The following is a 57671-nucleotide window of genomic DNA, read 5'->3' as shown; positions in this document are numbered from 1 at the left end:
GGCGCGGTGAGGAGGTCTTCGAGGTGCGGGAAGAGGCCAACGCGCGCTTCCTGGACTACGTGACCGAGAAGCTCGGCTCGTCGGTCTTCTACGCCGGGAGTTGCTCGACGGCCCGCAGCTACTACTTCAACCAGCACGGCGAGGCCGCGCTGCTGCGCCCGAACAGCACGATCACCACCCACCGCGAAGCGGTGAACTTCCCGCTCGACGACTACGTCTACGGCGCGCCCGCCGCCTGAGGCACCGCTGCGGCGGGGTTCGCGCCGGTGTGGCGCACCTCGCCGCGCGCACCGCGGGTGTGGCGATATTCCAGGTTGCTGGCAGACTGTGTGGGTACAGCCCATCCAACCCACCAAACTAGGACCGACTACGACGATGGCGAACCTGCTGTTTCCGCTGCTACTGGTAGTTCTGCTCGTACCGATGTTTCTCGGTGTCCGCCGCCAGAAGCGCGAAGCGCAGAAGGTCGCCGATATGCAGGAGAGCGTGAAGGTCGGTGACCAGGTCACCACCACCTCCGGCCTCTACGGCACCGTGGTCGACCTCGACGAGGAGACCGTCGACCTGGAGATCGCCGAGGATGTGGTGACCACCTGGCTGCGCGCCGCCATTCGCGATGTGCGCCCCGGTGGCGACACCGCCGACTCCGCCGAGGCGGCTTCCGACACCGAGGAGTCCGGCGACGGGGCGATCGCCGCCCCCGCAGCGGAGACTGCCGGCACCAACGGGACGAACGGTTCGGCTTCCGCGAACGGCTCGGCGGCCAACGGATCGGCCTCGGCCTCCGGTGTGGAGGAATCCGTCGAGGACACCGCAGCCCGGCTGCGCAAAGACTGACCCGCTTCCGCCGTCGCAGCGCTCCGCCGCCGCGACGGCGGTGCGGCGTGTCCGTGGGCCCGCGTTCGCCGGTGCTCCGTGCTCGCAGGTCATGCCGCAATTCCGGCCGCCACCCTCACCGCCTAGGAGATATGTACTGTGCCACCTTCCAAGGGAACGGGGCATCCGCTGCGGCTGCTCGGCGTCTACGCCGTGCTGCTCGCGGTGATCTACGCGTTGGTGTTCTTCACCGGTGACAAGTCGCCGGAACCCAAACTGGGAATCGACCTGCAGGGTGGAACCCAGGTCACGCTGACCCCGCGCACGCCCGACGGCGGTAAGCCGAGCAAGGACAGCCTCAAGCAGGCCCAGCAGATCATCGAATCCCGGGTCAACGGCCTCGGTGTGGCCGGTTCCGAGGTGGTGATCGACGGCAACAACCTGGTCATCACCGTGCCCGGCAGCGACGGGCAGCAGGCGAAGTCGCTGGCCACCACGGCCAAGCTGTACATCCGCCCGGTGGTCGGACAGCCACTCCCGGTCGGGCCCGACGGCAAGGTCCAGACCGGTGGCGAGCCCGCTCCCGGCGCGGAGCAGCCCGGCACCCCGCCCGCCAACCCCCCGGCGCCGGCTCCGGGGGCGGGCCAGCAGGCACCCGCACCGGGTGCGTCGCCCGGTACCGAGTCGAAGCCGTCGAACGAATCCGGCACCTCCTCGGGGACGGCCTCTTCGGGTGAGACGTCCGGCACCGGCGAATCCTCGGGCACGACCGCGCAGAACCGGGTCTTCCCGGCTCCGGCGCAGGCTCCGACGACGCCGGCTCCGGCACCCTCTCCGGAGCCCGGTGCGCCGAATCCGGCGCTGACGCCGCAGCAACAGGCCAAGCAGGAGATCGACGCGGCGCGTGCGCTGCGGCAGAGCACCGACCCGCAGGTCCAGCAGCTGGCGGCCCAGCAACTGGACTGCCACAAGCCCGACCCGCTGGCCGGTAACGACGATCCGAAGCTGCCGCTGGTGACCTGCTCGTCGGACGGCAACGCGGTGTACCTGCTGGCCCCGATGCGCATCGACGGCCAGGACATCAAGGATGCGAGTTCGTCGCTGAACCAGCAGTCGCAGTGGGCGGTCGATCTGACGTTCAAGAACGCCGACGCGTGGGCCGATCTCACCAAGGAATACCTGCAGAAGCAGGTGGCCTTCACCCTCGACTCGAAGGTGATCAGCGCGCCCGTCGTGCAGCAGGGGCCGCAGCTCGGCGGTACGACCCAGATCACCGGCCAGTTCAACGCCTCCACCGCCAAGGAACTCGCCAACTCGCTGAAGTACGGCTCGCTGCCGCTGTCGTTCGAGGTCTCGGAAGCCTCCACGGTGTCGGCGACGCTCGGCCTGGCCTCGCTGCACGCCGGTCTGATCGCCGGTGCGATCGGTTTGGTCGCGGTGCTGCTGTACTGCCTGCTCTACTACCGGATGCTCGGCTTCCTGGCCGGGTTCTCGCTGGTGGCCTCGGGTGTGGCGGTATACGGGATCATCGTGCTGCTCGGCAGGTGGATCAACTTCACCCTCGACCTGGCCGGTATCGCCGGTCTGATCATCGGTATCGGTATGACCGCGGACTCGTTCGTGGTGTTCTTCGAACGCATCAAGGACGAGATGCGCGAGGGCCGCAGTTTCCGCTCGGCCGTCCCGCGCGGCTGGGCTCGCGCGCAGCGCACCAACCTCTCGGGTAAGACCGTCAGCCTCATCGCCTCGGTGGTGCTCTACATCCTGGCGGCCGGGCAGGTGAAGGGCTTCGCGTTCACCCTCGGCCTCACCACCGTGCTCGACGTGGTGGTGCTCTACCTGGTGACCTCGCCGCTGATGATGCTGGCCTCGCGCTCGCCGTTCTGGGCGAAGCCGTCGGTCAACGGTCTGGGCGCGGTGCAGCAGATCGCGCGGGAGCGTAAGGCGGCGGGCACACTCGTAGGGACGGGGTCACGATGAGCGACAATCGCAGTCAGGTGTTGGAGGAACCGATCGTGGACGAGTCGCTGCCCGCCGGGGAAGCGCCGAAGCACGGATTCTTCGAACGCCTCTACACCGGTACCGGCGGCTTCCGGATCGTCGGCCGGCGCAAGCTGTACTACGGCATCGCCGCCGTGCTGGTCCTGATCGCGGTGCTGAGTATCGCGGTGCGCGGCTTCACCCTCGGCATCGATTTCGCCGGTGGTACGAAGATCCAGATCCCGGCGACCAGCGGTATGACCACGACCTCGGTCGAGGACACCTACTCCCAAGCCCTGGGACACAGCCCGGTCACCGTGCAGAAGGTCGGATCCGGTTCCTCGGCCTCCTTCGAGATCCGTTCCGAGACACTGGATTCCGCGCAGCAGGACAAGATCGCGGACGCGCTGTTCACGAAGTACCACCCGAAGGATTCCAGCGGTACGGCCAGCCGCAGCGTCATCAGCGTCACCGAGATCAGCGAGACCTGGGGTGGGCAGATCACCCGCAAGGCGATCATCGCGCTGGTGGTGTTCGTCCTGTTGACGATGGTCTACATCGCCATTCGATTCGAACGCGATATGTCGATCGCCGCCATCGCCTCGCTGTTCTTCAACCTGATCGTCACCGCCGGCATCTATTCGATCGTCGGCTTCGAGGTGACGCCCGCCGCGGTGATCGGTCTGCTGACCATCCTGGGCTACGTGCTCTACGACAACGTCGTGGTGTTCGACAAGGTCGAGGAGAACACCCGCGGTGTTCTGCATCTGACTCGGCGCACCTACGGTGAACAGGCCAATCTCGCCGCCAACCAGACGCTGATGCGCTCGATCAACACCACGGTGATCGGCATTCTGCCCATCGTCGGCATGCTGGTGATCGCGGTCTGGCTGCTCGGTGTGGGCACGCTGAAGGACCTCGCGCTGGTGCAGCTGGTCGGCATGATCGTCGGCGCCTACTCGTCGATCTTCTTCGCCGTGCCGCTGCTGGTGTCGATCAAGGAACGCTTCGGCCCGGTGGCCGCGCACACCCGTAAGGTGCTCGCCAAGCGCGCCGCCGGCGATACCGGCCGCACGGGTGAGGCGCTGGGTCGTCGCACCTCCGGTGCCCCGGTCGCGACCCGCACCCGCGACAGCGGTTCCGCCGCACCGAGACCCGGTGCCCGGCCCACCGGGAAGCGGCACAAGAGAACCCACTGATGAGGCGAAGGGGGTCGGATCGCGTGCGGCGGACGCTCCGGCGGACATTCGGTGTGATCGCGGCCGGGGCACTGCTCACCGGGGTGATCGCGGGTTGTTCGAGCAAGAACCAGGTGCCATCCATCGGATATGCCGTCGACGCGGTGCCGGCCACCTACAACGGCGGGAGTTCGGCCGGTGTCGCGGGCGGCTCCGCGGCGCTGTTCGCCCGCGTGCTGACCGGGTTCTACTACACCGGTCCGGACGGCCAGCCCGTCGCCGACACCGATGTCGGCACCGCGAACGAGGTGGCCGGCGAGGCGCAGACCATCCGGTACCGGCTCAACCGCGACGCGGTCTATTCCGACGGCGTACCCACCTCGTGCGATGATCTCGTGCTCGAATGGGCCGCGCGCAGTGGGCGATTCACCAAACCGGGCCCGGGCGGCGCGATTCCGCTGTTCGACGCCGCCTCCACCACCGGCTACTCCGATATCGAGCGGGTCGAATGCCAGCCCGGATCCAAGGACGCCACCGTGGTGTTCCGGCCCGATCATCACTTCCTGGCGTGGCGGACGCTGTTCAACGCCGGGGATCTGATGCCGTCCCATATCGCGGCCAAGGCCGCGGGTGTGCCGAATGTGGTGGCGGCGGTGCAGTCCGGCGACCAGGCCGCATTGGACCGGCTGGCGCAGTTCTGGAATACCGGCTGGAATCTGAAATCCGGTGACATCAACGCCGACCTGCTGCCGTCGTCGGGGCCGTATCGCATCGAGTCCTACAGCGACGGTGACGGTTTGGTGCTGGTCAAGAACGACAAGTGGTGGGGCAACAAGCCCGCCACTCCCCGAATCGTGGTGTGGCCCAAGAACGCCGACCTGAAGAAGAAGATCTCCGACAACTCCGTCGAGGTGGTCGACATCGGCGCAGGCTCGGTGAAAGATCTGGGCCTGAACAAGTTTTCGGTGAATCAGGAACCGGGCCGCGGCGCCGAGCAGTTGGTGCTGTCCACCGCGGGCGTCTTCGCCTCCGCCGATGCCCGGCGCGCGTTCGCACTGTGCGTCCCGCGGCAGGCGTTGTTCGACACGCTGGGACATCCGGGTTTCGACAACAAGTCCGGCCTGGGATCCGGCCCCCTCGATTCCCGGACGGTCCAGGCCGATTCGGTGTACTACCCGGCGATCACGGGTCCGGCGGACAAATACCGCGCGGGCGACGCGCCGGGCGCGCAGCGCGCCCTGTCCGCGGCCGGGGTGGCCAATCCGACGATCCGGATCGGCTATCGCAGTCCCGACGACCGTCGTGCGCGCACGGTGGCGATGATCGCGGATGCCTGCAAGGCGGCGGGCGTGACCGTCGTCGACGCCGGTGCGGCGGACTTCACGCCCGCGGAACTGGGCGCCGGCAAGGTGGACGCCGTACTCGGTGGCACCGCGGCCGCCGTGGGCCCCGCCGGTTCCCTGCCGGGGATCGAGGCGACCGCAGCGTTGCGCACCGGCCAGGGCGCGAATTTCGGGCGGTTCGGCAACGGGCGTTACGATGCGATCGCGGATCAGCTTGCGGCGGACGACAATTCGGTGACGGTGTTGAATCTGGACACCGAGGCCGAGAATCTGCTGTGGAACGAGATGCCGTCGATCCCGCTGTTCAACACGCCTCGGACCGTAGCGTTCGGGAAAGGGCTGGAGAACGGGGTCGCGAGCCCCACCAAGGCCGGTGCGGGCTGGAATATGGACCGCTGGGTGTTGCGGCGGTGAGCGTCCTCGGACGCTGGATGAGGGAGCGGGTGTAGATGAGTAAGCACACGATGGTGGAAACGGCCGAAACCGCGGAGGAGAAGGTTGCGCGGACCGCCGAGGTGGTCGGGCGACTGACGCGCTGGCACGACGATTTTCCCACCCCCGGTGTGCGTTTCGCGGATCTGACCCCGGTATTCGCCGATGCCGAAGGCTTCCACGCGGTGATCGAATGCCTGGCCGCCTGTGCTCCCGACGCCGATCTGGTGGCCGGCGTGGACGCGCGCGGGTTCCTGCTGGGCGCGGGTGTGGCGGCGCTGCTGGGGACCGGGGTCGTGGCCGTGCGCAAGGGGGGCAAGCTGCCGCCACCGGTGCTCTCGCGTGAGTACACCCTCGAATACGGCTCCGCCGCACTGGAAATTCCGGCCGACGGCATCGACCTCGGTGGCCGCAAGGTGCTGCTGCTCGACGATGTCCTCGCCACCGGCGGCACGCTGGCCGCCGCGGCGGAACTGTTCCGCAGTGCCGGGGCGCAGGTGGTCGCGACCGCGGTGGTACTCGAGATCGGCGACCTCGGCGGGCGCGCTCGCCAGGGCGAATACCCGCTGACTTCGATCGTGCAGGTGTAAATCGCGTGTCGGTTGTGGGGCCCGCGCGGGGGTCGTTATGCTGACGTGCGGCAAGGGGGCCCGGATGAACGACCGACGGACGATCGCATGAACGAGTACCGCAGTGCGCGCGACAATGCCGGAGCAGGAGGCGCCGACCGGTGGTGGCGATGAGCCGTAGTCGGCGTACCCGAATCGGGGCCGCTCTGGCGGGCGCGGTGGGCGTGGCGTTCATCGTCGGCGCCGCGACCGCCGCGGCTACTCCTTCGGTGGCGCTGCGCGGCGGCGCCACCGTCACGGCCCGGGTCACGGGGGAGAAGGCCGGGCAAACCTGCCGGATCACCGGCTCGGATATCGATATGCCCTGGCGTACGGTCGGTTCGGACGGCTCGGTGGAGCTGGACAGCGGACCGGTCTCGTCCGGACGCCACAGCGCTCGCGTCGTCTGCCGAGATCCGCGCACGGGCGCGGCCTCACAGCATGCGGTGGGTAAGGAAGAGGACGTCTTCACCGGGCATTGGGCCCCGGCCTTCGAATTCCTGCACCATCACCGGATGGAGTTCCTTACCCCGCACGAGCCCTGAGCTGGTTCGACCCCGGGCTGATCGAACACCGAGTCGATCCGCTTCCGGCGCCACTAGATCCGCGCCAGCAGCCGGGCGATGATCCCGGTCACCACGAGCCAGAACACCGCTGCCAGACCGTAGTTGATGATGATGTCCCAATCTCGGGAGCCGGTGTTGAACAGGCCCGGGAAGAACAGCGCCAGCGGTTCGGCCAACCCCTTGATGAAGGTGAAGAACCGGTTGGTCTGGTTGGCGTCGAAGACCTGCAGCAGGATGTAGACGATTTCGATCAGAGCGAGCACACCGCCGATCGTGCTGACGATCGCCGCCAGCCCACCCGTGCGGTTCGTGCCATAGGTTCTATATCTGTACATGCCGGCCGGATACCCGCCTGACGGCGTTGAACGCAGCCGATTTTGTCCAGAGGTCTGAACTTCTACAAATGTGAGCGCTGCTCTTGACAGGGGTGCGCCCGTGGGCGATGATTGAGTCATCGAAGAGAGCAGCGCTCACAAAAGCGAGGAGTAGTCATGAACGCCACCCGGTACATAGCGCCCACCGGCATCGACCCGATCATGAACCGGATGTTCAACGCCCTGCCGAAATGGGGCATCAGCGTGATGGGTTCCCGGCTGCTTGCCGTGCGCGGTCGCACCTCCGGGGAGTGGCGGACCACGATGGTCAACGTCCTGCAGGATGCGGACGGAACCCGGTATCTGGTCGCTCCTCGCGGTCGTACCCAGTGGGTCCGCAATATCCGCGTCGCCGGCGGCGGAGAGTTGCGGCTCGGGCGCAAGACCGAGGTGTTCACGGTGACCGAGGTCGCCGATGCCGACAAGGTACCCGTGCTGCGGCTGTACCTGAAGAAGTGGGGCTGGGAGGTCGGCAAATTCTTCGAGGGCGTGACCGCAAACGCCACCGACGCCGAACTCGCCGCCATCGCGCCGGGCTTCCCGGTCTTCCGAATCAACTGAGCCGCAACGGCTTCCGTCGCCGGTGACGCGTATCACCGGCGACATGATCTTGCGGCCCGCCTTTCGGTCCGCTAAAGTTGCCGAGTCTTGTTTCCGTTGATCGGAGTTCTGCCGTTGCTCTTCTGAGGTAGCCATCGCGTGGCCCGCATATCTGCGCGCCATTCCCGCCGCCCTCAGGAGCACGCATATGTCTATTTCGACTATTTCTCTGTCCGATCTCACCTTCGTATGGCCCGACGGCACCCCTGTGTTCGACGGTCTCGACGCGGTGCTCGGACCCGGCCACGTCGGTGTGGTGGGCAGTAACGGAGCCGGAAAATCCACGCTGTTGCGCCTGGTCACCGGGGAATTGCGCCCGGTGCGTGGTTCGGTGACGGTGGCGGGGCGGCTCGGATATCTGCGCCAGGATCTCGGCTTGGCCGCGGGACAGCGCGTCGACGCCGTACTCGGCATCGGCGAGGTGCGCGCCGCGCTGCATCGCATCGAATCCGGCGCCGGAACCGAGGCCGATTTCGAGCAGGTCGGAAACCGCTGGGATGTCGAGGAATCGGCGATCGCGCTGCTCGGCCGGCTGGGCCTGAACTACCTCGCCGACGATGTCGCGCAGCTGGATCGGCGCCTGGACACCCTGTCCGGCGGGGAGACGGTACTGCTCGGACTGGTGGCCGAACTGCTGCGCGAACCCGATGTGCTGTTGCTCGACGAACCCACCAACAATCTGGATTCCGCTGCGCGGCAACGCCTTTACGACGTGGTCGAGGGATTCTCCGGCACCGTGCTCACCGTCAGCCACGACCGCGAACTGTTGCGGCGGGTCACCACCGTCGCCGAACTGCGGCGCGGTGAGATCCGCACCTTCGGCGGGAATTTCGACGATTACGAGCAGATCATCGAGGCCGAGCAAGAAGCCGCGCGCGCGGCGATCCGCGATGCCCGCAGCGATGTGCGTAAACAGTCGCGCGAACTGGTGGAGGCCAGGATCAAACTGGACCGGCGCCAGCGCTACGGGCAGAAGATGTGGGACACCAAACGCGAGCCGAAGATCGTGATGGCCGAGCGCAAACGCCAGGCGCAGGTGTCGGCGGGCAAACTGCGCAACAACCACATCGCGAAAGTGGAGGAGGCCAGATCGACCCTGGAGCAGGCCCAGGAACTGCTGCGCGACGATCGGGAGATCCGCGTCGACCTGCCGGGAACCAGGCTCTATCCCGGCCAGGACGTGGTGACGATGGAACAGGTGCGGCTGGCCAACGGACCGGTGGTCACGCTGCGGGTGAACGGTCCCGAACGCATCGCCCTCACCGGGCGCAACGGCGCCGGCAAGACGACCCTGCTGCACCGTCTCGTCGAGGAACCGCCGAAGGTGCCGTGGCGGCTGCTGCCGCAGCGACTCGACATCTTCGACGAGCGGCTGTCGGTCTTCGACAACGTCTCCGCGGCGGCGCCACACGCCGGCGCCGAGCAGATCCGCGCACAACTGGCGCGGTTCCTGTTCCGCGGCGCCGACGCCGATGTCGCGGCCGGGGCGCTGTCGGGCGGCGAGCGGTTGCGGGCCGCGCTGGCGATGCTGCTGCTCGCCGAACCGGCGCCGAAACTGCTGCTGCTCGACGAGCCCACCAACAACCTCGACCTGCCCAGTCTCCGCCACCTCGCCGAGGCGCTGACCAGCTTCGAGGGTGCGCTGATCGTAGTCAGCCACGACCCGCGCTTCCTCGATGAGATCGGCATCACGCGCCGCCTCGAATTGACCCCGGACGGGTTGGTGGATGAATCGGGCTCCGGAACCGGTTGAACGAACGGGGTGCGTCGGGCCGGACCGGTGCGCCTTGGGGAAAACTCCTACTAAAGTGGGTGTTCTGGGCTGTTGAAGCGGTCGGCTAGGGTGTGGCGATCGAGGCGTGAGAGGTGGTGGCATGACTCAGCATCTGGAGAAGGCGAATGCCGGGAATTCGGCAGCTGGTGATGCCGCGCCGGCTGCCGCACCGGCGGCTCCGCCGGCCACCCCCGCCGCGCCGCGTCCGGCGGCGTCGAAGTCGGGCGCCGACCGGAGCGGGCAGCCCGCGGCGCCCTCGCCGCGGAACATGCCGATGAAGCAGCCGGGTACGTCGGCGGCGGTGCCGAGTTCGGCCTCGCGCCGGGTGCGGGCCCGGCTGGCCCGCCGGATGACCGGGCAGCGGGGTATCGCCGCGGTCAAGCCGGTGCTGGAGCCGCTGGCGACCGTGCACCGGGAGCTGTATCCCAAGGCGAATCTGCAGTTGCTGCAGCGCGCCTTCGACGTGGCCGACGAGAAGCATTCGCATCAGTTCCGCAAGTCGGGCGACCCGTACATCACCCACCCACTGGCGGTGGCCAACATCCTCGCCGAACTGGGGATGGACACCACCACGCTGGTGGCCGCTCTGCTGCACGACACCGTCGAGGACACCGGCTATTCGCTGGACGAGCTGACCGCGGATTTCGGATCCGAGGTGGCGCATCTGGTCGACGGCGTGACCAAGCTGGACAAGGTCAACCTCGGCGCGGCCGCGGAGGCCGAGACGATCCGCAAGATGATCATCGCGATGGCCCGCGATCCCCGGGTGCTGGTGATCAAGGTCGCCGACCGGCTGCACAATATGCGCACCATGCGCTTCCTGCCGCCGGAGAAGCAGGCGAAGAAGGCGCGCGAAACGCTGGAAGTCATTGCGCCACTGGCGCATCGGCTCGGTATGGCCACGGTCAAATGGGAGCTCGAGGATCTGGCGTTCGCGATCCTGCACCCCAAGAAGTACGACGAGATCGTGCGGCTGGTCGCCGACCGCGCACCGTCGCGCGACACCTACCTGGCGCGGGTGCGGGCCGAGATCGTGAACACGCTGGCGGCGAGCCGCATCAACGCCATCGTCGAGGGCCGGCCCAAGCACTACTGGTCGATCTATCAGAAGATGATCGTCAAGGGTAAGGATTTCGACGACATCCACGACCTGGTCGGCATCCGGATCCTGTGCGACGAGGTGCGCGACTGCTACGCCGCCGTCGGCGTGGTGCATTCGCTGTGGCAGCCGATGGCGGGCCGGTTCAAGGACTACATCGCCCAGCCGCGCTACGGCGTCTACCAGTCGCTGCACACCACCGTGGTGGGCCCGGACGGCAAACCGCTGGAGGTGCAGATCCGTACCCAGGACATGCATCGCACCGCCGAATTCGGTATCGCCGCGCACTGGCGCTACAAGGAGACCAAGGGCAAACATTCCGGCGACGTCGCCGAGGTCGACGATATGGCCTGGATGCGGCAGCTGCTGGACTGGCAGCGGGAGGCGGCGGATCCGGCCGAGTTCCTGGAGTCGCTGCGGTTCGACCTGAAATCCCCGGAGATCTTCGTGTTCACGCCGAAGGGCGATGTGATCACGCTGCCGCAGGAGTCGACTCCCGTCGACTTCGCCTACGCGGTCCATACCGAGGTGGGCCATCGCTGCATCGGCGCGCGCGTCAACGGGCGGTTGGTGGCGCTGGAACGGCAGCTGGAGAACGGTGAGGTCGTGGAGATCTTCACCTCGAAGGCGCAGAACGCCGGTCCCAGCCGGGACTGGCAGAACTTCGTGGTGTCGCCGCGGGCGAAGGCCAAGATCCGGCAGTGGTTCGCCAAGGAACGCCGCGAGGAGGCGCTCGAGGCCGGTAAGGAGCAGATCTCCAAGGAGGTCCGCCGCTCCGGTCTGCCGCTGCAGCGGCTGATGAGCGTGGACGCGATGTCCGCATTGGCGCACGAACTGCACTATGCCGACATCTCCGCGCTGTACGCGGCGGTGGGCGAGAACCAGGTCTCGGCGCACCACGTCGTGCAACGCCTGATGGCGCAGCTCGGCGGCGTCGGCGACGTGGAAAACGAACTGGCCGAACGGAGTACGCCGTCGACGCTGCCGGCGCGGCAGCGCACCATCGGCGATGCCGGGGTCGAGATCCCCGGCGCTCCCGGTACGGTCGCGAAGCTGGCCAAATGTTGTACACCGGTGCCGGGCGACGAGATCATGGGCTTCGTGACCCGCGGCGGCGCGGTGAGTGTGCACCGGACCGACTGCACGAACGCGGATTCGCTACGCGCGCAACAGGAACGGATCATCGAGGTCAAATGGGCGCCCTCGCCGTCGTCGGTCTTCCTGGTGGCGATTCAGATCGAGGCGCTGGACCGCACCCGGCTGCTGTCGGATGTGACCAAGGTGCTGGCCGACGAGAAGGTCAACATCCTGTCCGCGTCGGTGATGACCTCCGGTGACCGGGTGGCGATCAGCAAGTTCACCTTCGAGATGGGCGATCCGAAGCATCTGGGTCATCTGCTGAACGTGGTCCGCAATGTGGAGGGAGTCTACGACGTCTACCGGGTGACCTCGGCGGCCTGATCCGCCGGGGGCAGCTCCGCCTGGGCACGCGACAGCTGTACCGCGGCCACGCACATCACCAGCACGGAAGCGATGACGACGATCGTGCCGATCGTGCCGGTCCGCAGTCGCTCGTCGAGCACGGTGAGGCCGAGGAAGGCCGCGCCGAGCGGTTCGGCGACGGTGAAGGCCGGCAGCGAGGCCGACAGCGCCCCGACCTGGTAGCCGCGCTGTTGCAGATAGAGCCCCACGATGCCCGCGGCAACCAGGGTGTACAGCTGCCAACTGATGAGCGCCGTGCCGAGTCCGCGCCCGAACAGATGGATGACGTGCTGGGTGAGCGCGGCGGAGACGCCGAACAGCAGACCGGCCGCGGTTCCCAGCATGAGCGCCTGCAATCCGGTCACCCGGACCACCACCGCCACCACGACCGCGGCGGCGACCACGCCGAGAACCAGCACCAGCGGCCACATCCAGGTCGACCACGGCGCATCGGGGATGCCCTCGGTGGGGTCGCCGACGACGAGGAAACAGGCCAGCGCGGCCGAGAGGGCGATCGCGTGTGCCCACATGACCGGCGAGACCGGGCGGCGGCTGTAGTGCGCGGCCAGCGGCAACGCGAAGACCAGGGCCGTCACCAGGATCGGCTGCACGATCAGGACCGATCCCAGCGCGAGCGCCACCACCTGGAAGATGAAGCCGCCGGCGTCGCCGATGATGCCGGCCCACCAGCGCGGATTGCGAACGAGCTGGGCTACCAGCGCGTCACCGGCCGGCACGTCGGCCGCCGCGCGTTGCTGGGCGACCGCCGACACGGCGAACAGCAGGGCGCCGACGAAGGCGCAGACGACCGCGGCGACGGGAAAGTTGCTCACCCGATCAGTCTGCCGTCCGCGACCGGGTGCCCGGCATCGGGGACCGGTCTGCCGATCCGAGGGGGTGTGGTGACGGCGCTGCGAGACCGCGGAACCGCGATGGCTGTATCGGAATAGGCGGAATGTGCGCTACGGGCGAATGGCAATTGTTCGGCAACACATTTCGGGCCGCTGTCCGCAGTGGCGGCGAGTTGCCCTCCGCTGGGCGCGAATTGCGCATTCGCCGCAAATTTGCCGAGGCTCATACCGACTCTCGGTGCCGGTCGGCCGGTCCGGCCGCGGCGAATCCTTCGCGCAGGTAGGAAGGTTCGCGGGCGGCGATCGAGGATGTGCTCACGCGCCGGCGGGGGCCTGCACTCCGAGCCGGATTCTGTTACGGTTTATTGCGTTTCGGGGCGCGCGCGATGTTCGGCGACAACTCGAATCCACATGATGATCGCCGGACGGGTCGCAGTGGCACTCGACCCTCAGAACTGTTGCAGACAGCGGGTTTAAAGGGGGTCAGATCATGCTGACCGTGCTGACATGCTCGGCGGCGACCGTACCGGTCGCGTCGGGTCCTCATTGCGGATTTCGCGCATCCACATCCGCGCCGGCCCTCGATTCGGCGTTCGAGATACCCCCGTTCACACCCGTTGACCTGCCTGGATGTGGTATTGCCCGAATCTCGGCGGCCTCGGACGGCGCGTCGAGTTCGCCGAATTCGTCGGGTACGGGACAATTTCCGTTCGGGAAGGGCCTCGGTGACGCCGCACCCGGTGGTGTGCCGTTGGCGACGTCCCATGGCGGTACCGCTGACAACAACCACCCGTTCTCCACGAACTGATCGCCGAGAGGGTCCGACGATGCTGCACGACGTGCCCGGCTCCGCGGGGATGAGGGAATGTTGAAGCCGTACAAAGAAGTCCAACGGTGGTTCCCGGCGCTGGAACCCGAACATGCCGTTCCCGCGGCCGCGCCGGGAGAATCCGACGCCGTCGACGACGAGGCGGAACCTGGAGCGGCGCGGTACCCGCACTACATCCGTGACACCGAGCCCGAGCCGTTCGACATTCCGTTCGCCGACGAACCGGCCACCTGGCGCAGCGAATTCGTCGGGGGCTGGACCGACTGGGTCGGCAGCCACGCACCCGGGCCGGACGACGACTACCCGGTCCACGAGGGTGAGGTACTGCGCCTGCCCCGCGACGCCGAGACCGGCGACGGCCGGGCTCGTGGCCGCCGCCGGACCCGCCCGGCCGGTGTCGACGGCGACGATGCGGAGGGATCCGGGGCGCGCTCACCGGGCGACGACGCGGACGAGCGCGACGATGTGGACACTCCCGAGTGGATTCTGCCGCCCCGGCGCGAACACGGCGACGGCGCCGCCGGCCGGATCGTGCGCCGCGCCCCCGGCCCGGCCTCACCGGCCCTGCGCGACTACATCCGCCCGAGCCGGCTGCGGGTCGCGCTCGTCCTCGCGGTAGCCCTGTTATTGCTGGTCGCCGCAGGCGGTTTCGCCCTGTACGTGCTGCGCTCCGGTCACGACGGAAAACAGTCGGTGGCGCCGCTGCCGGCGCGCCCGGCCGTGGGTGACGACGCGCCGATGCTGCGGCTCACCTCGGCGTTCGGCGCCGATTCCGGCCCGCGGGTGGGTTCGGCCGGGCACTGCCCGACCGAACGGTCCGCGCGCGTGGTGCGCGGCGCCGAGGTCGGCGGCACCGATTCCGGGCCGGACGCGATCATGTGGTTCCAGCACGCCTTCTACGTCGAACGCTCGGCCGAGCGTGCGCGCGAGGTGGTGGCGCCGGATGCGGCGGTCTCGCCGGCGCCGGTGATCCAGCGCGGCATCGCATCGGTGCCGCTGGGCACCGACTATTGCGTGCGGGTGGTCACTGTGGACGACAACAGGTATTCGGTGGAGGTGACCGAACGGCGGCCGGGCGCGGCCCCCGCCACCTACGACAAGCAGTTGGTGACCACCGCGGTGGTCGGCGGCCGCACCCTGATCACGGGCATCACGGCCGGGTAAGAGGAGAGCTGAGATGGGACAGGACTGGAGCCGATGGCTCGACGAGACGTCCGACGCGGACGTCGCGGCGGGCTCGCGACCGCGTGGACGGGCGCCGGTGGTCCGGTTACGCAAGGGGCGGCGTGACGACGGCGAGGGCGGCGGCCTGCCGCGTCCGATCCTGGTCGTTGGCGGCTGCGGTGGCGCCGGAACCACCACCACCGCACTGGGACTCGCGGGTGAACTGGGCGCGGAGGCGGCGGCCGTCGCCGTCGACGCCACCGTGGCCGGCAGCGATCTGGCCCTGCGCGGCGCCGACGAACATCTGAGCCCGATCAGTCTGCAGCAGTGGCTGTACGGCCGCGGTGACGACGAACCGGCGCCGCTGAAGGAATGTCTCTCGCAAGCGAGCTCCGGTATCGGCCTGCTGTGGCGCGACGCCTCCCCGTTGCGCCGCCGCGCCACGTATCTGACGGTGGCCCGGGCCGTCGCCGACGCCGGGTACACGCCGGTGTACGACGGCGGCAGCCCGATCGCCGCCCGTCAGCTGCGGCCGCTGCTCGAGGACGCGGAAGTGGCTCTGGTGCTGTCGATTCCGGCGCGTGCCGACGCCGCCAATCGTTTGCGGGTCACGCTGGAATGGCTCGACGACGAATTCGGCGGTCACGCCGAGGGGCAGGGTGGCGACATCGTGGGTGACACCACCATCGTGATCTCACATCAATTGCCCGGCAACAACTCTCGGGTGGCCGACCATCTGCGCGAACACCTCACCGGCTGGGTGCGCGACATCCGTGAGATCCCGTACGACACCCACCTGGCGCGCGGAGAGCTGGTGCGCCACAACGCACTCGATGCCGAAACCCGGAGGGCGTACCGGCGGCTGCTCAGCGGGATGGCATCATGACCGCGGCCATGAAGGAACCTCGCTCTTCCGAAAACCCGCCTGCGGCAGGCGTTGTCGCACCGGCGGAGTCTCGTCGCGCACCCATCTGGGACCGTCCGGTACCGGGCGCCGGACGTGCGCCGCTGGTGTGGTTGCTGGGGGTGCACGGCGGCGCCGGAGCCAGTACCCTCGCGCATGTGCTTGCGCCTGCGGCGGATTCGCACCGGCGCTGGCCCGGTGTGTTCGAACGCGAATCACCTTTCGTGGTGCTGGTCGCCCGCGAGACCATCGCCGGGCTGACCCGCGCCCATGATCTGCTGCGCCAGCACCGGGCCGGGCTCGCGGGGCCGAGCGAGGTGCTGGGCCTGGTGACCGTGGCCGCGCGCCCGGGCCGGATCCCGGCCGAGATCCGGCGCTACCGCGATGTGGTCGGCGCATTGGCCGGGGAGGTGTGGCAGATGCCCTGGATCGAGGAGTGGACGCTGGTCGAACCCGATCAGCTGCCGGTGTGGTCGCCCAGCGACCCGCCGCCACAGCAGCGCAAACGCAAACTCGATCCGCTGCAAGAAGTTCCGCACGAGGTGGACGCGCTGGGAATGAGCATCGTCGACCTCGTGCGGGAGACGGTCGGCGCCGGTTCGCAACAGGAGGAGCAACGATGATCGTGCCCGGACGTTGTGCTGCCGCGAACACGCCGACAGCTGTTTCCGACGGTGTACCTCCGGTACCCGGCTTTGTATTCCGATCACCTATTGAGAAGGACGCTCGATGAGTACCATCCTGGCCGCTGTACACGAGACGTACGGCGTTGTTCTCGCTCAGGTCGGGAATCCGACACCCGAGACGCCGCCGGCCGCCGACAAGCTCATGAAACTGGTGCGCTACTTCACGTGGTTCGTGCTGCTGTCGGGCATCTTGGGCATCACCTACGCCGGTGGCCGCTTCGCCTGGGAGAAGTGGACCGGTGGCGGCCTGGAATCGCCGAAGATGGTGGCGGGCGCCATGATCGGCGGCATCGTCGCCACCAGTGCGGGCACGATCATGAACGCAGTCATCGGATCGTGAGGGGCGCCGCGATCGTGCTGGCCTACAAGCAGATGCCCGCGGACGTGATCGAACCGATCATGCAGCTGATCAACTGGTTACTGTGGTGCGTGCTGTTGCTGTGCCTGGCCTGGATGATCATCTCCGCGGGCCGGCTGTGGTCGGCGATGCGCGACGACATGGCCGTCAACGACGCCTCGCACGGCATCGTGATGAGCCTGCTCGGCGCCATCGTGGCCAGTTCGGCGAGTGCGATCGCATTGACCCTGCTTCCTGCGTGAGCCGGTGACAGATTTCCGTATGCCCGCCGACGACACCACGGCGACAACAACATTCGACGAAACGACATTCGACGACGAACTGCGACGGGAGGTGACGGTATGAGTAACAAGGACACCTACGACGAGCGCAGCGGCGTCTCCTTCGGCGTCATCGTCTCCGCTGCCGTGATCGCCCTGATCGTGATCGTCGGCGTCTTCGTCTACGTCGGCCGCGACACCTCCTCTTCCGGCGCCCGGAAAGCGGATCCGCCGCCCTCGCCCGTCGCGGGCTCGGGCGCGACCGGATTCGCCGGACCCGATACGGATCTGTTCGGCCGGCGAGTCGATATTCCCAACAACCCTGCGGGACAACCGCTTCCGCAGAATTCCGCGCAGCAGCACAGCTCGTCGGATTCGGACTGGCTGACCGCGGCACCCGCCGGCACCACCGAACCGCGCGGCTGGCAGCGGGTCTACGGCGCCTCGGTGCCGTTCTCCACCAGCGACGGTCCGACCCGGATCGACGACAAGGGGCTGGCCGTCGGCTATTCCCACACACCGCAGGGGGCGGCATTGGCGGCGGCGCAGATCACCTATCGGCTCAACGCGCGGCCCGGCGACCGGGATCTGTACGTGCGCCAGGTGCGGGTCTCGGCCCAGCAGATCGCGGCCTACGACAAGGCGCGCGGTGACGGCAAGCTGCCCGATCAGCAGCCGGCGCGGATCACCAAGTACCTTGTCGCACCCGACGCGTTCCAGATCGAGAACTACGCCGACGATATGGCGATCGTGCGGCTGGCCGCCCGCGGGCCGAACAACGACGGCAAACAGGTGTGGGCGGCGATCCGGCTGATCATGGTGTGGGACAACGGGGATTGGCGACTCAAACCCACCGACACCAGAGCCACGCCGAGTGAATACGTCGACACCCTGCAGGGGTGGACCCGATGGTGAGCACAGCGTTTTCGAGAAAGGCACGAGAGTCAGCCGATGGTCCGGATCGATTCCCTGCGACGCATCGAGGAGTGGATCTCATGGTGAGGCGCATCGTCACGATCCTCGCGGTCGTGTTCACCGTCATGATCGCGACCCCGACGGTGGCCTACGGGCAGACCTACGGATTCGACCAGACCTGTAACGAGATTCACGACGATCTCGACGGTCTGGGCTTGCCCGGCGTATCGCTCGGCGACGCCGCCTCCGCGGCGTGCAAGGCCGGCAACGCCGCCACCCATCCCGGTGACGCCGCGAACGCGGTGAAGGACAAGGCGTGGGATTCCACCTTCGGCAAGGTGGTCGACTCGTTGATGAACGGTCTGGGCGAGGCGCTGATCCTGGCGCTCACCTTCTGGATGAAGGTGCCCAACGATCGCATCAGCGACGGAGGAGCGCTGTTCCAGAAGATCAACGACTACACCTATCAAGCGCAGATTCTGCTGCTGATCGTGTCGGTGATCCTGTCCGGCGCCAGACTCGCCGAAGCCAGACGCGGTGCGGCACTGAGCGAGGCCGCGGAATCGTTCCGGATGTTCGCCCGCGTGGTCTTCAGCTCCTGGATGCTGGGTGCGGTGGTGGTCGCGGGTACGCAGGCCTCGGACCGCTTCTCGCAGTGGGTGATCGAGGACGCCACCAACGGCAATGCCCGCAGCCTCGCCGAGTTGATGGTGAAAACCTCCAAGCTGCAAGCCTTTTCGCCCGGCCTGGTGCTGATCATCGCGATCGTCGGCCTGCTCGGCGCGCTGGCGCAGATCGTGCTGGCCATCGTGCGCCAGGGCATGCTGGTGGTGGCCGCGGGTGTGCTGCCGCTGGCCGCGGCGGCGTCGGGCACCAGTACCGGCCGCCAGGCGTATCCGAAGCTGATCGGCTGGATCATCGCGTTCATGCTGTGGAAACCGGTGGCCGCGATCGTCTACATGATCGCCTTCGTCACCGCCGGTGACACCAACTCGACGACTCCGACCTCGGGTCTGCCGGACGCCGACCAGGCGCAGCGGATGCTGGTCGCGATCGTACTGCTGTGCAGTGTCGCCTTCGTCCTGCCGGCGCTGATGCGGCTGGTCACCCCGGCGGTGGCGATCGCCGGCAGCGGTGGATCCGGCCTGGGCGCCACCGGAGCGGTGCTGCTGGGAGCAGCCGCACTGGGCGCGGTGGGTACCAAGGCGGTCGGCGTGCGCACGCAGGCGGCGGCGGGAGCGCCGGGATATGTGGGGCGCAACGGAGGTCAGCGTCCGCCCGGCGGTACCGGTCGCGGCGGCAGTCCCCGGCCCGTTCCGCCGCGCGGCCCGCGCCCGGGCGGCGGTGGCGGGGGTCAGCAGGCGCCCGCGAGTTCGCGCGCACCCGGCGGTGCCGCGGCGGTACCATCCGGCGCGTCGCGAGCCATGAACAACATCGCGACGGCCCGGGCCGCGGGCGCGCACCTCAACCGCGCCGACGAAGCCATGGGCGATATCGCCGGTGACCGCTGGACCAACCGCGCACCCGACCTCGGCAGGAGCACCATCCCGCGATGACGACGACCGACACCTACGAGCGCCGCTCGTACGGGCTGTGGCAGAAGCCCCGCAGCGCAGGCCTTTTCGGGTTGCGCTGGGGGGAGACGGTGCTCGGCTTCGTCGTCGTCATCACCGCCCTGATGACGGCGCTGGTCGCCGGGCCGAAACCGGCGCTGTTCGTCGCGATCATCGGTGTGGTCGTGATGGTTCCACTGGTGTGGCGGACGGGGGGCCGCTCCGGTTACGAGACGGGATTGATGATGTTCCATTGGTTGCGCGGTCGCAGCAAGGGCGAGCACGTCTATCGCGGCGGCCGGTTCTCCCGCATCCCCGGCGGCGTCGCGCGCCTGCCCGGACTGATGGCGCCCTCGCGGCTGTACGAGGGAATCGACGCCGGCGGCTACAGCTTCGGCATGATCCACCTGCCGCAATTCGCGCAGTACACGGTCGTGCTCCGGGCTTGGCCGCAGGGACACGAGGCGGTCGACCAGCCGGTGATCGATCGGTGGGTGTCCGCCTGGGGAACCTTCCTGGCCTCGCTGGGCCAGACCTCCGACATCGTCGCGGTGGTTCCGGTGATCGATACCGTGCCGGAGACCGGAAACCGTTTGCTCACCGAGGTTTCCACCATCACCCGGCCGGAATCGCCGGCGCTGGCGCAGCAGGTGATGTACGAGCTGGCGACCGAATTGCCGCAGGAGCGCGTGCAACTGCTGCCGCGCGTGGCGATCACGTTCAAGGCCACCACCGCCGAGCGACGCAAGAATCCGGCCGAGGAGGCCGTCGAGATCGGTCGCCGGCTGCCGGGGATCTGCGCGGCGCTGGCCGAAGCGGGCGTGCGGGCGCAGCCGATGTCGGCCGACGAGGTGATCTCGTTCATCCGTCGCAGCTACGACCCGGCCGCGCAGGCCGATCTGGAAGTGGCCGCCGGCGAGATCGGCGGGCACGGGCTGGATTGGGCCGACGCGGGCCCGATCTCGCACGAGGAACGCTGGGATCAGTTCATCCACGACGGCGGCCGCTCGGTCACCTGGGAGATGGACGCCGCACCCGAGGGCGCGGTCGACGAGCGGGTGCTGCAGCGCCTGCTGGCACCGAATCCGGAGGTCCCGCGCAAGCGGATCGCGATCGTCTACCGTCCGCATTCGGCCGCCGACGCCGCCGAGATCGTGGACGACGACTACAAGAACGCGCTGGTCGCGCAGCAGAGCGAACGGGGCGTGGTCTCCGCCTCGGCGACGCTGCGGGTGGGCGCCACCCAGCAGGCGCGTGAGGAACAGGCGCGCGGTCACGGCGTGACCCGATTCGGTGCGCTCGTCACCATCACCGAACCGCTGCGCGGTGATCTGCCGCGGATCGAAGCCATTACCCGCGACCTGTCCACACAGGCCCGGTTGAAGATCCGGCGTTGCTACCGCTACCAGGCGGCGGCCTTCGCGGCCTCACTCGGCTGCGGGGTGATCCTGCCGGAACACGCGAGTATTCCCAAGGCATTGGCGGGGTGAGCGCAGATGGCAGGTGAGCACGAGCCGCCGGTTCGCTACCGGGGCGAACCACCGCGCTACAGCGAACGGGTGGTGGATCCGGAGAACCCGGTCCAGGCCCGGCCGCGCACGCGCACGGGCCACGACGACGAATGGGGCATCGAGGCCTACGCGCCCGGCCTGCCCCGCTCGGAATACGGTGGCGCACCTGCCGATTGGGACGACGTACCGCTGCGCCCGGCGCGCCGGCGAGCACGACGCGAGGAGGGTGAGCGCACCCGACCGGACGCCGCCGCGCCCCAGGAACGCGGTGGGCGCGCGACGGGGCACTCGCGCACGGATGCCGGCGCGGACGGTTCGGGACGCACCCGAGGAACGGCTCCCCGGCGGGAGACCGAGCGTCGCCCGGCACCCGAACCGGACGTGAGCGGCGGTGCGCCGCACCGTGGTTCGGGCAGTGACCCGATCTCCGGCGAGCGCGGCTCGGGAAGTCCGCGGCGGCGCGGTGACGATGCGGCGAGGCCCGGATCCGCCGGGGGCGACCGTGCGATGCGGCGGGCCGAGTCGGAGCCGGGGCGTCGTCGTCCGGCGGACGGCGACCGAGACGGATCGGCCGGGCGCGACGGGAACCGCCGCGGGACCGGCGATGCGGGCGGCGCCCGCGGCCGTGCGGGCGGGGATGGGGTGGAGTCCGAGCGGAACCGGGGCGGCCGGTCGACATCGGAGTCGGCGCGCAACCGGTCCTACGGTGGCCGGGACATCGACCGGTCGAGCACGCACCCGGGCCGTGATACCGGATCGAACGGTGACGCGGCACCGCGAACGACCCTGTCCGAGAACGACGAGACGCGCGACGACGTCGCGACGACCCGCACGGCGACGCCGCGAGCCGGTCGCCGGGTCGTGGGCGCGGAGGACAGCGCGGACCGTGAAAGCCATGGCGCCGAACGCGATACGGTGACGCCGACGACGGCGAGCGGCCTTCGACAGCAAGGGGCCGGCACGGCCGAGGAGTCCGGGCGGGACGGGAGCGCGGCCGGAGCGGTTCCGCCACCGCCCGGAGATGCGGACTCGCCGACCGCGACGCGCCCGGCGCCGAGCGACCACGACTCACCGGACCAGGGTGCGGACCTCGTGGACGGCGACCGCGCCGCTCGTGCCGAGGAGGCCGAGCGGGACGCCTCCACGGACCGCACCGAGTCCGCGCGCACCCGCGCGAGCGGTCGAGCCGGTGCGGCGGACGGCGCCGCCGCCGACGACCGGACCGCGGCACGCTCCGGCGGCGACACCGCGTCCGCGTCCCGCGTCGCCGACCACGATGCGCCGCACGACAATTCGGCCGGTGCCCGCACCCGGCGCCGGGTGAGCGGGCCGGAGGACCGGTCCGACGATCGAGAGATTTCCTATGCGCATGGCACCCCGCACTCGGCCGAGCTGCCGGCCGGATTCGACCAGGTATCGCCCGAGACGCGCGGAGGGCGCTACATGACCGGCGACTACGAGCCGGCGCCGCGGCGGAGTACGCGCACCGAATACAATTCGGGGTCGTCGCGCCGCCGGACGGAAGCGCCCGCGCGGCGATCCGGCCGGGGACAGCGCACGCTCCGTGATCGCAACGGCTCCAAAATGGCGTCCTACGAACAGCTTTCGCGGACCGCTCGTGCCGACGCCGAAGCGGGCAATCGGCGGGATCGGCGCAGTAAACCGGTCAAGAAGAAGAATCAGGGCCCGCCTCTGCTCGACGATGCGGCCCGGGCGCGGCTGGAGGCGGTGGCCCGCGAGGGCGCCGGATTGCGCGCCGCCTGGGCGGCGTTCCGGATTCGCACCGACGACCTGCGCCGCGTCAACGCCGCGGCCCGCATCGAATCGGTCGTCGAGGACGGATTCGACCGCGGCACGGCGCAATTGACCGATCGCGGCTATGTCGGCCCCGGCGGCGGCCGGATGAACGTGGTGGGCCGCCCGGTCGAATACCGGGCCACCACCGCGCAGGTCGCCGGACTGTGGCCGTGGTCGGTGGGCGCCGGCGCCCCGCTGATCGGCACCCCGCTCGGCTCGCATCTGCACACCGGCGCGCCGGTGTGCTTCGACCCGATGAACTGGTTCATGCGCGGCAGTTTCATCACCGCCCCGAGCCTGTTCGTGCTGGGGCTCAACGGTTTCGGTAAGTCGTCGCTGGTGCGCCGCATCGTGCTCGGCGGTGTGGCCCAGGGCATCACGCCGCTGATCCTGGCCGATGTGAAACCCGACTACCGCAAGCTGGTGGAGATGGTCGGCGGCCAGGTCATCGATCTCGGCTACGGCCACGGCAAACTGAATCCGCTCGCCGGTGGTGTGCTCGGCTCGATCGTGCCGCTGCTGGACGACCTGCCCGCACTGCAACTGCAGGTGACCCAGGAATTGCGGGCCCGCCAGGTCACGTTGATCGCGGGTCTGGTGGAACTCGTGCGCGGCGCCCGCGTGCGCGACTACGAGGAGACGTTGATCTCCACGGCGCTGCGCATCCTGTACCGCGAGGGCAGCGGCTTCGCTCCGGAATCGCCGCCGATCATGGAGGATCTGCTCGAGGTGGTGGTCGGCGGCGGCCAGGAGCTGATGCTCGATGCCGGCGCCGACAACGCCGAGGAATACCACGAGGCCACCAAGGGGCTGCGGCGGTCGCTGCGCGCACTGACCCAGGGACCGTTCGGCGCGGTCTTCAACGGTCAGACCACGACACCGATCGACACCTCCTCGGTGGCGGTCTGCATCGACGTCTCGCACATCCCGACCGGGGACAAGAAGCTCAAAGCCGGTGTGATGCTGGCCTGCTGGGCCGACGGCTTCGCCTCGGTGGAGGCCGCGCACGTCCTCGCCGACGGCAAACTGGGACCGCAGCGCTACTTCCAGGTCGTCATGGACGAGCTGTGGCAGGTGCTGGGACTGGGCGACTTCATGGTCGACCGCGTCGACGAACTGACCCGTCTGCAGCGCGGCATGGCGACCTCGCTGATCATGATCAGCCACACCATCAAGGACCTGCAGTCGCTCGGATCCGAGGCCGCGATCGCCAAGGCGCTGGGCTTCCTGGAACGCGCGCGCGCCAAGATCTTCGGTGCGCTGCCACCCGAGGAGATCAGCCGCCTGGACTCGACGATCCCGTTCACCTCCGCCGAGGAGGAGATGGTCACCAGCTGGTCGGCCCCGCAGGCGCTGACCGGCGAGGCGCTCAAACCCGGCCAGGCCCGACCGCCCGCGCCCGGCACCGGAAAGTTCCTGCTCAAGATCGGTGAGGATCGCCGCCCCGGCATCCCGTTCCATATGGAGTTCACCGTGTCGGAAAAAGAGAGCGGAATCCACGAGACCAACCAGCGTTTCAGCGAATTCACCGAATCCACGGCCCGGCGGGGCGACGAGGGGAGTGCCGCGTGATGCCGCACAGGTCATACCGAAGAGTGTCGCCGCAGGTGCGGAAGGCGGCGGTGGAGCAGGTCGTCGCGCTGACCGACAAACTGCGCAGCGAGTCGGAGGCCTGCCGGGTCGTCGCCGAACAGATCGGCGTGCACACCAATTCGGTGCGCAACTGGGTGCGTGCCGCGGAGGGGCCCAGCCTGGAACGGATGGACGCGGTGGCCCTGCGCCGCAAAGTGGCGCTGCTGCAGCAGCAGTTGGCGGCCGCGGCGGAAATGAATCGCACCCTGGTGGAAACCCTGAACGAAACCCGCCGCGCGACATGACGGGTGCGCGGTGAACGCGAAAACCCTCACCGCCCTCGTCCTCGGCGGTGTCGTCTCTCTGATCACCCTCGTGGTGGTGATCGTGTTGCCCTCCTCGGAGGATCCGTGCGCCGATCAGCCGACCGCGCCCGGTTCCGGCCTGCCGGACACCTCCGGCGCGCCGTGGGCAGCGGGGGCGCCGGAGTCGGGCTCCACCACACCGACCGCCACGACGGACCCGCGCGGCTCCACCTCCGCCTCCACCAGTGCCGCCGATATCCCTGCGGCACAGGCGAATCCGAGTGCGACCGGCGCGCCCTCGCTGGCCGCGGGGATCGCGCCGATCCGGCGCACCTGGCCGCTGCCGGGCGGATCCTTCACGGTGTCGGACACCTTCGGTGCGCGCGGAGGCACCCATCTCGGTGTGGATCTGGCCGCACCGGACGGCACCCCGGAGTTCTCGGTGGCGGACGGCGTCGTCGTCGCCGCCGGTCCCGCCTCCGGCTTCGGCAACTGGATCGTGATCGACTCCGTCGACGTCAACGGCCGTCCCTTCTCCGCCGTCTACGGCCACGAGTGGGCGAGCGGGGTGAAGGTGCGGGTCGGGCAGCGGGTGCGAGCCGGTGAGGAGATCGGCGCGGTCGGGTCGGCGGGCGAATCCTCCGGTCCACATCTGCATTTCGAGATCGTGCCCGGCGGGCGCCTGACCGGCGGGCGTCAGATCGATCCGCTGCCGTGGCTCGACGGCGCGCTGACACCCAATGCCGGTGGCGCCTTCCCGTATTCGACGAACCCGCTGTGCAGCCGCGGATTCGGCAGCGCCGGCGGCGCGCTCGCCGACGGCAAGGTGCCGCCGGAACTCGAAATCTGGTATCGCCGTGCGGGTTCGCTGTGCCCGGAGATCACCGCCTCGGTGCTGGCCGCGCAGGGCCGTCAGGAATCCGGATTCCAGCGCGGGCTCACCTCGCCCGCCGGCGCCGAGGGACTGGCTCAATTCCTGCCCACCACAGCGCGGGCCACCGATCCCGACGACGGGCGGCCGTATCTGCTCGACGCGGACGGCAACGGGCAGGCCAGTCTGTGGGACGACGGCGACGCGATCATCGCTCAGGGGCGCTACATGTGTTCGATCGCCCATCAGGTCGAGCGGTGGATCGGCGAGGGCAAGGTGCACGGTGATGTGGTGCCGCTGTCGCTGGCCGCCTACAACGCCGGCGAGGGTGCGGTCCTCGCCTCGGGCGGGATGCCCAATCAGGTGGCCGCGCACTTCTCCGAAACCCGGCCCTACGTCACGAATATCCTCGCGATGGAGGCGCAGTACCGGGCGCCGGGATCGATGGGCCGATTCCAGCCCGGTCACGGTTCGGCGGGCGCCGATATCCTCGCCGCGGCCCAGCAGTGGATGGGCACCCCGTACGTGTGGGGCGGCGGTGGCCCGCAGGGGCCGACCGGCGGTGGACTGGACGGCCCGGGGCTGACCTCGGCCGCGGTGTTCGCGGCGTCCTCGGGCGCGAAGACGTTGCCGCAGACCGCCGAACAACAGTGGGAGGCGGGGGTCGAGGTGCCGATGCGCAACGCCCAGCAGGGCGATCTGGTGTTCTCCCGCTTCGGGGTGCGCGGGCCGGCCGAGGTCGGCATCTACGCCGGCAACGGCCGGATGATCCGTTCCACCGACCCCTCGGGCGTGAGCGAAGCGCCCGTGCCCGGCGACGCGCGGTTACGGAGGGTGTTGTGACGGTACGACGATCGGGACACGCCGGGATCGCCGGATCGCCGGGAGTCGCCCGGCACCGACCGGGACCGATAATCTGGAGACAGCGTCCGGAGTTCCGGGCGCCGGGCCGCCGACCTACGGGACGGGCCGTCTACGCGAACCTGGTGGTGATGCTGGTGGTGAGCGTCGCACTGCTGTCCGGCTGCGCGGGCGGGTCCGAACGAGCCGAACCACCGGCGGCCACGTCGACTCCGCGTCAGCTCGAGGCCGCCCCGGCACCGGATCCCGGCACTCCCGACGGCGTCGCCGTCGCCGCGCTGCGCGAGATCTTCACCTGGTATCCGGCCACCGAGACGCAGGGCGCCTCGCTCGCCCGGGCCCGGAAGTGGCTGGGCCCCAGCCTGCTTCGCACACTCGACGCACCGCCGGGCGAGGAGACTCCGAAACCGACGCTGCGCTGGGCCGAATGGGGGCGTTCGGGTGTGCGCGTGGAAGCGTTCACCTTCGCATCCGGCGAGCAGGCCCCGGGCAACGGCGATTCGGACCACCAGCAGTTCAAGATCGGTATCGAGCAGACCGCCGTGCACACCGACGGTACCCGCGAGACGCTACCCCCCACGACGGTGATCGCCACCGTCGTCCGCACCCCCGACGGCTGGCGGCTCGACGGATTCCGTTGAGCCGCAGCCACATACTCGGTCATTCCAGGAGGCGAGATGGCGAAGAAGGTGAAGGACCCGGCCGATCCGGGACCGGACCTCGCGCTGTATCTGATCTACATCGGTTTCGCGGTGGTCGGCACCCTTTGGGGCGCACTGCATCTGGGCAACAAGCTGTCGACGGTGCCCCAGGACGTGCCGATCAATCCGATCGCCTGCATCGCGAAGATCGCGCGGGGACAACTGACGTGGCCGACCGCCTCCACGGTGATCGTGCTGCTCGTCGTGCTCGTCGTCGTCGGCATCGTGTTCATGCGGCGGGAGATGAAGAAGCGCCGCAGCCGCGGAAAACTGCCGGTTGACGACAAGGCCCAGTACATGGGGAGCGGCGGGGCGATCGCGGCACTCACCGAGGCCGGGGTGCGGGACAAGGCCCGGCAGTTGGGCGTGCGGCTCGGCTACGAGGATTCGCCCGGCGTGCCGATCGGTGTCGGGGTGATCGATGGTGTGATGCTGTTCGGTTCGTACGAGGATTTGCATCTCGACATCTGGGGCCCCCGCCAGGGTAAGACCTCCGCGCGGGTGATTCCGGCGATCCTGTCGGCGATCGGCCCGGTCCTCGTCACCTCCAACAAGCGCGATGTGGTCGACGCGACCCGAGATGTGCGGGAGAGCAAGGGTTCTCGCACGTTCGTCTTCGACCCACAGGGCGTCGCGGGTGAAGAGCACGCCCTCTGGTATTGGGATCCGCTGGGCTGGGTGGACGCCCGGCACGAAGGATGTGAGATGCGAGCGGCACGACTCGCAGGTCACTTCGCCGACGCCGACGACGGTGGCGAAGGTACCCCCGACAGCTTCTTCGACCCGGAGGCCGAAGATCTGCTGGCGGGTATGTTCCTCGCTGCCGCCGTAGCCAACCGGTCGATCACCCAGGTATGGGACTGGGTGACGGATCCGAGCGACACCGAATCCGTCCAGTTGTTGCGCGCCGCCGGGCACCATTACGTGGCCTCGGGTCTGGCACAGCAGTACAACGCCTCCGAACGGGTCCGTGACAGCATCTTCGGTACGGCGAAGAAGATGGTCCGCTGCCTGAAGTTGTCGAATGTGCACCAATGGGTCACGCCGGGCACCGATCGCTACGCGTTCGATGAATGGGACTTCCTGAACCGCAACGGAACCCTGTACTGCCTGTCGCTGGAGGGCCGCGGTTCGGCCGGCCCGCTGGTCAGTGCCCTCACCGAAGCGGTCGTCGACGTCGCGATGCGTAAGGCGACCCATGAACACATGGGCCGGCTCTCCATTCCGCTGCTCGCGGTGCTCGACGAGGCGGCCAACATCGTGCGCTGGAAGGATCTGCCGAAGCAGTACAGCCACTTCGGATCTCGCGGCATCGTCGTGATGACCGTCCTGCAGTCGTGGGCGCAGGGCGTGCGGTGCTGGGGTCAGGCCGGTATGGAGGCGCTGTGGGCGGCGGCCAATATCAAGGTCCTCGGCCCCGGCGTCGACGATATGGCATTCCTGGCGGCCCGTTCGGAGGCGATCGGCGACTACGACTCCATCTCGTCGTCGGTCTCGGAATCCAAAGGCGGCAAGAGTTATTCGCGTTCGCTGGGCTCCTCGCGGACCCTCAACGCGAACGCGCTGGCAACCCTGCCGCGCGGGCGGGCCGTGGTGTTCTCCTCGGGTGCGCCCGCGGTGCTCGTCCGGACCGTGCCGTGGTGGGAAGGGGAGTACGCTGCCGAGGTGCGCAAGTCGATCGAACAGCATGATCCGCAGCGTCGCACCACGATGAGCGACCTCGTGGGTGAGCGGACCGTCCTCGACGGCGGATCGATGCCCGGTGAGCCGCCCGAGACCTACGGACAGCCCGAGGAGGTTCGCCCGCTGTGAACGACCAGCCCCAGGACATGATCTACTCGAACGTGGTCGAGTTCGTGGAGAACTACCTCAGCCTCGTCTACCGGCGTCAGGTCACCGACCTCACCGATACGGTGTGGTGCCCCGAGTGGTGGAAGCACGCCGAGGCGGCCATGCGCCTCGAAGCACTCTGGCGCGCATGGGAGTACCTGCGCCAGGATCCGCAGACGGGGATGAGTGTGTGGTTCCTCGACCACGCGGACCCGCATATGGGGCGGTTGTTCGATCCGCGCGGGCCGTTCAAATACTGCAGTGTCCGCAACGGCCACAAGGATATGCTCAGCCCCCTCCCGCTCACCCCGCCGCAGCAGGGCATGTTCGGCGAACCCAGCAAGGCCGACCCGAACAAGGGCTGATCCGCGACCCGTCTCCGCGAGAACGACCGTCGCCGAAAACGACTGTGCCGCCACCCGTTCCGGGTCGGCGGCACAGTCGTGAGCGGGTTCGTCAGCGAGAACGATCGCGGCCGCGTTCGCGTTCGCGCATCCGCTCGTCGTGTTCACGCGCGCGGGTGACCCGCGGCGGTTCCTCCGGCCGGGTGCGGACCGCGGCCTGCGGCGGCTGCGCCTGACTGACGTCCATGAGCATGCGCACGGCCGCCAATTCCGGCGCCACCCCGACGCGGGACAGATGGGCGGCCAAGGCCTGGCGCCGCTCGGGGGAGTCGTAGCGGGTCAGTTCGCGTTCACGCGCCTTCTGCCGCTCGGCGGTGCGGGCGCCGCGCGCCACCCGGGAATGTTCCAGGCGGTCCTTCTCCAGCGAGATACCGCGTTCCAGGGCGGGCCGCTCGAGCATCCGGGCCAATTCCAGGTTGCGCGGATCCTTCGCCTTGGCTTCGCGAGCCTCGCGCAGCAATCGCTCCCGGGTCTCCTTGACCCGCTCCTGGGTGACCTTCACGCGCGCTTCGGCTTCTCGCTGACCACGTTCGCGGGTGCGCAGTGCGACCAGTGTCGCAAGCTGCAACATTTGCCTCATCAAAGCCGCTGTCTCGCGGCCGATGTCGTCGAGTTCCTCGGCCATTGCCTGCTCCCCGATGCTGCAGTTGTCTCTGTGGACGATTGTGGTGCTTCGTATCGGACTCCGCCACACGAACGGTCGATCCGTGGTGGCGGCGCCCCACCTTCAGCGCTGTCCGTTCTATGAGGTTACCAGCGCGGAGCAGGGCAGCCTAACCCCGGATCCGGTCCATCGCAGGCGGATCCGGGCCCGCGCCGGGGATCAGCTCAGCTGCATCGTCTTCACCGTGACCGGCTGCTTCGGCGCGCCGTCGCCGGTCGACGGGTCCTCGACGCCGTCCTTGGCGATGGCGTCGAGGGTCTTCAGCCCGGCCTCGTCGACGGTGCCGAAGATGGTGTACTGCGGCGGCAGCTGGGAATCGCCGTAGACGAGGAAGAACTGGCTGCCGTTGGTGTCGGGGCCGCTGTTGGCCATCGCCACCACACCACGCTTGTACTGCACCGGAACCCGCTGGGCGTTGGGGTCGCCGGGCGCGAATTGGTCGGTCGGGTACTCGTTGGGGAAGGCATAACCCGGCCCACCGTTGCCCTGACCGCTCGGATCACCGCACTGCAGCACCTTCAGTCCCTCGCCGGTGGTCAGGCGGTGGCAGGGGGTGCCGTCGTAGAACTTCTGCTGCACCAGGCTGACGAAACTGTTGACCGTGCAGGGCGATTCACCGGCGTTGAGCGAAATGCCGATCGGCCCCCGGTTGGTGTCGACGGCGACCTTCGGCGAGTCCGCGGTCGAGACCTCCGCCTGCTCGGGCTTGTGCACCGGTTTGGCGGCCTGGCCGGCATCGGTGTAGGCGCAGCTCACCGTCGCGGTCTTGGGCTTGGCCTCCGGCGGGGGAGCGGCCTGCGGGGTGGACGAGAGCGAGGCGTCGGGGGTCTTGGCCGCGGCGTTCGCGGTGTCGTCGCCGCGGGTCAGGTAGTAGATCCCGACGCCGGCCGCGACGACCACGACCACACCGAGCGCCGATCCGGCGATCGCCAGCTGCTTACGCTTGCGCGCACGCTGCGCCTGTCGCTCCAGTCGGCGTTCCAGCTTGCGCTTGGCCGCCGCTCGTCGCTGTTCGTTGGTCGGCACTACCCGGTCCTCCCGTGTCGGTTGCGTATCGGCATAAGAGTGTGCCATCACTTCCTGAGACGACCCCTAACTTCCCCGGATCGTTCCGTACAATCGCGCTGCTCGGCCTCGTGCTGGGTGAACCGGTTGGACTTGCCGCGTCCGGGTGGGGGAAACTGGACCATTGTGACCAAGACCAGCAGCTTCACCGCCCCGAAAGGGATTCCGGATTATGTGCCGCCCACCTCGGCGGAGTTCGTCGCCGTACGGGACGGGCTCGTGCACGCCGCGCGACTGGCCGGATACGGACATGTGGAGTTGCCGATCTTCGAGGACACCGCGCTGTTCGCGCGCGGTGTGGGCGAATCGACCGATGTGGTCACCAAGGAGATGTACACCTTCGCCGACCGCGGTGAACGCAGTGTGACCCTGCGGCCGGAGGGTACGGCCGGGGTCATGCGGGCGGTGATCGAACACGGCCTCGACCGCGGTCAGCTGCCGGTCAAGCTGTGCTATTCCGGCCCGTTCTTCCGCTACGAGCGGCCCCAGGCCGGACGTTACCGGCAGTTGCAGCAGGTGGGCGTGGAAGCGATCGGCGTCGACGATCCGGCGCTGGACGCCGAGGTGATCGCCATCGCCGACGCGGGCTTCCGGTCGCTGGGGCTCGAGGGCTTCCGGCTCGAGATCACCTCGCTCGGCGACGAGACCTGCCGGCCGCAGTATCGCGAACTTCTCCAGGAGTTCCTGTTCGCCCTGCCGCTGGACGAGGAGACCCGCCGCCGCGCCGAGATCAACCCGCTGCGGGTGCTCGACGACAAGCGCAAGGAGGTCCGCGCCCTCACCGGCGAGGCGCCGCTGATGCTCGACCACCTCTCCGACTCGGCGAAGGCGCACTTCGAGCAGGTGCTGGGCCACCTGGACGCGCTCGGCGTGCCGTATGTGGTCAACCCCCGCATGGTGCGCGGCCTGGACTACTACACCAAAACCACGTTCGAATTCGTGCACGACGGCCTGGGCGCGCAGTCGGGTATCGGCGGCGGTGGGCGCTACGACGGGCTGATGGCGGAACTGGGCGGCCAGCCGCTGTCCGGGATCGGGTTCGGACTCGGTGTCGACCGCACCATGCTGGCGTTGCAGGCCGAGGGTAAGGCCGCGGGCGAACCCGCGCGGGTCGATGTGTTCGGGGTGCCGCTCGGGGAGGCGGCGATGGCCCGGCTGGTGGTGCTCGCGGCCGACCTGCGCGCGGCCGGGATCCGGGTCGACCTGGCCTATGGCGGGCGTGGCGTGAAGGGCGCGATGAAGGCCGCCGACCGGTCCGGTGCGGCGTTCGCGCTGGTCCTCGGCGACCGGGACCTGGCCGACGAACAGGTGGGCTTGAAGGATCTCGGCTCCGGTGAGCAGCGCCAGATCCCGCTCGCCGAGGTGGTGGCGCAGGTGTCGGCGGCGCTGGGCGCGCAGCGGTAGTACGGCGCGGCCTAGTGAACGACGCGAATTCCGCGGCGCAGCAGCCGGTCGGCCTCGACCTCATCGCACCGGAGCTGTACGCGCCGATGCTGCGGCGGCTGGCGCTGGGTGCCATCGGTGCGGGTGTCGTCGTCGGCGTGGTGGTCGGGCTGGTCGTGAGCTGGCCGGCCGGTGTCGTGGTCGGCGCGGTGCTCGGCGCGCCGACGGCGATCTACGCGCTGGCGGTGCGGCGACGGCGAATGTGGTTGTCGGGCACCGTGATCGAGGCTCGGACGCTGGTGGGGCGACGGCGGCTCGACGTCGCCGCGGCGACGGGTGTCGAGGTGCTCGTGTATCCGGGACGGCTGAGCCGGATAGCGCTGCGGATCACCGCGGGTGGCCGGACCCAGACCGTGCCGCTGGCCATGTACACCGACGCCGGCAGCGGACGTGAACTGCACATCCTGGGATTGCGGAAGCTCGCCGACGCGCTTTCCTCCACCGAGTTGGCCGCCGCGCTGGCGCTGTCCGGATTGCTGGTCGGACAGTTGCGGGCCGAGGCTCGGGACGCCGGACTGGAGGAGCGGCCGCTGTATCGGGCGGTGCAGCTGGTGCGGGCGCGCGATATCGTGCAGCCGGTGCGGCTGAGCGACAGTGACATCGCCACACTGAGCCGAGATATCGCTTCCTGAGCGGCGATCGGTATGAAACGGACATAATTCGTCGGCTCGGAGCGCCGCGCGAACGATATGCCGTCACGGTTCGATAACTGGGTTCCGATCGGGAGCAGCACAGGGCGAATCAGCATTTGCCCCGGTGGGCAACCTCTCGGCTTACTCCGCCGATTGTGATTCGCAGCTCCTGACCGGGGCTGTGACCACACCGGTATCCGGCAAGTCCGGGGTTTGACTCTTTCATGTCTGGAAATACTGATGCGCGCAGCGAACACTGAGAGTCGCAAGTCTTTCAGGATCGGAAGAGTTCGAACGAAGGGTTCGCCATGCATACCATCAAATTCCGCAAAGCAGCCGCGGTTGCCGCCATTGCAGTGGCCCTCGGTGCTGTCGTCGCCCCCGCCGCGTCTGCCGCGACCCCATCGGGCACCTCTCCGACGGCGAGCGACATCGACGGTTCCGTCGCGATCTGCGTCCCCTTGGGCAGTGTCGTATTCTGCATCTGAGCTACCGCGAGAAGGGGTGCCGCCGGAGGGGCGGCGCCCCTTCTCCGTGCTGTGAGTGGCGGGCGAGACCCCGGGCGGATCATCGAAATCGGTTGCGGGACGGTACCGATGCGCTAGCGCTGTCTGGTTGCTCACGGTGCCGGCTTTCGGCCGGTGAGGGTCGTTAGGGTGAAGATCGAAGCCGACCGTCGAGTTCTCGTGAACAAGGAGTTGTCGTGAGCAATGCCACCCGCACGCCCGTGACCGTCACCGTCACCGGAGCCGCCGGTCAGATCGCCTACGGGTTGCTGTTCCGCATCGCCTCCGGCGCCATGCTCGGCCCGCAGACGCCGGTGCGGCTGCGGTTGCTCGAGATTCCGGCGGCGGTCGGCGCCGTCGAGGGCGTGGCGATGGAGCTCGAGGACGGTGCCTTCCCGCTGCTCGATTCGATCGATATCAGCGACGATCCGTGGGTGGGATTCGACGGCGCCTCGGTCGCCGTTCTGGTCGGCGCCCGCCCGCGCACCGCGGGGATGGAGCGTTCGGATCTGCTGGCGGCCAACGGGCCGATCTTCACCGATCAGGGCGCGGCGATCAATGCCAGCGCGGCCGGCGACGTGAAGGTGCTGGTGGTCGGAAATCCGGCCAACACCAACGCCTTCATCGCGATGAGCAACGCACCCGACGTCCCGGCCGCGCGCTTCACCGCGTTGACCCGGCTCGACCACAACCGGGCCATCGCCCAGCTCGCCGCGCGCAGTGGCGCCCCGGCCGCCTCGATCACGCGAATGACGGTGTGGGGCAACCACTCCGCGACGCAGTATCCGGATATCAGCCACACACTGATCGGCGGCCAGCCCGCCGATCGCGTGGTCGATGATCCGGCCTGGGTGCGCGAGAGCTTCATTCCCACCGTCCAGCAGCGCGGTACGGCGATCATCGCCGCGCGCGGGGCGTCCTCGGCGGCCAGTGCGGCGAGTGCGGCCATCGACCACATTCACGATTGGGTGCTGGGCACGCCGGCCGGTGACTGGGTGTCGATGGCGGTGCCCTCCGACGGCTCCTACGGGGTGCCGGAGGGGCTCATCAGTTCGTTCCCCGTGACGTGCGCCGGCGGCGAGTACTCGATCGTGCCGGATCTGGAGATCGACGAATTCTCGCGCGAGCGTATCGATCTCAGCGTTGCCGAGCTGGCGGCCGAGCGCGAGGCGGTGATCGATCTCGGCTTCGCCAAGCGCGGCTGAGCCGATCGACCGCTCGCGCCGCCGATCACACCTTGGCGATGACCTTCTCCGCGTACTTCTCCAGATGTGCGATCTTGTCCGCGAGCGGCTCGGTGTCGTCGCCGGCGACGTAGGGGTAGCGGAAGCCGACGATCACGTCGGTGACGCCCTTGTCCTCGAGCCGCTTGATGCCGTCGGTGGTGTAGGCGTCCAGCGAGGCCGCATGAATCTCGAACGGCGTGGACGCGTCACGCTCGGAACGCAATTCGTTCAGCCGGGCGAGCATGCGGTCGAGATCCTCCGGATCGCCACCGGCATGCATCCAGCCGTCGCACAGGCGCACGGCGCGCCGCAACGCGGCATCGCTGTGGCCGCCGACCAGGATCGGCAGCGGTTCGGTGGCACCCGGGGTGATCTTGATCTTCGGGATGTCGTAGAACTCGCCGTGGTATTCGAAGTACTCGCCCCGCGAGAGGCCGCGCACGATTTCGATGCATTCGTCCATGCGCTTGCCGCGCCGCTCGAACGGCACCCCCATGATCTGGAAGTCCTCGGGCCACGGGCTGATGCCGACCCCGAGCGAGAAGCGGTTGCCGCTGAGGTAGGCGAGCGAGGCGGCCTGTTTGGCCACCAGCACCGGCGGGCGGATCGGCAGTTTCACCACGAAGGGGGTGAACCGCAGCGTGGTGGTCACCGCCGCCAGCGCGGCGGAGAGGATGAACGCCTCGATGAACGGTTTGCCGTCGAGGAATTCCCGGTTGCCGTCCGGGGTGTACGGGTAGGTCGAATCCGACTCCGCGGGATAGGCGACGCTGTCGGCGATGGTCATACTGTGGAATCCGGCCGCCTCGGCGGCCTGTGCCAGCGGTACGTAGTGCGCCGGATCGGTCATCGCCTCCGCGTAGGTGAAACGCATCGGTGGTCCTCTCGGGTGTTGCCGATATGAAACTAGAACAGATTCTAGTTGTGCTGGCGATCCTAGTGGGATAGGCAGTGCGTTGTCCCGAGTTCGGCCACTGATCGGGCTAATGAACCTGTTCTAAGTACGGCTCCCGACGACGAATGGCCCGGACCGTACGGTCCGGGCCATTCCGGGTCATGATTCGGCCGACGCGCCGCGGCGATCAGAGCTGGTCGTTCTCGTAATCGCTGATGAGCTCGTCGGAATGGGTCTGGCCGATGACCTCGGGCGCGGTCTCTCCCAGCGGGCCGGTGAGGTCGGTGTTGCCGGTGAGGCTCTGGTAGTTCTGCACCGTGCGGCCGCGCTCGTCGTCGGAGTTGCGCTGCCCGGCGGCCGGTGTGCCGCCGCCCATGAAACCCGAACCGGGCGTGCCCTGGCCGGGCATTCCGGGCATGCCCGGACCGAACGGCATCCCGGGGATTCCCGGCCGGGCGCCCGGAACCGAGGAGCCCAGGCCCGGTTTGGCCGCTGCGCCGCCACCGGACGCGGTGCCGCCGAGCCCGCCCATGAGGCCGCTCAGCCCGCCGCCGGCACCACTGCCGCTCATCGAACCCGGGTGCGCGCCGTTACCGCCGAAGGCGCTGGCATGCGTCGAAGCCCCGGGCAGGCCGGAACCGGTCAGGTCACCGAGACCGGCGGCCTGGGTGTCCGCGCCGCCGCCCGACAGCAGATTCTGGGCCTGCTCCACGATCGGCTGCCCGACGTTCTGCGCGACCGCCTGGGCGGCATCGGCCGCCTGCGGCGCGTACTGGCCGGCGAGCTGGTTGACCACATTCGCCAATTGGCCGGTGTAGCCGCCCAATTCGCCGCGGGTGGCGTTGACGATCGTGACCGCCTGGCCGAGATATTCGGTGGCCGTGGCGATCAGCGTGGCCTGACCGGGCGGAGTCAGGGCAACCGGCGCGAGCGCGGTGGCCTGAGTCGCGAACGACTGGGCGACCTGAGTGAGCTGGACGTTGCCGCGCTGCACCACCGCCGCTGCCTCGTCGGTGAGTTTCGAGATGTCGAAGCCGCGCTGGCTGGCGTCCTCACCGTGCGCCTGGACCTGTTGGCCCGCCGCCTGGGCGCTACCGGCCGACTGGCCCTGCCAGACCTGCTCGACCGACTTCATCGCGCCCATGCCGATCTGCATGGCGCTCTGGATGACCTGCGAGGACTGGCTGAGCAGATCGGCCGGATTCAGGGCCCCCATCACACCGGTGCCGAAACTCGACAGCAGGTCGAGGAACGGTTTGAACAGCACGTCGATACCCGGCAGCGCGGGCAGGGCCATACCGTTCATCAGCGCGGCCACCGGATCGGCGGGCATCGGCGGCAGATTCGCCGGCAATGCCGCGGCGACCGGGGCGCCGGCCTGCTGGACCGCGCCGGCGGCACCGTCGAGTGCGGCCGGCGCCTGGTTCAGCGCGGCCTGGGCCCCCTCGAGCACGTGCTGCGCGCCGGGCACTGCGCCGAGCGCTCCGGCGGCCTGATGCAGCGCCTCGTGGCCCGCGCCGAGCAGCGGCGACGCGGCGTCGCCCAGCACACCGGTATGGGCGTCGCCGGCATCGGGGGTGCCGGAACCTCCGCCGGGCAGGTGCGGAGCGCCGACTCCGTGGGAACCGTTGTCCTCGAACTCTTTCCGTGCGGTGGTGAAGGCCGGCGCCGATGCGGGCGGCGTATCCGGCGGCAGCTGCGGCAGCGGGATATCGGTGATCGGGCCCTGCTGTGCGGCCGAGGCCAGCACGGGATCCGGGGTGGATACCGGTGCGGCGGGCGCGATCGGTGAGGTGTCGGCGGCGGGTGCGGCCGGGGCGGCGATGACGCCGGAGTCGGTTCCGGAACCGATGGTGTGCACCGATCAGCCTCCGATCGCGTTGCCGATGGCGCCCAGGGCGCCGGCGGCGGCTCCGTCGTTGTCGCCGAGGATCGCAACGGTGCCGAATGCGGACTGCCCCAAGTGATTACATTTGGCCGACAGGTCGTTGACATCGCTGCAATGCAGTACCTGCGCGGCGGCGAACATCGCCAGATAGTCGGCGCCGATGAGCCCGAAAACGGGCGTCATCGCGGCTACATGCGTCGCGGTGTCCATATCGGCCGCTCCCGCGATTTCGGTTCCGATGCTCTGATGTGTCGCCCCGAACGCGCTGATCGCGCTCTGGTCGGCGGTGAGATCGCTCATCGAACTGCCCCCCAATCATCGTTGGTCAACTGAGTCGTCAACGTCGAACAAGCCTCGCGACCGGGCGTCGACCGGAGGCTGGGCTGGGCTCAATATAACCGACCCGGCCGACGCGATTCGAGTCCGACAAACTAGAACATGTTGCAAATTAGAACGGGTTCTATATTCTCGTCGCATGAAGGTCGCAGTCACCGGCGCAGCCGGCTTCCTTGGCACGAATCTGCTCCACCAGTTGGTGGAGCGCGGTCACGAGGTGACCGCCATCGACCGGGTAAGGCCCTCCGGCGCAACGGATCCGAGTGTGACCTGGGTGAGTGGCGACGTGCTGGACCCGGTGTCGATGCGTTCGGCACTGGCCGGGGCCGAGGTGGTCTACCATCTCGTCGCCGTGATCACCCTCGCGCATCGCAACGATCTGGCCTGGCGGGTGAACACCGAGGGAGTGCGGGTGGTGGCCGAAGCGGCACTCGCCGTCGGCGCCCGGCGCATGGTGCACGCGAGTTCGATCCACGCGTTCGATCAGTACACCTGCGGCGGCCGCATCGACGAGAATGCGCCGCGCTCGGTCGATCCGGGGTTGCCGGTCTACGACCGCTCGAAATTCCAGGGCGAGGTCGAATTGCGCGCGGTCGTCGACCGGGGGCTCGACGCCGTGATCTGCAATCCGACCGGTGTCTACGGCCCGGTCGACCACTCCGACTCCAGGATCAACACGACGCTGTGGGACGCCGCGCGCGGCCGGGTGCCGGTGATGATCGGCGGCGGATTCGATCTGGTCGACGTGCGTGACGTCGCCACCGGCCTGATTCTCGCGGGCGAGCGCGGGCGTACCGGCGAGAACTATCTGCTCTCGGGCGCGATGGTGACGATGCTCGAGGTCACCCAGCTCGCCGCCCAGGTCAACGGAAAGCGGGGTCCGCGCTTCGCCATCCCGGCCAAGGTGATCTCCGGTGCGCTGCCCGTGCTGGAACCGATCGGGAAGATGCTGGGCAGCGATCGGGTGTCGCGGGCGGCGATGGGCGCATTGCTGTCGGCACCCGTGATCGACGGAACCAAGGCGCGGACCGAACTCGGATACCTGCCCCGGCCGACCGAGGAAACCGTGCGTGACCTGGTGGCTTTCTATAAGGGTGAGTCCGTGCGCACGGTCGCGAGCAGTATGGCCTGAGATCGTTGCGGGGCCGGCGCCGCGGCGTGCGCGGGGTGCGTCCGCGGCGCGGTCCTTGACATCGTATCGAACGGGTGTTCGACTTGATGGGTGCGATGGCAGAACCAGAACCCGGCAGCCGACGACGGCGCGCTTCCAGGGCTGGAGCGTGCCGGTTTCGTCCGCAGCGTGCAGACGCCGGAATTCGAGGGCGTCACCTTTCACGAGGTGCTGTGCAAGAGCGCGCTGAACAAGGTGCCGCAGCGTTCGGCGGTGCCGTTCGAATGGACGATCAATCCGATGCGCGGCTGTTCACACGCTTGCAGATACTGCTTCGCCCGGCCCACCCACGAATATCTGGACCTGGACGCCGGCCGTGATTTCGACACCCAGATCGTGGTCAAGACGAATGTGGCCGCGGTGCTGCGCCAGGAACTGCGCCGTCGCTCGTGGCGGCGCGAGCCGGTCGCGCTGGGCACCAATACCGATCCCTATCAACGGGCCGAGGGGCGCTATCGCTTGATGCCGGGGATCATCGCCGCCCTCACCGACGCGGGTACGCCGTTCTCGATTCTCACCAAGGGCACGTTGTTGCGGCGGGACCTGCCGCTGCTCGTGCAATCGGCCCAGGTGGTCCCGGTGAGTCTGGCGGTGTCGATCGCGACGGTCGATGAAGAACTGCACCGCGCGGTCGAGCCGGGTACGCCCGGCCCGCGGGCGCGGTTGGAACTGGTGCGCGCGCTGGCCGAGGCCGGATTCGACGTGAACGTGATGGTGGCTCCCGTCATTCCGTACCTCACCGACGACGTCGCCCACCTGGACCGGTTGCTCGGCGCGATCGCGGCGTCCGGCGGGGCGCGGGCCACCGTGCTGCCCATGCATCTGCGCGGCAGTACCCGGGGCTGGTTCCTGCAGTGGCTGGCCGAACATCACCCGGCGCTCCTGCGGCGATACCGGCAGTTGTACGGTCGTGGGGCGTACGTCACACCGGAGTATTCTGCGTGGTTACGGCAGCGGGTGGACCCGCTGCTCACCCGGTATCGGCTCGACCGGCACCGGGAACGACCGGCACGGGGCCGGGCCGCGGGCCCCTCCGAGCCGGGCGATGACATACAGGCAGTACGGTCCGACCCGCAGTTGGCGTTGTTCGGTTGATCGCTCCGCCGGATACCGGCGGACCCACCGGCCCCTGGGGGCCCGGCCGCGTGCGGCCGAAATTCGTTGTACCGCATGCTCGCCGGGTTGTTCGTTCCACGGATTCTCCGGCGAGCCGCGGAGTAACTTGGCGTGTGGTACCTCATCCCTACGAGGAAGTGATGCAGGCGCATGGTGTCGAATCAGGGCGTTGACGGCCCCACCGGCAGCGAAAAATTGGAGAAGGTCGTCATCCGCTTCGCCGGTGATTCCGGCGACGGTATGCAGCTGACCGGAGACCGATTCACCCACGAGGCGGCCGCCTTCGGCAACGACCTCGCCACCCAGCCGAACTTTCCGGCCGAGATCCGAGCACCCCAGGGCACGCTCCCCGGGGTGTCGTCGTTCCAGATCCAGATCGCCGACTACGACATTCTCACCGCGGGCGATCAGCCCGACGTACTGGTCGCCATGAACCCGGCCGCGCTGAAGGCGAACGTCGACGATCTCGCACGGGGCGCGACGGTCATCGTCAATACCGACGAGTTCACCAAACGCACCCTCGCGAAGGTCGGCTACGAGCGAGATCCGCTGACCGACGACAGCCTCGGTGACTTCGTGGTGCACCGGGTGCCGATGACGTCGCTGACACTGGCCGCCACCGAACCGGCCGGAGTCGGCAAGAAGGACGGCCAGCGCGCGAAGAACATGTTCGCCCTGGGGCTGCTGTCGTGGATGTACGGCCGGCCGCTCGGCGGTACCGAGGCCTTCATGCGCGAGAAGTTCGCCGCCACGCCGGAAATCGGCGAGGCGAACGTATTGGCGTTCCGGGCCGGCTGGAACTACGGCGAAACGACCGAAACCTTCGCCACCACATACGAAGTCGCGCCCGCCGCGTTGCCGCCGGGCACCTACCGGCAGGTCACGGGCAATACCGCCCTGGCCTACGGCGTGATCGCGGCCGGGCAGCTGTCCGGGCTGCCGGTATTCCTGGGCACCTATCCGATCACGCCGGCCTCCGACATCCTGCACGAGCTGAGCAAGCACAAGAACTTCGGCGTGACCACCTTCCAGGCCGAGGACGAGATCGCGGGAATCGGTGCGGCACTGGGAGCTTCGATCGGCGGCGCACTCGGCGTGACCAGCACCTCGGGTCCCGGGCTGGCGCTCAAGAGCGAGACCATCGGGCTGGCGGTGATGACGGAACTGCCGCTGGTGATCATCGACGTCCAGCGCGGCGGGCCCTCGACCGGTCTGCCCACCAAGACCGAACAAGCCGATCTGCTGCAGGCGCTGTACGGGCGCAACGGCGAATCGCCCGTCGCCGTCGTGGCTCCCCGCTCACCGGCGGACTGTTTCGCCGCCGCGGTGGACGCGGCGCGGATCGCGCTCACCTATCGCACTCCGGTGCTGCTGCTGTCCGACGGCGCCATCGCCAACGGATCCGAACCCTGGTCGATTCCGCGGGTGTCCGACCTCGAGCCGATCGACCCGGCATTCGAGCCACCGGTGGACGACGGCGCCGCGGCCGGGGCACCGTTCCAGCCCTACGCGCGCGACCCGGAAACCCTCGCCAGGCCGCTGGCCAGGCCCGGCACCGGCGGCCTGGCCCACCGGATCGGCGGGCTGGAGAAGGCGGACGGCAGTGGCAACATCTCCTACGATCCGGCCAACCACGAACTGATGGTTCGCCTGCGTCAGGCGAAGATCGACGGCATCGCGGTGCCCGATCTCGAGGTCGACGACCCCGACGGCACCGCCGAATTGCTGCTGATCGGCTGGGGCAGTTCCTACGGCCCGATCGGTGAGGCGTGCCGGCGGGCGCGCCGCCGCGGCGTGCCGGTCGCGCAAGCACATCTGCGGCACCTCAATCCGCTCCCCGCCAATACCGGCGACGTGTTGCGGCGCTATCGCCGGGTGGTGGCGCCGGAGATGAACGGCGGCCAGCTCGCGCTGCTGCTGCGCGGCAAATACCTGGTCGACGTGCAGCCGTGGACGAAGGTGGCCGGGACCGCCTTCTCCGCCCAGGAGCTGGTCGGCGTCATCGACGCGGCACTGGACGGATCCATCGGCGAGCTGGAACAGAACAAGGCCTTCGATGCCCGGGCCCGGGCGACCTACCGCACGACAGGGGGATACCGATGACCATCCTCGACACCTCGCTCATCGGCGCCGATCTCGGCCTGACCGGCGTGTCCGGAGTACCCGGCGCCGAGGGGCCGCAGAAGGTCAAGGACTTCACGTCCGATCAGGAGGTGCGCTGGTGCCCGGGATGCGGTGACTACGTCATTCTCGCGACCGTCCGCGGCTTCCTCGCAGAGCTGGGTCTGCGGCGGGAAAACCTGATGTTCGTCTCGGGAATCGGATGTTCCAGCCGATTCCCGTACTACCTGGACGCCTACGGCATCCACTCCATCCACGGTCGCGCCCCGGCCATCGCCACCGGACTCGCGGTGACCAGGCCGGATCTGTCGGTCTGGGTGGTCACCGGCGACGGCGACGCCCTCTCGATCGGCGGCAATCACCTGATCCACGCGCTGCGCCGCAACGTGAACATGACAATCCTGCTGTTCAACAACCGGATCTACGGCCTGACCAAGGGGCAGTACTCACCGACCTCCGAATTGGGGAAGGTGACCAAGTCGACGCCGCTCGGTTCGATCGACCATCCGTTCAACACATTGTCGGTGGCGCTGGGAGCGGAGGCGAGTTTCGCCGCGCGCGCCCTCGACTCCGATCGCGCCGGCCTCACCGAGGTGCTGCGCGCCGCGGCCGAACACCGCGGGACCTCGTTCGTGGAGATCCTCCAGGATTGCCCGATCTTCAACGACGGCTCCTTCGACGCGCTGCGCCGCGACAACGCCGAATCGCACCTCATCCGCTTGCGGCACGGGGAACCGATCCGGTTCGGCGCCGACGGTGAATTCGCGGTGGTACGCAACGGTTTCGGGCTCGAGGTCGTCGCGACCGCGGAGGTCGCCGAGAGGGAGATCGTGGTGCACGACGCCCACTGCGAACGATCCGAATACGCCTATGCGCTCTCGCGGTTGACCTCCCAGGACCTGACTCACGTTCCGATCGGCATCTTCCGCGACGTCACCCGCCCCACCTACGACGACGGGGTCCGTGCGCAAACCGCGATGGCCGTCGAGCGCAAACCGGTTGGGCCGCAGTCGCTTCAGGACCTGTTGAACGGCAGGGAAACCTGGACGGTCGGCTGAGCCGGCCGGGCCGGCTCAGCGGTCGGCGACGAAGGCGTCGACCAATTTCTTGCACAGGTCCGCGAAACGGCTGCGGTCGGCCTTCTGTGCGTCGGTGAGTCCGTCGGTGCCGCCGGGGGAGTACACCACCAGATGCACATCCTGGTCGGGTGTGGCTCCCAGGAAGTCGAGCAGGGTGGATCCGCCGTTGCCGTCCTTGGGCATGCCCAGATCCGCTGCCGCCAGCTTCTTGGCGTCCTCGGCGGCGGCGTGGACGGCGTCGAGGGAGACGTGTCCGTTGCGCTGCCGCGGTGCCTTGTCGGCCGGACGATCCGGATCGGCGGCGTCGGGGCTGTCGACCGCATGCCCGTCGGAATAGACGAGCAGGGTCGGGACCGGGGTCACCCCGGCGTGCTCCCCGCCCGGGATCGTGGTCAGAGCCACCGACAGTCCGGCCGCGGGTTCGTCGGCCACGGCGGTCATCGCGCCGCCGGCGATCGTCAGCGCCGCGGCGCATACCGCCACGGCCGCCCGCACACCCGGCAATCCTCGTCTCGCACCGCCGAATTCCCGCACAGTGTTCACTTCTGCCCTCCACCCGTCTCGGTCTCGCCGACCATTGTGAACCGCACCGCTACCGACATCCGAGCGACCCGCCCGCTCGAAGAGCTGGCCGCCCACGCTCAGCGCAGGGCCGGCGGATTGTTCAGATCCGCTGCCGAGAAGGTGTCACACGCCGCGACCTGGCCGTTCCGGTAGCCGGTCAGGAACCATTTCTGCCGTTCGGTGGACGAACCGTGCGTCCATCCTTCCGGATTCACCCGCCCGGTGGCGGCCTTCTGGATCCGATCGTCGCCGACCGCCGCCGCGGCGGAGAGCGCGTCTTGGATATCGTTGTCGGACAACGGCTTCAGCAGCGGCTGGGATCCGCCGGGCGCCGGTGTCTTGTCCGCGTAGCTCGCCCACAGGCCCGCGTAGCAATCGGCCTGCAATTCCAGGCGAACCGATCCCGAGTCGGGGCCTTTGGGATCGCGCTGGGCACGGCCGCTGTCGCCCAGCAGGTTCTGGATGTGGTGCCCGAACTCGTGCGCCACCACGTACTCCTCGGCCAGCGGACCACCCGCCGCACCGAACTTGTCCCGCAGCTCCTGGAAGAACCCGGTATCGAAATAGGCCTTGCGGTCCGCCGGGCAGTAAAAGGGTCCGACAGCGCTGGTCGCATTGCCGCATCGAGTGTTGACCGAGCCGGTGAACAGCGTCACACCGGGCTTCGTGTACTGCACCCGGGTCTGACGCGGCAGCACCCCGCCCCAGACGCCGTCGAGACTCTGCGCGGTCAGCACCACCCGGCACTGCGCATACCGGTTCGCGTCACCGTTGGTTTTGCAAACGGAAGTGTCGACACCGCCGGTCTGCGTTCCCGATGTTCCGCTGCCGAGCAGATTGCCCGGATTCACGCCGAACAGCACCGCCAGAATCAGCACGATCAGGCCACCGCCACCGCCCAGGGCGAGTTTGGGACCCATTCCGCCTCCGGTGGAGACCCGGTCCGGATCGATATCCATACCTTCGTTGAAGGTCATCGTTGCTGCTCCTGTGGATCGAGTGGGCTGCTCGGCGCTCGGTCAGCCGAAACAACCTTTACAGCTTTGCATGAGCGCCCGCGGCTCGAGGGCCGAGTGGCTTTCGTGGCCGCCGAGTGCCCCGACGGCGAACCCCGCGGGCGCGACGGCGGATCCGCGGGTGTCCGCCGTCGGGGCCGAGGCGTGCGCGACCCGGCGGGACGCGGGAGCCGGATATCGGTTTCCGTCCGCCGAACCTGTCTCACTACCATGGGGGCGCACCAGGTCATCCCGCGCCCGGTGCACCGTGTCGTCGAAAGGAATCCCGTGCTGCGCACCCACTTGGCTGGTTCGCTGCGAAGCGAGCACGCCGGTCTGACCGTCACCCTCACCGGCTGGGTGGCCCGGCGGCGAGACCACGGTGGCGTGATCTTCATCGATCTGCGCGATGCGTCGGGGGTCGCGCAGGTGGTCTTCCGCGAGGGTGAGCCGGCCGAGCAGGCCCACAGGCTGCGCGCGGAGTACTGCGTGCGGGTCACCGGTGTGGTCGAGGCGCGTCCGGACGGCAGTGAGAACCCGAACCTGCCCACGGGTGCGATCGAGGTGAACGTCACCGAACTCGAGGTGCTCAACGAGGCCGCGCCGCTGCCGTTCCAGCTCGACGATCAGCCCGGTGAGGAGGCGCGCCTGAAGTATCGCTACCTCGATCTGCGCCGCGAGGGCCCCGCCCACGCCATCCGGCTGCGGTCGAAGGTCAACGCCGCGGCCCGCGAGGTGCTGGCCCAGCACGCGTTCGTCGAGGTCGAGACTCCGACGATGACGCGGTCCACCCCCGAGGGCGCGCGTGACTTCGTGGTGCCCGCACGCCTGCAGCCCGGCAAGTTCTACGCCCTGCCGCAGAGCCCGCAGCTGTTCAAGCAGTTGCTGATGGTCTCCGGTGTGGAGCGCTACTACCAGATCGCCCGCTGCTACCGCGACGAGGATTTCCGCGCCGACCGCCAGCCCGAGTTCACCCAGCTCGACCTGGAGATGAGCTTCGTGACGCAGGAGGATGTGATCCTGCTGTCCGAGGACATCCTGGTCGCGCTGTGGAAGCTGATCGGCCACGAGATCCCGACCCCCATTCCGCACATGACCTACGCCGAGTCGATGCGCCGCTACGGCACCGACAAGCCCGACCTGCGCTTCGGCATCGAGATCACCGAATGTGCCGAGTACTTCAAGGACACGCCCTTCCGGGTCTTCCAGGCGCCGTATGTCGGCGCGGTGGTGATGCCGGGTGGGGCCAGCCAGCCGCGGCGCCAGCTCGACGCCTGGCAGGAGTGGGCCAAGCAGCGCGGGGCCAAGGGCCTGGCCTACATCCTGGTCGGCGAAGACGGCACCCTCGGCGGCCCGGTCGCCAAGAACCTGTCCGACGCCGAACGCGAGGGGCTGGCAAAGCACGTCGGTGCCGCGCCGGGCGACTGCATCTTCTTCGGCGCCGGAGAGGAGAAGTCGAGCCGGGCGCTGCTGGGCGCGGCGCGTGGCGAGATCGCGCGCAAGTGCGGCCTGATCGACGAGGACGCCTGGGCGTTCGTGTGGATCGTGGACGCGCCGATGTTCGAACCCGCCGCCGACGCCACCGCGAGCGGTGATGTGGCCCTTGGGCATTCGGCCTGGACCGCGGTGCACCATGCGTTCACCTCGCCGAAGCCGGAGTCCATCGACACCTTCGACACCGATCCCGGCTCGGCGCTGGCCTACGCCTACGACATCGTCTGCAACGGCAACGAGATCGGCGGCGGCAGCATCCGCATCCATCGCCGCGACGTGCAGGAGCGGGTGTTCGAGGTCATGGGCATCAGCCACGACGAGGCGCAGGAGAAATTCGGATTCCTGTTGGACGCCTTCGCTTTCGGCGCGCCGCCGCACGGTGGTATCGCCTTCGGCTGGGACCGCATCACCGCACTGCTGGCCGGAGTGGATTCGATCCGCGAGGTCATCGCGTTCCCGAAGTCCGGCGGCGGTGTGGACCCGCTGACCGACGCGCCGGCCCCGATCACCGCGCAGCAGCGCAAGGAAGCCGGGCTCGACGTGGTGCTCGACGAGCACGGCAAGCCGAAGACCACGTAGGTCCGATCCGCGAACCGCTTCGATCCGAACCCGTGAGCGCCGCCGTGGTTGGGGGCAGCCGCGGCCGCGCACCGGTTAGTCTGCAGATCGTCCGGCGCCACTCGGTGCCGGACGATCTGCAGACGACAGGGGATTGAGGTGCTGCACCTGCGGGCGGTGTGCCCACCGGAGTCGACCGACGCCGCGGTGACCGCGCTGCGGTCCGAGCCCGGCGCCACGCTCATCACCGTGCAGCGCGGCGCCTCGGTCGAACCGCCCGGTGATCTCGTCCAAGCCGATATCGCGCGCGAGTCCGCCAACGACGTGCTGGCCGGTCTGCGCGGGCTGGGCATCAACGACTACGGCGGCATCATGCTCTCCCCGGTGGAAACGGTGCTGTCGACCCCGGCCGACCGCGCGGTCGAGGCGGCGCCGGGCGATCCGTCGGATGCGATCGTCTGGGAGGAGCTGCTCGCCCAGACCCACGAGGAATCGACGCTCAGCCCCACATTCCTGTCGTTCATCACGATCGCGTGCCTGCTGGCCGTCGTCGGTGTGGCCACCGATTCGCCGGTGACGGTCGTCGGCGCCATGGTGGTCGGCCCCGAGTTCGGGCCGCTGGCCGCCATCGCGGTCGCGGTGGTGCGCAGGAACTTTCGCCTCGCCCGCCGCTCGATCCTGGCCTTGCTGATCGGCTTCCCGGTGGCGATGGGGATCGCGGCACTGGCCTCACTGGTGTGGGAACAGTTCGGCTGGATCACCGTCGATCGCATCCACGCCATCCGCAACGTGGACTTCATCTACGAGGTGGGGCCGTTTTCACTGGTGGTAGCGCTGCTCGCGGGTGCGGCGGGGATGATGTCGCTGGTGACCGCGAAGTCGGCGGCGCTGGTCGGGGTGTTCATCTCGGTGACGACGATTCCGGCCGCGGGTTTCGCCGCGGTCGCCGCCACTGTCGGCGAATGGCACAAGGCCTTCGAGTCGATCGGCCAGCTGGGCGTGAACATGGTCGGCATCGTCGTGGCGGGCATCATCGTGCTGCAACTGCGTCCCCACCACGGGCACGCGCTGGGCCCGCCACGTCCGAAGCGGCTGAATGTGCTGGCGCGCTGGTGGTCCGGCGACGACCGCTGAGCCGGCGGCCGGCTCAGGCGATCAATCCGCCGGTGAGCATCCGGTAGGAGTAGGTGACCGCGATAACAGTGAGCGGTCCCACCACCAGCAGGCCGATGCCGCACAGTGCGGTGGCGACGATGGTCAGCGCGGCGACGGTCAGGGCCAGCAGCAGCGTCGGGACGAAATTCGAGACCACCAGTTGCACACTGGCTTTGATCGCGCTGAACGGATCGAGGTCCTGGTCGATGACGTAGTGCAGCGAGAACATGCACAGATAGCCGACGATGAGTGCCGGCAGGATGCACAACACCGCGCCGACGCAGGCCGCCACGAAGACGAGCAGCGCGGTGATCAGCACGTTGCCGGCGTTGACGAAGCCGAAGAACGAGGCGAAATCCGGTGGTGTGCCGTCGGTTTCGTACAACGCGCCGCGAATCATCGCCGCCTGCAGCAGCCAGACCACGACCGCCGCGAGCAAGCCGATCAGCATCACCGGCATCAGCGAGTTCATATGCGTGACGTTCACCACCACCGTCACCATCAGATAGGCGACGAATCCGACGAGCGTGATCGCGACCCAGGGAATCGGATTGGCGCGGAAGCGATCCCACGCGAAGCTGAGCGCCCGGCCGATATTGAGACCCGGTGCCGCGGCGTAGCCCGGTCCGCCGGGGTATCCCTGCGGCGCGCCGTAACCGGGCGCGCCCTGTGGCGGCATGCCGTTATCCGGTGCGCCCCAGGTCGGATCGGCGGGCGGCGGATAGGCGCCCGGCGGGACGCTGCCGGGCGGACCGTAGGTGGGCCCGGGCTGTCCCTGTGCTCCGGACGCCACCGGGGGCACCCCGCCCGGAGTGACCGGCGGCGGCTCGCCCGGCGCCCCGCCGTACCGGGAGGCGCCGTACTGCGGGGCCCCGGTGCCCTCGAACTGCGGATATCCCGTGGCTCCGGCCATTTCGGGCCCGCCCGGCGTTGCGGGATGTTCGCCTGTCCCGGCGCCTGGTCGTCCTGGACCGGTGGGATGCTGCCCGGGCCGGCTCTCCGGTCGCCGTTCACCGCCTTCGCCGGTGTCGCGGGGTGCGGACTGCGGGGAGTCGGTCATCGTCGGACCTTTCGAATCACCTGGGTTCTGGTGCGGCACACTGCAGTTGAGATTTCGACACAACCGGACACGGCCGGGCGTGTCAAGCGACGGGCCGCGGTATCCGGCCGGATCCGCGACCCGGCCGACGATGAGCGTAATGAGCATCTCGGTCCGGTCGCAGCCGCTCGGCGGGGACACGCCGACGACGCGCGAAAGGTTGCCGAACCGCTCGCTGAAAGTGACCTGGAGCGAGTAACTTGGTTGGCGATGACCGCACTATTGGCCGAACGCGCCGCCGAAGTCGTGTCCGCGGCACAACAGTTGCTCACGAAGCGCATGGGTGCTGCGGTGAAGCTGAGCGATCCCATCGAACTCAGCGGCAGTGGCAGGACGACGGTGCTGCGCGTACGCGTAGCGGAGAACTCGTTCTCACTTCCCCGTACCCTGATCGTCAAACAGGTCCGTGGCGCCGCCCAGGAGCGCCGGATCGGTGGTTTGGCACCCGGGGTCGCGAGTATCGATTCGGCGTTTCTGCGTGAGGCGGTGTCCTATCAGTTCACCACCGCGCTCAGCAGCGAGCACCGTCCCGGCGCCTATCTGCTGGCGCACAGCCTGCCGGATCGGCTGCTGATCCTCAGCGATCTGGGCGAGAACATGTCGCTCACCTCGGTACTGCAAACCGGCGCCGAACCCGCCACCCGCAACGCCCAGATGGCGTTCGCGCAGGCACTGGGCCGCATGCACGCCGCAACGGTCGGCCGGGAGGCCGATTTCGTGGCGCTGCTGCGGCGGGTGGAGGTGGTGCACCGGGTCGACGGGATCGCCCAGCAGGCCGAGGCCGCGATCGGTGAGGTCCCCGGAATGCTGGCCCGTGAGGTCGGCATCGACGTGCCGGGCGAGATCGCGGAGCGCATCGTGCGGGGCAATCGCCTCTTCTCCGCGGGCCGCTTCCGCGCGTTCAGCCCCTCCGACCTGTGCCCCGACAACGTGATCCTCAACGACGAGGGCGCTCGGTTCCTCGACTACGAATGGGGCGGTTTCCGCGACGCCACGCTCGATATCGCCTACGCGCTGGTGTCGTTCCCCGGCTGCCTGTGCGACTTCGAACTCTCCCGCGAGCGGGCGCATCAGATGGTCGAGGCCTGGCGCTCGGAGGTCGTGGGCGTGTGGCCGGCCCTCGCCGACGACGATCTGCTCGCCGAACGCATCCTCGAGGCCCGGCTCATCTGGGTCTGGCTGACGACGTTCTGGTTCCTGCCCGCCGATCACACCCGCATCGCGGCGGCCCGCGAACACGGACTGTCGGTGCCGCGCTCGGCCGCCCTGATCAATCGCTGGGCCGCCCTCGCCGAGGATGCGCGCTGCACCGGCGACGACACGCTCGGCGACTTCGCCGAGCATGTCTCCGCCACCCTCGAGGAACTCTGGGAGGAGTGACTCAGCGGGCCGGGCGCGGCCCGACGATCGAGGCTCGTTCCATGATCCGGGTCTGCGGCCAATAGTCGCTGGCGGCATAGTGCTGCACGGCCCGGTTGTCCCAGAAGGCGACGGTGTCGGGCTCCCAGTGCAGCCGCACCTGGTGTTCGGGATAGTCGGCCTGGCGGCAGAGCCGGTCCAGCAACTCGCGGCTCGCCTCGGGATCCATGCCGTCGATGCGGTCCACGAAGATCCGGTTGACGTAGAGGTGGCGGCGTCCGGTCGCCTCGTGCGTGCACACCACCGGGTGGCTGACCGGCGGATGCTGTGCTCGCATCGCCTCCTGCGCTTCGGTCGTCTGCCCGCGGCCGAATGCCCGGGTGTAGTCGTGGGTCGCGGTGAGGTCGTCGATCTCGGCGCGGGTGGCGGCATCGAGCGCCTCGTAGGCGGCGTACATATCCGAGAACAGGGTGTCGCCACCGATCGCGGGAACGGCGACGGCGTGCAGGATCGCACCCATGGACGGCTGCGGCCGCCACGTCACGTCGTGATGCCAGATGTTCTCGACCCCCGCGATGGTCGGCGTCTTCTCGAAGCGGACCAGTTCCGGCTGTTCGGTGTTGGACGGAATGAACGGATGCACCTCGAGCGTGCCGAAGCGCGCCGCGAACGCGACATGCTGCCCGGCGGTCAGCGGCTGATCGCGGAAGAACAGCACCTTGTACTCGTGCAGTGCCCGGCGCAGTTCCGCGATCACCTCCGCGGGCAGCTCCCGGGTCAGGTCCACGCCGCTGATCTCCGCGCCGAGGGTGACGCCGGCCTGCCGCGCGTCGAAATGCTGCCAGCGCAGCGCGGCCAGTCGGTCACGCTCGGCGACCAGATGGGTGAACGGGCCCGCGATCAGCGGAAATTCGGGCAGTGGGAACGAGCTCACGCCGTAGTGGGCGACCGGTTCGGCCTCCGCGGCGGTGGTGTGCGTCATGGCGTTTCCTTCGGCGATCGGGCGACTGTAGTCAATTGACTACGCCGGTATTCGCTACTGTAGCCCGATGTCCGAGAACCCGCCATCGACTCCGCGTCGCGACGACTCCGGCGCCGGACCGGTCGGTCGTGCGGCGGTCGTCGCGGCGGTCACGGAGGCCGCCGCCGACCTGTTCGCCGAGCGCGGCCCGGCCGCGACCTCGATCCGGGATATCGCCGACCGTGCGGGGGTGAACCACGGCCTGGTGTTCCGGCATCTCGGTGCGAAGGACAAGCTGGTCGGAGCCGTGCTGAGCTATCTCGGCGAACAATCGGGCGCACTGGCCGCCGCCGGACAGCTCACCGCCACCGATCCCCGGCTGCGCCGGCATCTGACCGTGCTGGCCCGCTGCATCCTCGACGGCTATCCGGTCGGTGAGCTGCAAGAACAGTTCCCGGTGATGGCGATGCTCATCGAGAACCTGCGGCCGCAGATGGACAGCGACCGCGCCGCCGGACTGGCGGTGGCACATCTGGCCGCGTTCGCCATGGGCTGGCAACTGCTCGAGCCGTTCCTGCGCAGCGCCGCGGGCCTGCGCGAGCTGACCGACGCCGAACTGCGCGCGTCGATCGAGGCGCAGGCCGCGCGGATTCTGCGTCCCGACCCCACCTCGTCCTGAATGTCGGTGCTCATCGGTACCGTCGAGGCGTGAGCGAAGGGTTGTTCGAGGCGCCGGAGGTGGAGGAGTCGTCCGGCATATCCACCGCACTACCGCCGGCGGGCCGGATGTCCCCGCTGGCGGTGCGCATGCGGCCGGCGGGCCTGGACGAGGTGGTCGGTCAGCAACATCTGCTCGGCCCCGGATCACCGCTGCGCCGGCTGATCGAAGGATCCGGCGCGGCATCGGTGCTGCTCTACGGCCCGCCCGGGACAGGCAAGACGACGTTGGCCGCCCTCATCTCGACCGCCACCGGCCGTCGCTTCGAGGCGCTGTCGGCGTTGTCGGCGGGTGTGAAGGAAGTGCGGGCGGTCATCGAGCTGGCGCGACGGCGGCTGCTCGCGGGGGAGCAGACCGTGCTGTTCATCGACGAGGTGCACCGGTTCTCGAAAACCCAGCAGGACGCCCTGCTGGCCGCGGTGGAGAACCGGGTGGTGCTGCTGGTCGGGGCGACGACGGAGAACCCGTCTTTCTCGGTGGTGTCGCCGCTGCTGTCGCGATCGCTGGTGCTGCAGCTGAAGTCGTTGTCGGACAACGATATTCGCACCGTGCTGTGTCGCGCGATCGACGACGAGCGAGGCTTGGCCGGGCAGTACACCGTCACCGAGGCGGCGCTCGACCACATCGTCCGCATCGCCGGCGGCGACGCGCGCCGATCGCTCACCGCCCTGGAGGCCTCGGCGGAATCGTCGCTCGACGGCACGGTGGACGTGGATCTGGTCGAGGCCAGTGTCGACAAGGCCGCGGTGCGCTACGACCGTGCCGGCGACCAGCACTACGACGTGATCAGCGCGTTCATCAAATCGCTGCGCGGGTCGGATGTCGACGCGGCGCTGCACTATCTGGCCCGGATGATCAGCGCGGGGGAGGATCCGCGCTTCATCGCGCGGCGATTGATGATCCAGGCGTCCGAGGACGTCGGCATGGCCGACCCCACCGCCCTGCAGACCGCAGTCGCCGCCGCGCAGGTGGTCCAGCTGGTCGGTATGCCGGAGGCGCAGCTGGCGCTCGCGCACGCGACCATCCACGTCGCCACTGCACCCAAATCGGGTGCGGTCGCGGCGGCCATCGGCGCGGCCATGTCCGACATCGCGGCGGGTAAGGCGGGCACGGTGCCGCCCCACCTGCGCGACGGGCATTACGCGGGCGCGGCGAAACTCGGCAACGCGCAGGGCTACAAATACCCGCACGACCACCCGGACGGGATCCTCGCGCAGCAGTACCCGCCCGACGAACTGGTCGGCGCCGACTACTACACCGCGACCGATCACGGCTACGAGCGCGAGATCGGGCCGCGGGTCACCAAATTGCGCCGCATCGTCCGAGGTCGTTGAGCCGGGTGCGCGCCGCACGACCGCTGAAAACCGGCTGGACCGCGCCCGGTAGGCTGGATATTCGTGCAGACCCACGAGATCCGACGGCGTTTCCTGGACCACTTCGTCCGTGCCGGCCACACCGAGGTACCGAGTGCCTCGTTGATCCTGCCGGACCCGAACCTGCTGTTCGTCAATGCGGGCATGGTGCAGTTCAAGCCGTATTTCCTGGGCCAGGAGGCGCCGCCGTTCTCGCGCGCGACCAGCGTGCAGAAGTGCGTGCGCACCGGCGATATCGAAGAGGTGGGCGTCACCACCCGCCACAACACGTTCTTCCAGATGGCGGGCAACTTCTCCTTCGGTGACTACTTCAAGGAAGGCGCGATCACCTTCGCCTGGGAGCTGATCAGCAGATCTCAGGAAGAAGGCGGATTCGGCTTCGATCCGGAGCGGATCTGGGTCACCGCCTACGAGAGTGATCCCGAGGCCGCCGAGATCTGGCATCGCGTCGCCGGAATCCCGAAGGAGCGCATCCAGTTCCGCGACGGCAAGGACAACTACTGGGATATGGGCGTGCCGGGTCCCGGCGGGCCGTGCTCGGAGATCTACTACGACCGCGGGCCGGAATACGGCGCCGAGGGCGGCCCGGTCGCCGACGAGGATCGCTACCTCGAGATCTGGAATCTCGTGTTCATGCAGGACATCCGCGGCGAGCAGAGCCCCAAGCTGGGCTATCCGCCGGTCGGATCGCTGCCGAAGAAGAACATCGACACCGGCATGGGCATCGAACGCGTGGCGATGCTGCTGCAGGGCGTGGACAACGTCTACGAAACCGATCTGCTGCGCCCCATCATCTCCAAGGCCGAGGAGCTGACCGGCAAGAGCTACGGCGTCGAACACGCCGACGATGTGCGCTTCCGGGTCATCGCCGACCATGCCCGCACCTCGGCGATGCTGATCGCCGACGGCGTCAATCCCGGCAACGACGGCCGCGGCTACGTGCTGCGCCGGCTGCTGCGCCGGATCGTGCGCTCGGCCCGGCTGCTGGGTGCCGAGAAGCCGGTGATCGGCGAATTCATGAAGGTCGTCAGCGAGCTGATGTCGCCCTCGTACCCGGAACTGGCCACCGATTTCACCCGCATCGAGACCGTCGCCGTCGGTGAGGAGACCGCCTTCCTCAAGACGCTGAGCACCGGGTCGAAGCTGTTCGACGACGCGGTCGCCGAGGTGAAGGCCACCGGTGGGCGCACGATCGCGGGCAGTGAGGCGTTCACCCTGCACGACACCTACGGTTTCCCGATCGATCTGACCCTGGAGATGGCCGCCGAGGCCGGGCTCGAGGTCGACGAGTCGGGCTTCCGCACGCTCATGGCCGAGCAACGGCAGCGAGCCAAGGACGATGCGCAGGCGCGCAAGCACGCCCACGCCGATCTGTCGATCTACAAGGAACTGGTCGACCGCGGCGCCACCGAATTCACCGGCTTCGACGAGCTCGCCACCGAGGCGCGGGTTCTCGCCCTCATCGCCGATGGTGTCCGGGTCCCCACCGCGACCGCCGGGCAGGACGTCGAGGTCATCCTCGATCGCAGTCCCCTCTATGCCGAATCCGGTGGTCAGATCGCCGACCGCGGCACCCTCACGGCGTCGGGCACGGAGTTGCGCGTCAACGACGTGCAGAAGATCGCCAAGAAGCTGTGGGTGCACAAGACCACCGTCGAACGCGGTCGGATCACCGAGGGCGATGCCGTCCTCGCCCAGGTCGATCCGGCGTGGCGGCGTGGCGCCACCCAGGGACACTCCGGCACGCACATGGTGCATGCCGCGCTGCGGCAGGTGCTGGGCCCGAACGCCGTGCAGGCCGGTTCGCTGAACAAGCCCGGCTATCTGCGCTTCGACTTCAACTGGCAGGGCCAGCTGTCCGAGTCGCAGAAGGCCGACATCGAGGCCGTGTCCAACGATGCGGTGGGCTCGGACTTCCCGGTGAACACCTTCGTCACCGATCTGCCCAAGGCCAAGGCGATGGGCGCGCTGGCGCTGTTCGGCGAGAACTACGGATCCGAGGTGCGCGTCGTCGAGATCGGCGGGCCGTTCTCGATGGAACTGTGCGGCGGTACCCACGTCGAACACTCGTCGCAGATCGGGCCGATCACACTGCTCGGCGAATCGTCGGTCGGTTCCGGCGTGCGCCGCGTGGAGGCTTTCGTCGGGCTGGATTCCTACAAGTACCTGGCCAAGGAGCGAGCCCTGCTGGCCGGTGTGGCCGCCTCGCTCAAGGTGCCCTCCGAAGATGTGCCGGCTCGGGTCGAGCAACTGGTGGAACGGTTGAAGGTCGCCGAGAAGGAACTCGAGCGCACCAAGGCCGCGGCCGTGCTCTCGCAGGCGGGTGCCTACGTCGAGCGGGCGCAGCGGGTCGGCAAGGTGCTGCTGGTCGCGGCCGCCGCCCCCAAGGGCGTCGGCGCGGGCGATCTGCGGACCCTGGCCACCGATATCCGCGGCCGATTCGGCGGCGAGCCGGCGGTGGTCGTTCTGCTCGGCAATGCCGACGGCAAGGTGCCGTTCGTGGTCGCGGTGAACAAGCCCGCCCAGGAGCTCGGCGTCAAGGCCGGTGAGCTGGTCGGCAGTTTCGGCCCGAGTATCGCGGGCCGCGGCGGCGGTAAGCCGGAGATGGCGCAGGGCGCTGGCTCCGACCCGTCCGGTATCGAGGCCGGCCTGGCCGGCGTGCGCGCGCGGGTGGCCGAGATCGCCGCCTGATGGACCATTCCGAGAATTCGGAGCCTTCGGAACCGGAGCCGTCCCGATCGGGGGCGGCTCCGGAAGCCGGGGCCGCCCGGCCGGACGACATCCCGGCCGAACGCCCCGACGCGCGGACCGATCCCGGCCGCGGCCGGCGGATCGGCATCGACGTGGGGACCGTGCGCATCGGAGTCGCCGCGAGTGACCCGGACGGGATTCTGGCGACCCCGGTGGAGACGGTGCCGACCGTCAAGGGTGGAAAACGCGGTCCGGCAACCGATCTGCTCCGGGTAGCCGAGATTGTGCGGGAATACGAAGCGGTCGAGGTAATCGTCGGTCTACCACGGACATTACGGGGGGCCAGCGGCTCGTCGGCACAGCTGGCCGCCCGGTTCGCGCGACGTTTGCGGAACATGATTCCTGGTGTGCCGATACGACTTTCCGACGAACGTTTGACTACGGTGTCAGCTGCACGTGCATTGCGGGACAGTGGAGTTCGCGCGCGCGGCCGGCGGCAGGTGATCGACCAGGCGGCCGCCGTGTCGATCCTGCAAGGGTGGTTGGACGAACGGAGTGCGGTGTTGAACTCGGCCGGTGCAGACGAGGCCAGGTGGTCGGATGAGTGACCGCTGGTCGCGGGCCGGAGAACGCTCGCGCCGGCGCGCCGACGAGCAGCAGCGGCGCTACCGGCGTGGTGGTGCGCATCGCAGCGCCACCGACGAGTGGGACGACTACGAGGACGACGACACCGCCGTCATCCCGCGCTACGTCGACGAGGACGAGCCGGCCGCGCACTACGCCGACACCGCCGCCGGGTACGGCGCTCGCTATGACCACGAGCTCGCCGGCGCCGGATACGCGGATCCCGACTACCCCGACCCCGACCGACCACGGCGCCGAATGTACGAAGACGCCGCCCGAGGTGAGCCGTTCGGCGAACTCGCCGGTCAGGTAGT

The 57671-nt window shown here is 68.8% G+C and carries 49 protein-coding genes and 1 pseudogene (1 of these 50 running past the window's edge); 39 read left to right on the top strand and 11 right to left on the bottom strand.

What is annotated here, in order from left to right; genetic code table 11:
• The 7 genes from A5780_RS16825 to A5780_RS16795 all read left to right on the top strand — a co-directional run.
• Positions 1 to 239 carry the final stretch of an NAD(P)/FAD-dependent oxidoreductase gene (locus A5780_RS16825; RefSeq protein ID WP_064908899.1) on the top strand. 1255 nt of this gene lie to the left of the window's left edge, so the window shows 239 of its 1494 coding nt (coding positions 1256-1494); its start codon lies off the left edge, out of view; its stop codon occupies positions 237 to 239.
• Positions 240 to 375: 136 nt separating this feature from the next.
• Entirely contained in the window at positions 376 to 837 is a 462-nt protein-coding gene (yajC, locus tag A5780_RS43115) for a preprotein translocase subunit YajC (protein WP_063019247.1), read from the top strand.
• Positions 838 to 975: 138 nt separating this feature from the next.
• Positions 976 to 2796 carry a protein translocase subunit SecD gene (secD, locus tag A5780_RS16815; protein ID WP_064908898.1) on the top strand — a complete coding sequence of 607 codons (1821 nt, stop codon included), beginning with the start codon at positions 976 to 978 and terminating at the stop codon, positions 2794 to 2796.
• Positions 2793 to 3995: a protein translocase subunit SecF gene (gene secF, locus A5780_RS16810; RefSeq protein ID WP_063019243.1), complete on the top strand. Its 1203-nt coding sequence runs from the start codon at positions 2793 to 2795 to the stop codon at positions 3993 to 3995. The genes secD and secF overlap by 4 nt, the downstream gene beginning before the upstream one ends.
• On the top strand, positions 3995 to 5731 hold the full coding sequence (locus A5780_RS16805; protein ID WP_063019240.1) for an ABC transporter substrate-binding protein: 1737 nt from the start codon (positions 3995 to 3997) through the stop codon (positions 5729 to 5731). Before secF ends, A5780_RS16805 begins: the two co-directional genes overlap by 1 nt.
• Positions 5732 to 5781: 50 nt before the next feature.
• A complete protein-coding gene (locus A5780_RS16800) occupies positions 5782 to 6339 on the top strand; it encodes an adenine phosphoribosyltransferase (RefSeq protein ID WP_369829530.1) in 558 nt (185 codons plus the stop codon).
• 149 nt (positions 6340 to 6488) lie between these two features.
• The gene (locus tag A5780_RS16795; protein WP_146098662.1) at positions 6489 to 6902 is read left to right on the top strand and encodes a hypothetical protein; all 414 of its coding nucleotides are present in this window, start codon (positions 6489 to 6491) and stop codon (positions 6900 to 6902) included.
• Between the two features lie 53 nt (positions 6903 to 6955).
• Here the strand turns inward: A5780_RS16795 and A5780_RS16790 are convergent, their stop codons facing one another.
• Positions 6956 to 7258: a hypothetical protein gene (locus A5780_RS16790; protein WP_051755453.1), complete on the bottom strand. Its 303-nt coding sequence runs from the start codon at positions 7256 to 7258 to the stop codon at positions 6956 to 6958.
• A 156-nt stretch (positions 7259 to 7414) separates the two neighbouring features.
• On the opposite strand from A5780_RS16790, the gene A5780_RS16785 reads away from it, so the two are divergent.
• From A5780_RS16785 to A5780_RS16775, 3 genes are all read left to right on the top strand, one after another.
• Positions 7415 to 7858: a nitroreductase/quinone reductase family protein gene (locus A5780_RS16785; RefSeq protein ID WP_063019237.1), complete on the top strand. Its 444-nt coding sequence runs from the start codon at positions 7415 to 7417 to the stop codon at positions 7856 to 7858.
• 187 nt (positions 7859 to 8045) lie between these two features.
• Complete coding sequence (locus A5780_RS16780) at positions 8046 to 9650, top strand: ABC-F family ATP-binding cassette domain-containing protein (protein WP_064908897.1); 1605 nt, start codon at positions 8046 to 8048, stop codon at positions 9648 to 9650.
• A gap of 121 nt (positions 9651 to 9771) precedes the next feature.
• Entirely contained in the window at positions 9772 to 12231 is a 2460-nt protein-coding gene (locus A5780_RS16775) for a bifunctional (p)ppGpp synthetase/guanosine-3',5'-bis(diphosphate) 3'-pyrophosphohydrolase (protein WP_082940433.1), read from the top strand.
• Here A5780_RS16775 and A5780_RS16770 read toward each other — a convergent pair.
• Entirely contained in the window at positions 12207 to 13085 is an 879-nt protein-coding gene (locus A5780_RS16770) for a DMT family transporter (protein ID WP_063019479.1), read from the bottom strand. The genes A5780_RS16775 and A5780_RS16770 overlap by 25 nt on opposite strands.
• 883 nt (positions 13086 to 13968) lie before the next feature.
• Here A5780_RS16770 and A5780_RS16765 point away from each other — a divergent pair.
• The 14 genes from A5780_RS16765 (at position 13969) to A5780_RS16700 (ending at position 29585) form a co-directional block, all read left to right on the top strand.
• Positions 13969 to 15096 carry a hypothetical protein gene (locus A5780_RS16765; protein ID WP_064908896.1) on the top strand — a complete coding sequence of 376 codons (1128 nt, stop codon included), beginning with the start codon at positions 13969 to 13971 and terminating at the stop codon, positions 15094 to 15096.
• A 13-nt stretch (positions 15097 to 15109) separates the two neighbouring features.
• On the top strand, positions 15110 to 15982 hold the full coding sequence (locus A5780_RS16760) for a hypothetical protein (protein WP_064908895.1): 873 nt from the start codon (positions 15110 to 15112) through the stop codon (positions 15980 to 15982).
• Positions 15979 to 16623 carry a hypothetical protein gene (locus A5780_RS16755; protein ID WP_030513930.1) on the top strand — a complete coding sequence of 215 codons (645 nt, stop codon included), beginning with the start codon at positions 15979 to 15981 and terminating at the stop codon, positions 16621 to 16623. Before A5780_RS16760 ends, A5780_RS16755 begins: the two co-directional genes overlap by 4 nt.
• A gap of 106 nt (positions 16624 to 16729) precedes the next feature.
• The gene (locus tag A5780_RS16750) at positions 16730 to 17026 is read left to right on the top strand and encodes a hypothetical protein (protein WP_030513931.1); all 297 of its coding nucleotides are present in this window, start codon (positions 16730 to 16732) and stop codon (positions 17024 to 17026) included.
• Positions 17023 to 17286, top strand: coding sequence for a hypothetical protein (locus A5780_RS16745; RefSeq protein WP_308248237.1), 264 nt, complete (start codon positions 17023 to 17025; stop codon positions 17284 to 17286). The genes A5780_RS16750 and A5780_RS16745 overlap by 4 nt, the downstream gene beginning before the upstream one ends.
• A gap of 99 nt (positions 17287 to 17385) precedes the next feature.
• The gene (locus tag A5780_RS16740) at positions 17386 to 18219 is read left to right on the top strand and encodes a hypothetical protein (protein WP_064902606.1); all 834 of its coding nucleotides are present in this window, start codon (positions 17386 to 17388) and stop codon (positions 18217 to 18219) included.
• 80 nt (positions 18220 to 18299) lie between these two features.
• Entirely contained in the window at positions 18300 to 19775 is a 1476-nt protein-coding gene (locus tag A5780_RS16735; protein WP_064908900.1) for a hypothetical protein, read from the top strand.
• Positions 19772 to 21262, top strand: coding sequence for an SCO6880 family protein (locus A5780_RS16730; protein ID WP_030513935.1), 1491 nt, complete (start codon positions 19772 to 19774; stop codon positions 21260 to 21262). Before A5780_RS16735 ends, A5780_RS16730 begins: the two co-directional genes overlap by 4 nt.
• A 6-nt stretch (positions 21263 to 21268) precedes the next feature.
• Positions 21269 to 24652: a hypothetical protein gene (locus tag A5780_RS41905; protein WP_231982982.1), complete on the top strand. Its 3384-nt coding sequence runs from the start codon at positions 21269 to 21271 to the stop codon at positions 24650 to 24652.
• 35 nt (positions 24653 to 24687) lie between these two features.
• Entirely contained in the window at positions 24688 to 24957 is a 270-nt protein-coding gene (locus A5780_RS16720) for a transposase (protein ID WP_227463133.1), read from the top strand.
• A 10-nt stretch (positions 24958 to 24967) separates the two neighbouring features.
• Positions 24968 to 26671: a peptidoglycan DD-metalloendopeptidase family protein gene (locus A5780_RS16715; protein ID WP_064908894.1), complete on the top strand. Its 1704-nt coding sequence runs from the start codon at positions 24968 to 24970 to the stop codon at positions 26669 to 26671.
• Between the two features lie 149 nt (positions 26672 to 26820).
• Positions 26821 to 27330: a hypothetical protein gene (locus A5780_RS16710; RefSeq protein ID WP_082940443.1), complete on the top strand. Its 510-nt coding sequence runs from the start codon at positions 26821 to 26823 to the stop codon at positions 27328 to 27330.
• Positions 27331 to 27366: 36 nt separating this feature from the next.
• Positions 27367 to 29202, top strand: coding sequence for a type IV secretory system conjugative DNA transfer family protein (locus A5780_RS16705; protein ID WP_063019269.1), 1836 nt, complete (start codon positions 27367 to 27369; stop codon positions 29200 to 29202).
• Positions 29199 to 29585 (top strand): DUF4913 domain-containing protein, encoded by a 387-nt coding sequence (locus tag A5780_RS16700; protein WP_227463134.1) that lies wholly within the window; start codon positions 29199 to 29201, stop codon positions 29583 to 29585. The genes A5780_RS16705 and A5780_RS16700 overlap by 4 nt, the downstream gene beginning before the upstream one ends.
• Before the next feature lie 91 nt (positions 29586 to 29676).
• On the opposite strand, the gene A5780_RS16695 is transcribed toward A5780_RS16700, so the two are convergent.
• Together A5780_RS16695 and A5780_RS16690 are read right to left on the bottom strand one after the other, a co-directional pair.
• Positions 29677 to 30249: a hypothetical protein gene (locus A5780_RS16695; RefSeq protein ID WP_063019267.1), complete on the bottom strand. Its 573-nt coding sequence runs from the start codon at positions 30247 to 30249 to the stop codon at positions 29677 to 29679.
• Between the two features lie 198 nt (positions 30250 to 30447).
• Positions 30448 to 31314: a peptidylprolyl isomerase gene (locus A5780_RS16690; RefSeq protein ID WP_030513943.1), complete on the bottom strand. Its 867-nt coding sequence runs from the start codon at positions 31312 to 31314 to the stop codon at positions 30448 to 30450.
• Between the two features lie 165 nt (positions 31315 to 31479).
• Between A5780_RS16690 and hisS the strand changes: the two genes are divergently transcribed.
• The 3 genes from hisS (at position 31480) to A5780_RS16670 (ending at position 35139) form a co-directional block, all read left to right on the top strand.
• Positions 31480 to 32757, top strand: a complete 1278-nt coding sequence (hisS, locus tag A5780_RS16685; RefSeq protein ID WP_064902610.1) for a histidine--tRNA ligase — start codon at positions 31480 to 31482, stop codon at positions 32755 to 32757.
• Between the two features lie 14 nt (positions 32758 to 32771).
• Positions 32772 to 33428, top strand: coding sequence for a hypothetical protein (locus A5780_RS16680; protein WP_063019261.1), 657 nt, complete (start codon positions 32772 to 32774; stop codon positions 33426 to 33428).
• Between the two features lie 703 nt (positions 33429 to 34131).
• On the top strand, positions 34132 to 35139 hold the full coding sequence (locus A5780_RS16670; RefSeq protein ID WP_063019259.1) for a malate dehydrogenase: 1008 nt from the start codon (positions 34132 to 34134) through the stop codon (positions 35137 to 35139).
• Positions 35140 to 35164: 25 nt separating this feature from the next.
• On the opposite strand, the gene A5780_RS16665 is transcribed toward A5780_RS16670, so the two are convergent.
• The 3 genes from A5780_RS16665 to A5780_RS16655 form a co-directional block, all read right to left on the bottom strand.
• Positions 35165 to 36034 (bottom strand): TIGR03619 family F420-dependent LLM class oxidoreductase, encoded by an 870-nt coding sequence (locus A5780_RS16665; protein WP_063014369.1) that lies wholly within the window; start codon positions 36032 to 36034, stop codon positions 35165 to 35167.
• A 208-nt stretch (positions 36035 to 36242) separates the two neighbouring features.
• On the bottom strand, positions 36243 to 37916 hold the full coding sequence (locus tag A5780_RS42790) for a hypothetical protein (RefSeq protein ID WP_104365099.1): 1674 nt from the start codon (positions 37914 to 37916) through the stop codon (positions 36243 to 36245).
• Positions 37917 to 37919: 3 nt separating this feature from the next.
• Positions 37920 to 38243: a type VII secretion target gene (locus A5780_RS16655; RefSeq protein WP_030513950.1), complete on the bottom strand. Its 324-nt coding sequence runs from the start codon at positions 38241 to 38243 to the stop codon at positions 37920 to 37922.
• A 175-nt stretch (positions 38244 to 38418) separates the two neighbouring features.
• Here A5780_RS16655 and A5780_RS16650 point away from each other — a divergent pair, with 175 nt between their 5' ends.
• From A5780_RS16650 to A5780_RS16635, 4 genes are all read left to right on the top strand, one after another.
• The gene (locus A5780_RS16650) at positions 38419 to 39411 is read left to right on the top strand and encodes an NAD-dependent epimerase/dehydratase family protein (protein WP_064908893.1); all 993 of its coding nucleotides are present in this window, start codon (positions 38419 to 38421) and stop codon (positions 39409 to 39411) included.
• A gap of 90 nt (positions 39412 to 39501) precedes the next feature.
• Positions 39502 to 40545 carry an Rv2578c family radical SAM protein gene (locus tag A5780_RS16645; protein WP_063018873.1) on the top strand — a complete coding sequence of 348 codons (1044 nt, stop codon included), beginning with the start codon at positions 39502 to 39504 and terminating at the stop codon, positions 40543 to 40545.
• Positions 40546 to 40716: 171 nt separating this feature from the next.
• Positions 40717 to 42669: a 2-oxoacid:acceptor oxidoreductase subunit alpha gene (locus tag A5780_RS16640; RefSeq protein ID WP_064906034.1), complete on the top strand. Its 1953-nt coding sequence runs from the start codon at positions 40717 to 40719 to the stop codon at positions 42667 to 42669.
• Complete coding sequence (locus A5780_RS16635) at positions 42666 to 43745, top strand: 2-oxoacid:ferredoxin oxidoreductase subunit beta (protein ID WP_064906036.1); 1080 nt, start codon at positions 42666 to 42668, stop codon at positions 43743 to 43745. The genes A5780_RS16640 and A5780_RS16635 overlap by 4 nt, the downstream gene beginning before the upstream one ends.
• Before the next feature lie 15 nt (positions 43746 to 43760).
• Here A5780_RS16635 and A5780_RS16630 read toward each other — a convergent pair whose 3' ends face one another.
• Both A5780_RS16630 and A5780_RS16625 read right to left on the bottom strand, forming a co-directional pair.
• Positions 43761 to 44309, bottom strand: coding sequence for a hypothetical protein (locus tag A5780_RS16630; protein ID WP_082976515.1), 549 nt, complete (start codon positions 44307 to 44309; stop codon positions 43761 to 43763).
• A gap of 98 nt (positions 44310 to 44407) precedes the next feature.
• Positions 44408 to 45307: a neutral zinc metallopeptidase gene (locus A5780_RS16625; protein ID WP_030513956.1), complete on the bottom strand. Its 900-nt coding sequence runs from the start codon at positions 45305 to 45307 to the stop codon at positions 44408 to 44410.
• A gap of 306 nt (positions 45308 to 45613) precedes the next feature.
• Here A5780_RS16625 and aspS point away from each other — a divergent pair, with 306 nt between their 5' ends.
• Positions 45614 to 47398, top strand: coding sequence for an aspartate--tRNA ligase (gene aspS / locus A5780_RS16620; protein ID WP_063018883.1), 1785 nt, complete (start codon positions 45614 to 45616; stop codon positions 47396 to 47398).
• A gap of 138 nt (positions 47399 to 47536) precedes the next feature.
• Positions 47537 to 48511 carry a DUF389 domain-containing protein gene (locus tag A5780_RS16615; protein ID WP_064906038.1) on the top strand — a complete coding sequence of 325 codons (975 nt, stop codon included), beginning with the start codon at positions 47537 to 47539 and terminating at the stop codon, positions 48509 to 48511.
• A 13-nt stretch (positions 48512 to 48524) separates the two neighbouring features.
• Here the strand turns inward: A5780_RS16615 and A5780_RS16610 are convergent, their stop codons facing one another.
• A complete protein-coding gene (locus A5780_RS16610) occupies positions 48525 to 49592 on the bottom strand; it encodes a hypothetical protein (RefSeq protein WP_064908892.1) in 1068 nt (355 codons plus the stop codon).
• Between the two features lie 249 nt (positions 49593 to 49841).
• Between A5780_RS16610 and A5780_RS16605 the strand changes: the two genes are divergently transcribed.
• Complete coding sequence (locus tag A5780_RS16605) at positions 49842 to 51011, top strand: phosphotransferase family protein (protein ID WP_030513960.1); 1170 nt, start codon at positions 49842 to 49844, stop codon at positions 51009 to 51011.
• Position 51012: 1 nt separating this feature from the next.
• Here A5780_RS16605 and A5780_RS16600 read toward each other — a convergent pair whose 3' ends face one another.
• Entirely contained in the window at positions 51013 to 51972 is a 960-nt protein-coding gene (locus A5780_RS16600) for a TauD/TfdA family dioxygenase (RefSeq protein ID WP_082976514.1), read from the bottom strand.
• 67 nt (positions 51973 to 52039) lie between these two features.
• Here A5780_RS16600 and A5780_RS16595 point away from each other — a divergent pair, with 67 nt between their 5' ends.
• From A5780_RS16595 to A5780_RS41020, 5 genes and pseudogenes are all read left to right on the top strand, one after another.
• Complete coding sequence (locus A5780_RS16595) at positions 52040 to 52630, top strand: helix-turn-helix domain-containing protein (protein ID WP_030513962.1); 591 nt, start codon at positions 52040 to 52042, stop codon at positions 52628 to 52630.
• Between the two features lie 29 nt (positions 52631 to 52659).
• Positions 52660 to 54003: a replication-associated recombination protein A gene (locus tag A5780_RS16590; protein WP_082976513.1), complete on the top strand. Its 1344-nt coding sequence runs from the start codon at positions 52660 to 52662 to the stop codon at positions 54001 to 54003.
• Between the two features lie 63 nt (positions 54004 to 54066).
• Positions 54067 to 56733, top strand: a complete 2667-nt coding sequence (gene alaS, locus A5780_RS16585) for an alanine--tRNA ligase (protein ID WP_064908890.1) — start codon at positions 54067 to 54069, stop codon at positions 56731 to 56733.
• Complete coding sequence (gene ruvX, locus A5780_RS16580) at positions 56733 to 57341, top strand: Holliday junction resolvase RuvX (protein ID WP_082857441.1); 609 nt, start codon at positions 56733 to 56735, stop codon at positions 57339 to 57341. The genes alaS and ruvX overlap by 1 nt, the downstream gene beginning before the upstream one ends.
• Positions 57334 to 57671 (top strand): annotated as a pseudogene (locus A5780_RS41020) (hypothetical protein); the annotation flags it as partial. The gene ruvX and the pseudogene A5780_RS41020, both read left to right, overlap by 8 nt.

The sequence above is a fragment of the Nocardia sp. 852002-20019_SCH5090214 genome, from assembly GCF_001665865.1.
In the GTDB taxonomy this organism is placed as follows: Bacteria; Actinomycetota; Actinomycetes; order Mycobacteriales; family Mycobacteriaceae; genus Nocardia; species Nocardia nova.
The sequence above is the reverse complement of the archived record's forward strand: the minus strand, read 5'-3'. Positions and strand labels throughout refer to the sequence as shown.

Coding starts and splice junctions, on each gene's coding strand:
- A5780_RS16730 (WP_030513935.1), top strand. CDS start 19,772: ATGACGACGACCGACACCTACGAGCGCCGCTCGTACGGGCTGTGGCAG.
- A5780_RS16790 (WP_051755453.1), bottom strand. CDS start 7,258: ATGTACAGATATAGAACCTATGGCACGAACCGCACGGGTGGGCTGGCG.
- A5780_RS16695 (WP_063019267.1), bottom strand. CDS start 30,249: ATGGCCGAGGAACTCGACGACATCGGCCGCGAGACAGCGGCTTTGATG.
- A5780_RS16795 (WP_146098662.1), top strand. CDS start 6,489: ATGAGCCGTAGTCGGCGTACCCGAATCGGGGCCGCTCTGGCGGGCGCG.
- ruvX (WP_082857441.1), top strand. CDS start 56,733: ATGGACCATTCCGAGAATTCGGAGCCTTCGGAACCGGAGCCGTCCCGA.
- A5780_RS16765 (WP_064908896.1), top strand. CDS start 13,969: ATGTTGAAGCCGTACAAAGAAGTCCAACGGTGGTTCCCGGCGCTGGAA.
- A5780_RS16755 (WP_030513930.1), top strand. CDS start 15,979: ATGACCGCGGCCATGAAGGAACCTCGCTCTTCCGAAAACCCGCCTGCG.
- A5780_RS16735 (WP_064908900.1), top strand. CDS start 18,300: ATGGTGAGGCGCATCGTCACGATCCTCGCGGTCGTGTTCACCGTCATG.
- A5780_RS16635 (WP_064906036.1), top strand. CDS start 42,666: ATGACCATCCTCGACACCTCGCTCATCGGCGCCGATCTCGGCCTGACC.
- A5780_RS16705 (WP_063019269.1), top strand. CDS start 27,367: ATGGCGAAGAAGGTGAAGGACCCGGCCGATCCGGGACCGGACCTCGCG.
- A5780_RS41905 (WP_231982982.1), top strand. CDS start 21,269: ATGGCAGGTGAGCACGAGCCGCCGGTTCGCTACCGGGGCGAACCACCG.
- A5780_RS16710 (WP_082940443.1), top strand. CDS start 26,821: ATGCTGGTGGTGAGCGTCGCACTGCTGTCCGGCTGCGCGGGCGGGTCC.
- A5780_RS16785 (WP_063019237.1), top strand. CDS start 7,415: ATGAACGCCACCCGGTACATAGCGCCCACCGGCATCGACCCGATCATG.
- A5780_RS16610 (WP_064908892.1), bottom strand. CDS start 49,592: ATGACCGACTCCCCGCAGTCCGCACCCCGCGACACCGGCGAAGGCGGT.
- A5780_RS16760 (WP_064908895.1), top strand. CDS start 15,110: ATGGGACAGGACTGGAGCCGATGGCTCGACGAGACGTCCGACGCGGAC.
- A5780_RS16775 (WP_082940433.1), top strand. CDS start 9,772: ATGACTCAGCATCTGGAGAAGGCGAATGCCGGGAATTCGGCAGCTGGT.
- A5780_RS16655 (WP_030513950.1), bottom strand. CDS start 38,243: ATGAGCGATCTCACCGCCGACCAGAGCGCGATCAGCGCGTTCGGGGCG.
- A5780_RS16665 (WP_063014369.1), bottom strand. CDS start 36,034: ATGCGTTTCACCTACGCGGAGGCGATGACCGATCCGGCGCACTACGTA.
- secF (WP_063019243.1), top strand. CDS start 2,793: ATGAGCGACAATCGCAGTCAGGTGTTGGAGGAACCGATCGTGGACGAG.
- A5780_RS16780 (WP_064908897.1), top strand. CDS start 8,046: ATGTCTATTTCGACTATTTCTCTGTCCGATCTCACCTTCGTATGGCCC.
- A5780_RS16605 (WP_030513960.1), top strand. CDS start 49,842: ATGACCGCACTATTGGCCGAACGCGCCGCCGAAGTCGTGTCCGCGGCA.
- A5780_RS16800 (WP_369829530.1), top strand. CDS start 5,782: ATGGTGGAAACGGCCGAAACCGCGGAGGAGAAGGTTGCGCGGACCGCC.
- A5780_RS16640 (WP_064906034.1), top strand. CDS start 40,717: ATGGTGTCGAATCAGGGCGTTGACGGCCCCACCGGCAGCGAAAAATTG.
- A5780_RS16750 (WP_030513931.1), top strand. CDS start 16,730: ATGAGTACCATCCTGGCCGCTGTACACGAGACGTACGGCGTTGTTCTC.
- A5780_RS16600 (WP_082976514.1), bottom strand. CDS start 51,972: ATGACGCACACCACCGCCGCGGAGGCCGAACCGGTCGCCCACTACGGC.
- A5780_RS16805 (WP_063019240.1), top strand. CDS start 3,995: ATGAGGCGAAGGGGGTCGGATCGCGTGCGGCGGACGCTCCGGCGGACA.
- yajC (WP_063019247.1), top strand. CDS start 376: ATGGCGAACCTGCTGTTTCCGCTGCTACTGGTAGTTCTGCTCGTACCG.
- A5780_RS16595 (WP_030513962.1), top strand. CDS start 52,040: ATGTCCGAGAACCCGCCATCGACTCCGCGTCGCGACGACTCCGGCGCC.
- A5780_RS16650 (WP_064908893.1), top strand. CDS start 38,419: ATGAAGGTCGCAGTCACCGGCGCAGCCGGCTTCCTTGGCACGAATCTG.
- A5780_RS16740 (WP_064902606.1), top strand. CDS start 17,386: ATGAGTAACAAGGACACCTACGACGAGCGCAGCGGCGTCTCCTTCGGC.
- A5780_RS16625 (WP_030513956.1), bottom strand. CDS start 45,307: ATGACCTTCAACGAAGGTATGGATATCGATCCGGACCGGGTCTCCACC.